General features: G+C 63.4%; 57 protein-coding genes (2 of these 57 only partly in view). 19 read left to right on the top strand and 38 right to left on the bottom strand.

Features of this window, described 5'->3' with window-relative positions; genetic code table 11:
- Nucleotides 1-1,627, top strand: partial view of a thiamine pyrophosphate-binding protein gene (locus tag BXA07_RS13460; protein ID WP_076568404.1) — the 3' portion only. The gene continues 77 nt to the left of window position 1, outside the view; only the last 1,627 of its 1,704 coding nucleotides appear in the window; its start codon lies off the left edge, out of view; the stop codon is at nt 1,625-1,627.
- Between the two features lie 72 nt (nt 1,628-1,699).
- On the opposite strand, the gene BXA07_RS13455 is transcribed toward BXA07_RS13460, so the two are convergent.
- The 10 genes from BXA07_RS13455 to BXA07_RS13410 form a co-directional block, all read right to left on the bottom strand.
- On the bottom strand, nt 1,700-2,236 hold the full coding sequence (locus BXA07_RS13455; protein ID WP_076568403.1) for a hypothetical protein: 537 nt from the start codon (nt 2,234-2,236) through the stop codon (nt 1,700-1,702).
- A 151-nt stretch (nt 2,237-2,387) separates the two neighbouring features.
- Nucleotides 2,388-3,458, bottom strand: a complete 1,071-nt coding sequence (locus BXA07_RS13450) for a porin (RefSeq protein ID WP_076568402.1) — start codon at nt 3,456-3,458, stop codon at nt 2,388-2,390.
- 973 nt (nt 3,459-4,431) lie between these two features.
- Complete coding sequence (locus BXA07_RS13445; RefSeq protein WP_244556267.1) at nt 4,432-4,863, bottom strand: nuclear transport factor 2 family protein; 432 nt, start codon at nt 4,861-4,863, stop codon at nt 4,432-4,434.
- Nucleotides 4,864-4,877: 14 nt separating this feature from the next.
- Complete coding sequence (locus tag BXA07_RS13440) at nt 4,878-5,645, bottom strand: SDR family NAD(P)-dependent oxidoreductase (RefSeq protein WP_076568400.1); 768 nt, start codon at nt 5,643-5,645, stop codon at nt 4,878-4,880.
- Entirely contained in the window at nt 5,642-6,202 is a 561-nt protein-coding gene (locus tag BXA07_RS13435) for a DUF3833 domain-containing protein (RefSeq protein ID WP_083708211.1), read from the bottom strand. Before BXA07_RS13435 ends, BXA07_RS13440 begins: the two co-directional genes overlap by 4 nt.
- Entirely contained in the window at nt 6,190-7,467 is a 1,278-nt protein-coding gene (locus BXA07_RS13430) for an MFS transporter (protein WP_076568399.1), read from the bottom strand. The genes BXA07_RS13435 and BXA07_RS13430 overlap by 13 nt, the downstream gene beginning before the upstream one ends.
- Nucleotides 7,464-8,012: a chalcone isomerase family protein gene (locus tag BXA07_RS13425; RefSeq protein WP_076568398.1), complete on the bottom strand. Its 549-nt coding sequence runs from the start codon at nt 8,010-8,012 to the stop codon at nt 7,464-7,466. The genes BXA07_RS13430 and BXA07_RS13425 overlap by 4 nt, the downstream gene beginning before the upstream one ends.
- A gap of 2 nt (nt 8,013-8,014) precedes the next feature.
- Nucleotides 8,015-9,160, bottom strand: a complete 1,146-nt coding sequence (locus tag BXA07_RS13420; RefSeq protein WP_244556272.1) for an SAM-dependent methyltransferase — start codon at nt 9,158-9,160, stop codon at nt 8,015-8,017.
- Nucleotides 9,161-9,243: 83 nt separating this feature from the next.
- The gene (locus BXA07_RS13415; protein WP_076568471.1) at nt 9,244-10,032 is read right to left on the bottom strand and encodes a DUF1365 domain-containing protein; all 789 of its coding nucleotides are present in this window, start codon (nt 10,030-10,032) and stop codon (nt 9,244-9,246) included.
- The gene (locus BXA07_RS13410; RefSeq protein WP_076568470.1) at nt 10,022-11,332 is read right to left on the bottom strand and encodes an NAD(P)/FAD-dependent oxidoreductase; all 1,311 of its coding nucleotides are present in this window, start codon (nt 11,330-11,332) and stop codon (nt 10,022-10,024) included. Before BXA07_RS13410 ends, BXA07_RS13415 begins: the two co-directional genes overlap by 11 nt.
- Before the next feature lie 202 nt (nt 11,333-11,534).
- On the opposite strand from BXA07_RS13410, the gene BXA07_RS13405 reads away from it, so the two are divergent.
- From BXA07_RS13405 to rpoH, 5 genes are all read left to right on the top strand, one after another.
- Nucleotides 11,535-12,485 carry a MerR family transcriptional regulator gene (locus BXA07_RS13405; protein ID WP_076568397.1) on the top strand — a complete coding sequence of 317 codons (951 nt, stop codon included), beginning with the start codon at nt 11,535-11,537 and terminating at the stop codon, nt 12,483-12,485.
- Nucleotides 12,486-12,641: 156 nt separating this feature from the next.
- Nucleotides 12,642-13,706, top strand: a complete 1,065-nt coding sequence (gene ftsY / locus BXA07_RS13400) for a signal recognition particle-docking protein FtsY (protein WP_076568396.1) — start codon at nt 12,642-12,644, stop codon at nt 13,704-13,706.
- 8 nt (nt 13,707-13,714) lie between these two features.
- The gene (locus BXA07_RS13395; protein ID WP_076568395.1) at nt 13,715-14,458 is read left to right on the top strand and encodes a cell division ATP-binding protein FtsE; all 744 of its coding nucleotides are present in this window, start codon (nt 13,715-13,717) and stop codon (nt 14,456-14,458) included.
- Complete coding sequence (gene ftsX / locus BXA07_RS13390) at nt 14,455-15,375, top strand: permease-like cell division protein FtsX (RefSeq protein WP_076568394.1); 921 nt, start codon at nt 14,455-14,457, stop codon at nt 15,373-15,375. Before BXA07_RS13395 ends, ftsX begins: the two co-directional genes overlap by 4 nt.
- 472 nt (nt 15,376-15,847) lie before the next feature.
- Nucleotides 15,848-16,741: an RNA polymerase sigma factor RpoH gene (gene rpoH / locus BXA07_RS13385; RefSeq protein ID WP_076568393.1), complete on the top strand. Its 894-nt coding sequence runs from the start codon at nt 15,848-15,850 to the stop codon at nt 16,739-16,741.
- Between the two features lie 90 nt (nt 16,742-16,831).
- On the opposite strand, the gene BXA07_RS13380 is transcribed toward rpoH, so the two are convergent.
- A complete protein-coding gene (locus tag BXA07_RS13380; protein WP_076568392.1) occupies nt 16,832-17,098 on the bottom strand; it encodes a hypothetical protein in 267 nt (88 codons plus the stop codon).
- A gap of 177 nt (nt 17,099-17,275) precedes the next feature.
- Here BXA07_RS13380 and BXA07_RS13375 point away from each other — a divergent pair, with 177 nt between their 5' ends.
- Nucleotides 17,276-17,728 (top strand): hypothetical protein, encoded by a 453-nt coding sequence (locus BXA07_RS13375; RefSeq protein WP_076568391.1) that lies wholly within the window; start codon nt 17,276-17,278, stop codon nt 17,726-17,728.
- Here BXA07_RS13375 and BXA07_RS13370 read toward each other — a convergent pair.
- Together BXA07_RS13370 and BXA07_RS13365 are read right to left on the bottom strand one after the other, a co-directional pair.
- The gene (locus tag BXA07_RS13370) at nt 17,725-18,072 is read right to left on the bottom strand and encodes an antibiotic biosynthesis monooxygenase family protein (protein ID WP_076568390.1); all 348 of its coding nucleotides are present in this window, start codon (nt 18,070-18,072) and stop codon (nt 17,725-17,727) included. The genes BXA07_RS13375 and BXA07_RS13370 overlap by 4 nt on opposite strands.
- Nucleotides 18,069-19,205, bottom strand: a complete 1,137-nt coding sequence (locus BXA07_RS13365; RefSeq protein WP_076568468.1) for a cytochrome P450 family protein — start codon at nt 19,203-19,205, stop codon at nt 18,069-18,071. Before BXA07_RS13365 ends, BXA07_RS13370 begins: the two co-directional genes overlap by 4 nt.
- Before the next feature lie 76 nt (nt 19,206-19,281).
- On the opposite strand from BXA07_RS13365, the gene BXA07_RS13360 reads away from it, so the two are divergent.
- From BXA07_RS13360 to BXA07_RS13340, 5 genes are all read left to right on the top strand, one after another.
- A complete protein-coding gene (locus tag BXA07_RS13360) occupies nt 19,282-20,001 on the top strand; it encodes an ArsR/SmtB family transcription factor (protein WP_076568389.1) in 720 nt (239 codons plus the stop codon).
- 112 nt (nt 20,002-20,113) lie between these two features.
- Complete coding sequence (locus BXA07_RS13355) at nt 20,114-20,968, top strand: DUF3667 domain-containing protein (protein WP_244556271.1); 855 nt, start codon at nt 20,114-20,116, stop codon at nt 20,966-20,968.
- A gap of 70 nt (nt 20,969-21,038) precedes the next feature.
- The gene (locus BXA07_RS13350) at nt 21,039-21,770 is read left to right on the top strand and encodes an ABC transporter ATP-binding protein (RefSeq protein ID WP_076568387.1); all 732 of its coding nucleotides are present in this window, start codon (nt 21,039-21,041) and stop codon (nt 21,768-21,770) included.
- Nucleotides 21,767-24,109: a CPBP family intramembrane glutamic endopeptidase gene (locus BXA07_RS13345; protein ID WP_076568386.1), complete on the top strand. Its 2,343-nt coding sequence runs from the start codon at nt 21,767-21,769 to the stop codon at nt 24,107-24,109. The genes BXA07_RS13350 and BXA07_RS13345 overlap by 4 nt, the downstream gene beginning before the upstream one ends.
- A gap of 73 nt (nt 24,110-24,182) precedes the next feature.
- Nucleotides 24,183-25,835 carry a patatin-like phospholipase family protein gene (locus BXA07_RS13340; protein WP_212592294.1) on the top strand — a complete coding sequence of 551 codons (1,653 nt, stop codon included), beginning with the start codon at nt 24,183-24,185 and terminating at the stop codon, nt 25,833-25,835.
- Between the two features lie 38 nt (nt 25,836-25,873).
- Here BXA07_RS13340 and BXA07_RS13335 read toward each other — a convergent pair whose 3' ends face one another.
- The 6 genes from BXA07_RS13335 to BXA07_RS13310 form a co-directional block, all read right to left on the bottom strand.
- Nucleotides 25,874-26,761, bottom strand: coding sequence for a hypothetical protein (locus tag BXA07_RS13335; RefSeq protein WP_139335557.1), 888 nt, complete (start codon nt 26,759-26,761; stop codon nt 25,874-25,876).
- A gap of 158 nt (nt 26,762-26,919) precedes the next feature.
- Nucleotides 26,920-27,138, bottom strand: coding sequence for a hypothetical protein (locus tag BXA07_RS31305; protein ID WP_034784905.1), 219 nt, complete (start codon nt 27,136-27,138; stop codon nt 26,920-26,922).
- Between the two features lie 79 nt (nt 27,139-27,217).
- Complete coding sequence (locus tag BXA07_RS13325; protein WP_076568383.1) at nt 27,218-27,799, bottom strand: TerD family protein; 582 nt, start codon at nt 27,797-27,799, stop codon at nt 27,218-27,220.
- A gap of 34 nt (nt 27,800-27,833) precedes the next feature.
- Nucleotides 27,834-28,529 (bottom strand): TIGR00266 family protein, encoded by a 696-nt coding sequence (locus BXA07_RS13320; protein WP_076568382.1) that lies wholly within the window; start codon nt 28,527-28,529, stop codon nt 27,834-27,836.
- A 73-nt stretch (nt 28,530-28,602) separates the two neighbouring features.
- Complete coding sequence (locus tag BXA07_RS13315) at nt 28,603-29,178, bottom strand: TerD family protein (RefSeq protein ID WP_076568381.1); 576 nt, start codon at nt 29,176-29,178, stop codon at nt 28,603-28,605.
- Nucleotides 29,179-29,309: 131 nt separating this feature from the next.
- Nucleotides 29,310-30,383 carry a DUF475 domain-containing protein gene (locus BXA07_RS13310; protein WP_076568380.1) on the bottom strand — a complete coding sequence of 358 codons (1,074 nt, stop codon included), beginning with the start codon at nt 30,381-30,383 and terminating at the stop codon, nt 29,310-29,312.
- A gap of 117 nt (nt 30,384-30,500) precedes the next feature.
- Here BXA07_RS13310 and nhaR point away from each other — a divergent pair, with 117 nt between their 5' ends.
- The 3 genes from nhaR (at nt 30,501) to BXA07_RS13295 (ending at nt 34,334) form a co-directional block, all read left to right on the top strand.
- Nucleotides 30,501-31,415, top strand: a complete 915-nt coding sequence (gene nhaR / locus BXA07_RS13305; RefSeq protein ID WP_076568379.1) for a transcriptional activator NhaR — start codon at nt 30,501-30,503, stop codon at nt 31,413-31,415.
- A gap of 124 nt (nt 31,416-31,539) precedes the next feature.
- Nucleotides 31,540-32,874, top strand: coding sequence for an MFS transporter (locus tag BXA07_RS13300; protein ID WP_139335556.1), 1,335 nt, complete (start codon nt 31,540-31,542; stop codon nt 32,872-32,874).
- A 119-nt stretch (nt 32,875-32,993) separates the two neighbouring features.
- Entirely contained in the window at nt 32,994-34,334 is a 1,341-nt protein-coding gene (locus BXA07_RS13295; protein WP_076568467.1) for a hemolysin family protein, read from the top strand.
- Here BXA07_RS13295 and BXA07_RS13290 read toward each other — a convergent pair.
- From BXA07_RS13290 to BXA07_RS13265, 6 genes are read right to left on the bottom strand one after another with little or no spacing between them, the layout of a single operon-like run.
- Nucleotides 34,331-35,410: an AI-2E family transporter gene (locus tag BXA07_RS13290; RefSeq protein ID WP_076568377.1), complete on the bottom strand. Its 1,080-nt coding sequence runs from the start codon at nt 35,408-35,410 to the stop codon at nt 34,331-34,333. The genes BXA07_RS13295 and BXA07_RS13290 overlap by 4 nt on opposite strands.
- 42 nt (nt 35,411-35,452) lie before the next feature.
- Entirely contained in the window at nt 35,453-36,046 is a 594-nt protein-coding gene (locus BXA07_RS13285; protein WP_076568376.1) for an SCO family protein, read from the bottom strand.
- On the bottom strand, nt 36,043-36,942 hold the full coding sequence (cyoE, locus tag BXA07_RS13280) for a heme o synthase (RefSeq protein ID WP_076568375.1): 900 nt from the start codon (nt 36,940-36,942) through the stop codon (nt 36,043-36,045). The genes BXA07_RS13285 and cyoE overlap by 4 nt, the downstream gene beginning before the upstream one ends.
- Nucleotides 36,943-38,112 carry a COX15/CtaA family protein gene (locus tag BXA07_RS13275; RefSeq protein WP_076568466.1) on the bottom strand — a complete coding sequence of 390 codons (1,170 nt, stop codon included), beginning with the start codon at nt 38,110-38,112 and terminating at the stop codon, nt 36,943-36,945.
- 18 nt (nt 38,113-38,130) lie between these two features.
- Nucleotides 38,131-38,736 carry an SCO family protein gene (locus tag BXA07_RS13270; protein ID WP_076568374.1) on the bottom strand — a complete coding sequence of 202 codons (606 nt, stop codon included), beginning with the start codon at nt 38,734-38,736 and terminating at the stop codon, nt 38,131-38,133.
- Nucleotides 38,737-38,740: 4 nt separating this feature from the next.
- Nucleotides 38,741-39,484, bottom strand: a complete 744-nt coding sequence (locus BXA07_RS13265) for an SURF1 family protein (RefSeq protein WP_076568373.1) — start codon at nt 39,482-39,484, stop codon at nt 38,741-38,743.
- Nucleotides 39,485-39,520: 36 nt separating this feature from the next.
- On the opposite strand from BXA07_RS13265, the gene BXA07_RS13260 reads away from it, so the two are divergent.
- Nucleotides 39,521-39,721 carry a twin transmembrane helix small protein gene (locus tag BXA07_RS13260; protein WP_046683386.1) on the top strand — a complete coding sequence of 67 codons (201 nt, stop codon included), beginning with the start codon at nt 39,521-39,523 and terminating at the stop codon, nt 39,719-39,721.
- A 121-nt stretch (nt 39,722-39,842) separates the two neighbouring features.
- Here BXA07_RS13260 and BXA07_RS13255 read toward each other — a convergent pair whose 3' ends face one another.
- From BXA07_RS13255 to BXA07_RS13230, 7 genes are all read right to left on the bottom strand, one after another.
- Complete coding sequence (locus BXA07_RS13255) at nt 39,843-40,703, bottom strand: cytochrome c oxidase subunit 3 (RefSeq protein WP_076568372.1); 861 nt, start codon at nt 40,701-40,703, stop codon at nt 39,843-39,845.
- 64 nt (nt 40,704-40,767) lie between these two features.
- Nucleotides 40,768-40,980, bottom strand: coding sequence for a DUF2970 domain-containing protein (locus tag BXA07_RS13250; RefSeq protein WP_076568371.1), 213 nt, complete (start codon nt 40,978-40,980; stop codon nt 40,768-40,770).
- A 9-nt stretch (nt 40,981-40,989) separates the two neighbouring features.
- The gene (locus BXA07_RS13245) at nt 40,990-41,562 is read right to left on the bottom strand and encodes a cytochrome c oxidase assembly protein (protein ID WP_076568465.1); all 573 of its coding nucleotides are present in this window, start codon (nt 41,560-41,562) and stop codon (nt 40,990-40,992) included.
- Nucleotides 41,559-41,678, bottom strand: coding sequence for a cytochrome oxidase small assembly protein (locus BXA07_RS31080; protein ID WP_212592293.1), 120 nt, complete (start codon nt 41,676-41,678; stop codon nt 41,559-41,561). The genes BXA07_RS13245 and BXA07_RS31080 overlap by 4 nt, the downstream gene beginning before the upstream one ends.
- Nucleotides 41,679-41,733: 55 nt before the next feature.
- Entirely contained in the window at nt 41,734-43,326 is a 1,593-nt protein-coding gene (ctaD, locus tag BXA07_RS13240) for a cytochrome c oxidase subunit I (protein WP_076568370.1), read from the bottom strand.
- Nucleotides 43,327-43,339: 13 nt separating this feature from the next.
- Nucleotides 43,340-44,548, bottom strand: coding sequence for a cytochrome c oxidase subunit II (coxB, locus tag BXA07_RS13235; RefSeq protein WP_076568369.1), 1,209 nt, complete (start codon nt 44,546-44,548; stop codon nt 43,340-43,342).
- A gap of 464 nt (nt 44,549-45,012) precedes the next feature.
- Nucleotides 45,013-45,909, bottom strand: coding sequence for a methyltransferase domain-containing protein (locus BXA07_RS13230; protein WP_076568368.1), 897 nt, complete (start codon nt 45,907-45,909; stop codon nt 45,013-45,015).
- A gap of 84 nt (nt 45,910-45,993) precedes the next feature.
- On the opposite strand from BXA07_RS13230, the gene BXA07_RS13225 reads away from it, so the two are divergent.
- Nucleotides 45,994-46,749, top strand: coding sequence for a phosphoribosyltransferase family protein (locus BXA07_RS13225; protein WP_076568367.1), 756 nt, complete (start codon nt 45,994-45,996; stop codon nt 46,747-46,749).
- Between the two features lie 39 nt (nt 46,750-46,788).
- Nucleotides 46,789-47,259, top strand: a complete 471-nt coding sequence (trmL, locus tag BXA07_RS13220) for a tRNA (uridine(34)/cytosine(34)/5-carboxymethylaminomethyluridine(34)-2'-O)-methyltransferase TrmL (RefSeq protein ID WP_046683391.1) — start codon at nt 46,789-46,791, stop codon at nt 47,257-47,259.
- Between the two features lies 1 nt (nt 47,260).
- Here the strand turns inward: trmL and BXA07_RS13215 are convergent, their stop codons facing one another.
- On the bottom strand, nt 47,261-48,058 hold the full coding sequence (locus tag BXA07_RS13215; RefSeq protein WP_076568366.1) for an aminotransferase class IV family protein: 798 nt from the start codon (nt 48,056-48,058) through the stop codon (nt 47,261-47,263).
- A gap of 105 nt (nt 48,059-48,163) precedes the next feature.
- Between BXA07_RS13215 and BXA07_RS13210 the strand changes: the two genes are divergently transcribed.
- A complete protein-coding gene (locus BXA07_RS13210; protein ID WP_076568365.1) occupies nt 48,164-49,081 on the top strand; it encodes a LysR substrate-binding domain-containing protein in 918 nt (305 codons plus the stop codon).
- On the opposite strand, the gene BXA07_RS13205 is transcribed toward BXA07_RS13210, so the two are convergent.
- The 5 genes in view from BXA07_RS13205 to BXA07_RS13185 are tightly spaced (at most 47 nt apart) and all read right to left on the bottom strand, a layout consistent with a single transcriptional unit that may run on beyond the window.
- Nucleotides 49,078-49,821, bottom strand: coding sequence for a hypothetical protein (locus BXA07_RS13205; RefSeq protein ID WP_076568364.1), 744 nt, complete (start codon nt 49,819-49,821; stop codon nt 49,078-49,080). The two genes, BXA07_RS13210 and BXA07_RS13205, sit on opposite strands and share 4 nt — an antisense overlap.
- A gap of 12 nt (nt 49,822-49,833) precedes the next feature.
- Entirely contained in the window at nt 49,834-51,111 is a 1,278-nt protein-coding gene (locus BXA07_RS13200; RefSeq protein ID WP_076568363.1) for a hypothetical protein, read from the bottom strand.
- Nucleotides 51,112-51,144: 33 nt separating this feature from the next.
- Nucleotides 51,145-54,843 (bottom strand): tubulin-like doman-containing protein, encoded by a 3,699-nt coding sequence (locus tag BXA07_RS13195; protein ID WP_083708207.1) that lies wholly within the window; start codon nt 54,841-54,843, stop codon nt 51,145-51,147.
- Nucleotides 54,844-54,873: 30 nt separating this feature from the next.
- Complete coding sequence (locus BXA07_RS13190) at nt 54,874-55,323, bottom strand: hypothetical protein (protein ID WP_076568361.1); 450 nt, start codon at nt 55,321-55,323, stop codon at nt 54,874-54,876.
- Nucleotides 55,324-55,370: 47 nt separating this feature from the next.
- Nucleotides 55,371-55,503 carry the final stretch of a hypothetical protein gene (locus tag BXA07_RS13185; protein ID WP_083708205.1) on the bottom strand. 1,337 nt of this gene lie beyond the right edge of the window, so the window shows 133 of its 1,470 coding nt (coding positions 1,338-1,470); the start codon falls outside the window, past its right edge; the stop codon is at nt 55,371-55,373.

The following is a 55,503-nucleotide window of genomic DNA, read 5'->3' as shown; positions in this document are numbered from 1 at the left end:
CGTGCCTGGCGAAAGCTACCTCGACGTGCTCGACGCCCTGCACGACTCGGGCATCCGCTTCATCATCAACCGCCAGGAAGGCGGCGCCGCCTTCATGGCCGAAGCCTACGGCAAGCTGACGGGCAAGCCGGGCATCTGTTTCGTCACGCGCGGTCCGGGCGCCACCAACGCCTCGATCGGCGTGCACACGGCATACCAGGACTCCACCCCGATGATCCTCTTCATCGGCCAGGTGGGCAACGATTTCGTCGACCGCGAAGCATTCCAGGAAATCGACTACCGCCGCATGTACGGCCAGATGGCCAAGTGGGTGGCGCAGATCGACCGCGCCGAGCGCATCCCCGAATACCTGGCGCGCGCCTTCCAAGTCGCCACCAGCGGGCGTCCCGGCCCCGTCGTGCTGGCCCTGCCGGAAGACATGCTCATTTCCATGGCGACTGTCGCCGACACGCGCGCCTACCAGGCCGTGCAGGCGGCGCCATCGGACGCCCAGTTGCAGCAGCTGCGCAGCATGCTGGCGACGGCAAAACAGCCGCTGGTGTTGCTCGGCGGCACTACCTGGACACCGCAAGCCTGCGCCGACCTGCAACAGTTTGCCGAAGCGAATCACCTGCCCGTCGCCTGCGCCTTCCGCTTCCAGGACTTGCTCGACAATGCACACCCGAACTACATCGGCGACGTCGGCATCGGCATCAACCCGAAACTGGCCGCGCGCGTGAAAAATGCCGACCTGGTCATCGCCATCGGCCCGCGCCTGGGCGAAATGACGACGGGCGGCTACACCCTGTTCGACTCGCCCGTGCCGCGCCAGCGCCTGGTGCACATCCATACGGATGCCGAGGAGCTGGGCAGCGTCTACCAGGCCGAGCTGATGATCAACAGCGGCATGCCGCAGGTCTGCGCCATGCTGGCCGCCATGGCTCCCGTCGATGCTTCCGCATGGAAACATACGCCGGCCGAAGCGAAGGCCGAGCTGGCCGCCTACCAGGAGCAGCCGCCCATCTTCCAGGATGGCCAGGCCCCGCTGGATCTGTGGCAAGTGACGCAGGACATCATGGCGCAGGCTCCCCTGGATACCATCCTGACGAACGGCGCCGGCAATTACGCCTCGTGGGCGCACCGTTTCTACCGCTACGGCGGCATGCGCACCCAGCTGGCGCCGACCAACGGCGCCATGGGCTATGGCGTGCCGTCGGGCGTGGCGGCGAAGATCGTGCATCCGGAACGCACCGTCATCACCTTTGCCGGCGATGGCGAATACATGATGAATGGCCAGGAACTGGCCACCGCCGTGCAATACCAGGCGGGCGTCGTCATCATCGTCTTCAACAACCAGATGTTCGGCACCATCCGCATGCACCAGGAACGCGACTATCCGGGCCGCGTCTCGGGCACGACCCTGCACAACCCGGATTTTGCGGCGCTGGCGCAGGCGTATGGCGCGCACGGCGAAGTGGTGAGTACGACGGAAGAGTTCGCCCCTGCCCTGCAGCGGGCGCTGGCGCACGCCAGGGCGCACAAGCTGCCGGCCTTGATCGAACTGCGCTATGACGGCAACCTGATCACGCCGAACGCGACGCTCGCCACCATTCGCGCGAATGCGGAAAAGGCGCAAGCGGCAAAATAAGCCACTTGCAAGGCTAAAAATGGCAAAGGCCCGGTCGATACCGGGCCTTTTTCATGCGTAAATCACAACAACTCAGGCGGCGGGCGCCTCGGCGCTGTCTTGCCCCGGCGCCTGCGCTGGCACTTCCGGCATCGGCGGGCATGGCGTGCAGTTTTTCAGCGGGCGGCCGAAATCGCGCACGCGGCTCAGTTTCATGGGCATGCGCACGTTGCCGCCGCAATAATCGCCTTCCAGGGTCAGGGTCTGCCCATCCTTGGAAAACTTGCCGACGATGGTGCGCTCCTCATTGTCGGCGCCGGCGATGGTGAAATCGAAGGCGCCGGTGGCGGCGTCCAGGTTGACGTCGTTGGCCACGATGGGCCAGCTCAGGGCGCCTGCCGTGAATTCATAGATGACGGAATCGGCCTCGGCGAAGCGGTGCAGGGTCACGCGCTGGCCGCCGATCTCGCCGCTGTCCTTCTGCAGGCACAGGTCCGAGTAGACGGCCACGCCGTAGCGCTCCAGTCCGGCAGGCTTCTTGCCCTTGGCAGCGACAGCGGCGCCCGTGGCGCCGGCGAGCAGCAGCGCGGCCAGCATGGCGGCCAGGCGCGGCGAGGTGTATGAATACATGGCATTCCTTTACTTTAGTAACGGCGCCATTATAACTGGCGCCGCCCATGCAAAAACGCGCCGCCAGGCCGAAGCCAGACAGCGCGTTTCCTTGCTTGCAGCATCCCCGAAGGGATGCCTGCAGCGGTACTAAGCTTCGCTTGCGCGAATATTAGAACGAGTGACGAACGCCAACGTTGAAGGCTTTGTCGCCCGTACCAACGTTGCTGTTGTTACCAACGGTGTAGCCTGCGCCGTTTTTGTTCTTGATCTTAGCGTACGAAGCGTAGGTGCTGGTGCGCTTCGACAGAGCGTACGAGTAGCCCACTGCCCATTGATCAGCATCAGCGTTAGCAGCGGTTTTGTCGTTCGTGCGGATGAACGAAGCCATCACGGTGCCAGCTGGGCCAACAGGTACGGTTGCGCCGACCAGGATGTTGTTGCTGTCGGTGCTAGGAGCAGCCGATGCTTGGGTCAGGCTGTAAGCAAAACGGTCTTCGTTGTTGTGCTTTGCGCTGTTTGCGCCTTTGTTCGCGCCGTATGCAACGTAAGCTTTAGCAACTGCGAAGTCGTAGTTAGCTGCAGCCAACCAGTTACGTGCGCTACCGGCTTCAACGCCGACGTCGTCGTTGCTGGTGTTGTTGTAAGCCAGACGTGCGTTCAGAGGACCGTTCGCGTAGCCAACCGACGCGCCGATTTGACGGCCGTATTTGTTCGAATCAGCTTTTTCGCCGAAGGTGTAAGCAACATCAGCGTCAAAGCCGTTGAAGTTTGGCGAGGTGTACAGCACGGTGTTGCTGGTGCGGGTGTTCGCTGGGAACAGGTTCTTGGCGGAACCAGCGTAGCCCACTGCGAATGGATCAGCAACTTTCGACAGGGTGTTGTACCAAGGCGTGTATTGACGACCCAGGGTCAGGGTACCGGTCGTTTTGCTGCTCAGACCAACGTACGATTGACGGCCGAACAGGGCTTCGTTTTTACCTTGCGCGCCGGTGTCAACGCCGAAACCAGCTTCCAACAGGAACAGAGCCGACAGGCCGCTGCCCAGATCTTCGGTGCCTTTGAAGCCCAGACGGGAAGCCGAAGCAACGCCGCTGTCCAGTTTGTTAACGTTGCCGTTAACACCGCCGCGCTCGCTGACGAAACCAGCGTCAACGGTACCGTAGATAACAACGCTCGATTGAGCTTGGGCTACGCCAGTGGCTGCTGCCAGAACTGCCAGGGTGATCAGAGTTTTTTTCATTGCGATTTCCTTTAATTTTGAAGCAAAAAGTAATACAGCCTATGCATCTCGAGCTGCGCTCTAGCAGAGCGCTTTTTATGAGTGAGGGCAAGGTCTCCACCTGCCACATTGCTGTTCCGGTCAGAGGAACAGTCATATCGGTATCGGCACGCTATTGCGCCGATAAGCTTGAAGGTTGCATAACGACCGTATTTTCGTGCGCCGGTTCGGTGCTCAAAGGGCACCGGAAGCGGCACTATAACGACCGTTTCACATTCCATCAAGTTCCAACATGTTACTTCCGGTACCAGGCCAGGGGCTTTTTCAGGCATCCCGGCCATCGCCAACCGTACTACGCGACAGAGCCAGTGCCCCTTGCCAACCAATGCATTGGCCTGATTGACCATTCCATCATAGCGCATGCCTAGTCGACACCCGTTGTATTAGTGCAACAGTATCAGGCGCATGATCAAAACGTCAACATGCTTTACCCGTCATTTAGCCTGCACGACTTACACGACAATGCGTGTAATTTGTAAGGTGATAATGGATAAACGGGACGAAGCATACACGGCATCGCCAATGTTTGCTGCCGGAGGTGCAAAACGGGGGAAAAATGCGCCCGGTTTTGGTGCATTGCCGCATTATTCAGGGGCGTAGGCGCCAATTCCGACGTCGCTGCGCGCGTCCGGAAAATGGCCAGAGTAGCAATACAATTACTGACTTTCCGGTAACTTAAATTGCTCACATAGAAATGTTTTTCATACCGTTGAGTACGCTCACCACGTACCCGGCTGCGATGCATGAGGACGACTCTTGCTTGCAAATTCCTCATCAATTGAAACAATTTCTTACAATGTTGCCTTCTAAGTATTTCGGTATATTTGTGTCAAATAAACGACACTTTGATCGAAATCAAGTTTTTCCACGCGCCCTTGCGCAGTATTTTCTTTTTCTTTTGAGTAATTTTTGCTTAAAAGCGCAGAAAACTGCGCTAGCGACGGCCCGCACGCTTGAGCATGCGCATGAAACTGCCCAGCAAGGGCAACTTTTCATACAATTCCTCGGCTACATCCCAGTAATCGCGGTGCGATAGCACCCGTCCCTGTGCATCGAAGCGCACGTGCGTGGCGCCACGGATGCATTGCTCTCCCGTCAGCCATCGTTTCATGCGAAAACGAAACTCCCAGGTAAGGAACGCCTGCTCACCCTGCCCCATGCTGTCGAGGACGATGAAACGGGGCGCATCCACCTGTACGAACATGTGTTCGAAGATGGCCAGGATGGCGGCATGGCCTTCGACCTCGTTGAAGGGGTCCTTGAAACGGGCATGCGGCGCATACACGGCGCCGAGCTGGGCCAGGTTTTCGACACTCAGGTGTTCGTAAAACGCCACCAGGCGCGCCAGCTGGTCTGCTTGCTGCATGCTCTTGTCCTTACTCATAAGCCAGTGACCTTGCGGATCAGCCAGAAATAGGCGCGGTACGGCAAGAGCCGCGCCAGCCGCAGGGTATTCGTAAATCGTTTGGGGAAATGGATGTGAAACTGCCCGCGCTCGATGCCGTCCAGCATGGCTGCGGCCGCGTCCTGCGCCGTCATCAGGGCCGGCATCTTGAAATCATTGCCAGCCGTCAAAGGCGTGGCGACAAAACCAGGGTTGATTTGATACACATCAATCCCGCGCCCATGCAGATCCAGATACAGCGATTCCGTCAGGTTGATCAGCGCCGCCTTGCTGGCGCCATACGCGAGCGCCTTCGGCAAGCCGCCGTAGCCGGCCACCGAAGCGACGATGCCGATGCCGCCCCGGCCCTGGCGCAGCAGCCACGGCAAGGCCTGCTCCAGGCAATTGAAGACGCCGCCCACGTTCAGGGCCAGCAAGCCTTGCGCCGCTTCCAGGTCGAAACTATCGGCGCGCATGGACTGATAGCCGCCAGCGACCACGAGAATCAGGTCGATGTGCGGCCACTGCTGCATGAGTTCGGTGCACACGGCCCGCACTTGCGCTTGCTGGGTAATGTCAAGCGGCAAGGCCAGCGCCAGCGGCTGCCCCTCGCACAGCTGCTCCAGGCTGGCACGGTGGCGGGCCGACAGGGCCACGCTGGCGCCCTGCGCCAGCAACTGGGTGGCGCAGGCGGCGCCGATGCCGCTGGAAGCACCGATGATCCACACGCGCTTGCCGGCCCAGCTGGCAATCTTGCGGTTCATGGCGCCGCCTGCGGGCGTTTGCTGAAGGACAAGGTCACGGCGCCCAGGCCAAAGCCGAACTTGCTCATGGCGGCGCGGTTGAGCATGACCTTGTCATCCATTAAGAACATCCAGTCCTCGAAATCCACGTGGTAGACGGTGCCGTCGACAGGCAGGGCCAGCACGTATTGCCAGCGCAAGGCATTGCCGGCCACTTCGCCGACGGCTTGCCCGATCACGTCGGGTGCCGTGCCGATGAAGCGCCCGGGTGCCGTCTTGCGCAGGGTCCACACGCGCCGCTGGCGGCTGCCGTCCGAATACGTGAAATCCTCGTCAAGCGTGCCGGTGTCACCGTGCCAGCTGGCGTGCAGCACGACCGTGAAGCGTTTCACCACCTTGCCGGAGCGGTCCTGGAAGATGCCGTGCGCGTCGAGCGTGCCGTTGAAATACTGCTGCAAATCCAGTTTCGGCAATTCCTGCGCATACGTGGCAGGCAGGGGCGGCGTGGAGCAGGCGGCCAGCGCCAGCAGCAGGGCCGCCAGCGGCAGGCGGTGTTTCCAGTTGTTCATGAGGTGCATGGCATCTTCTCCCGGTGATCGCTATATATATGTTGCAAGGGTGCGCGCCACAGCAGCAGCGCCGCCAGCAGCTTCAGGGCGCAGGGCAGCAAGGCGTAGGCGGCGGACAAGGCCGGCAAGCCGCCGCTGCCGCCCGGCACATAGCCGAGCCAGGCCAGCAGGGGCAAGGCGATGCCGGCCGCCAACGCCAGGCTCATCTGCACACCCCAGTTCCACCAGCCGAAATACGCGGCCTCATGCCTGCCCGCCTGGCCGGCGGCGCCGATCAGTCCCGCCAGCAGGGCCGGCGGCAAGGCCAGGTCGGCGCCCAGGGCCAGGCCCGACAGCAGGCAGATACTGGCAAAGCCCCAGGCGGCGCCCGCATCGAGGCCATACGCCCAGACGAAGACGGTGGCCGCCAGCAGCATGGCGCCGGCCCAGGCCCGCGCTTCGCCAAAACGGCGGGCCAGGACCACCCATGCGGGCATGGAAGCGGCCGCCGCGCAAAAATAGACGATCAGGAAAGCGCCCGCGTAATGCCCGAGGCGCAGGTAATCGCCGGCAAAGAACAGGAACAGGGTGGCGGGAATGGCGGCCGCCACGCCGTTGACGAGCAAAATGGCGAACAGCCAGCGAAACGCCCGCTGGCGCCAAGGCAGGCGCCAGCCGCCCGCGGACTGCACCGGACCGCCGCGCAAGGGCGGACGCGGCGCGCGCGCCAGCAGCAAGGCGCCTGCCGCCAGCAGGCAGACGGCAAAGGCCAGCGACAGACCGTCATAACCGAACACGGAAGTCAGGCCCGCCGCCACGATCACGCCGATCAGCCCGCAAGCTTCGCGCACGGCCGTCACGCGCGCGCGCAGCTCCCGCGCCTGGCTCAGGGCTGCGCCCCAGCTCTGGTGGGCGATGCTGGCCAGGCCGAACGCCGCATATACGAGCAGCAAGGCCGCCAGGAACCAGGCCAAGGTGGCCGCGGGCGGCATGGACGGCGGATGGAACAGGGCGCCAAAGCCCAGCAGCAGCAAGGGCAGCGACGCGCTGACCAGCATGGCATAGCTGCGCGCGCCGTGCGCCATCCAGGCGCCCAGGGCCGGGTCGATGAAGGCGGCGGCGATGCGGGCCGCCAGCAGCACGGCGCCGATTTGCGCCAGATCAAGACTGCTGCGCTGCGCATAAAACGGCGCCACATAGATATAGATGGGCAGCGCCAGCATGGCCAGCGGCAAGCCGAACAGGCCATAGCTGAACAGGGCGGGCAAGGTCAAAGCGCCGGCAGCGGCGTTCATGGCAGCGGGGCGGCGTTCTGCAGCAGCGCACCGCGCAGCGTCGGCGCCGTCGACTCGGGCGACAGCCAGATGGCGAAGAAGGCGCGCGCAAAGTCGCCATCGCTCACGTCGGCCAGCACCTTGCCATCGAGATAAAAGCGCACGCCGGGCGCGGTGCCGGCCCGGTAGGCGCCCGCGATGCGCTGGCCTTCCTTCACATCCGGAAAGATGCGCCGCATGGTCTGCAGCCACGACTGGCGCTGCGCCACCGTGCCCACGCCGACCTTCTGCATCTGTTCATGGCTGGCCTCGGCGATCTTGCCGCCGTCGAGCGCGCGCGCGTAGCGCAATTCCAGCACGAACGGGGCGGTGGCGGACGCCGCGCCCTGGTAGCCCTGCGGCCCCACCCACAGCTGCGCCTGGTAAATGCGCATGCCGAACCACGTGTATTCGCCCTCGCCCGCGAGCCGGGCTTCAGGCACGTCCGCGGCGACAAAGGCGGGCGGCGCGGCCATGGCGCCGGACATGGCCAACGACAACACGACTATGGCAAGCAAGCGGCCCATGGTCAGTCCTTGACGAGGGTAAATTGCATCACATCTGTGTTGTGGGCCTGGAAGGCGGCCTCGCAATACGCGAGGTAAAACTCCCAGGTCAGCAGGAAACGGCCATCGAAACCCTGCTTTTCCAGTGCCGCGCGCCGGGCCAGGAAGCTGGCGCGCCACTGGCGCAGGGTTTCCGCATAGTCGAGACCGAAGCTGAACGCCTCCACCACGCGCAAGCCCTGCGCCTCGGCGGCGCGGCGGAATTCTGCCGGCGATGGCAACATGCCGCCCGGAAAGATGTACTGCTGGATGAAATCCGTGCTCTTGCTGTAGCGCTCGAACAGCGCATCGGCAATGACGATGGTCTGGATGCAGGCCCGTCCGCCCCGCTTCAGGTTGCGTGCCACGCAGGAAAAATAGCCGGGCCAGTAGCTTTGCCCCACGGCTTCGAACATTTCGATCGAGGCGATGGCGTCGTACTGGCCATGGCTGTCGCGGTAATCGCACAGCTGCAAATCGGCCAGGCTGGCCAGCCCCGCGTCCTGCAGGCGCTGGCGCGCGTACGCCAGTTGCTCCGTCGACAAGGTCAGCCCCGTCACATGGGCGCCGTAGTCGCGCGCCGCCGTTTCCGCAAAGCCGCCCCAGCCGCAGCCGATTTCCAGCACGCGCTGGCCGGTCTGCAGCTGCAGCTCGCTGGCGATGCGCCGGTATTTGGCACCTTGCGCCTGCTCCAGGCTGGCGCCCTCGCTGAACAGGGCGCTCGAGTACGTCATCGAGGGGTCCAGCCACAGCTGATAGAAGGCGTTGCCGATGTCGTAATGGGCGTGGATATTCTTCTTGCTGCCGGCGCGCGAATTGCGGTTGAGCAAATGCCGCAGCTTGTAGACCAGGTTGCCCCACCAGTTACCGTAGATCAAGGACTCGATCTGGTCGCGGTTGCGTATCATCAATTCGATCAAGCCCGGCAAATTGTCCGTGCGCCAGTCGCCCGCGATGAACGTTTCCGCAAAACCGATGTCTCCCGAGCGCAGGACGGCCCCGCACAAGCGCCAGTTGTGCAGGTCCAGCGTGACGGGATTGCCGCCGTCGCCGTACAGCAGGACGCTGCCATCGGGCGTGCGCAGGCGCAAGGCGCCAAACTTCAGCTGCGCCAGCAGCCGCAATATCATGCGGCCGGAGGCGGGCACGTCCAGGTGCGCGTGGTCATGGCACGCGCTGCGTGCCTGCAGGCTGGTCGGCAGGGATTCGGAGCTCATCGGGACACCTTTTCTTGTGGGGGGTGGGGTTTGCTGAAAAACGGCACGCGGCGCAGCCACAGGCGCAGCGCCTGCCAATGGATGCGCGCCATCACGCCCCAGGTCATCAGCGGATAGCGCAGCAAGGCGTACGCGATGGCGCCGTCGCGCAGGGGCCGCGCCGTGCCGGACAGGCTCGTCTGCAGCAGCGGGCCGTCGAGGTCGTCATAATCGACGCGCGCCAGGTGGCGTTCGCCGTCCTGCTCGCTGTTGCGCAGGAAACGGAAGCGGTAGCGTCCCGCCACCTGGCAGAACGGCGAGACGTGGAAAATCTTGCTGGCTTGCAATTCGCTGCCATGGGCGATGGCGCCGCCCTGCTCCAGCAGATACAGGTGGCGCTCGCCGAAGGTATTGCGCACGTCACAGACCACGGCGCGCAGCGCGCCGTCAAGCCGGTGACAAAACCAGAAACTGACGGGATTGAAGACATAGCCGAACACGCGCGGCATGGTTTGCAGCCAGATTTCGCCCTGCGCATCCGCCACGCCCTGCTGGCGCAGCAGGGCGTCTATCCATTGCAACAACGGCGTTTCTCCATCGCCATGGTCGCTGTCGCGGAAGGACAGCAGGTTGGCGCCGTTGCGCGAAATCAGACGGGCGGAAAAATCCCGCGCGCCCATGCTGCGCAGGGGCAGGCGCACATAATAGATGCCGTAGCTGAAGGCATGCGCGCGCGGCCGCAGGCGCGCATGGCGCACCTGGCCCAGGCACAGCTGCGGCAGCGCCGGCGGCGGATCATGCGGCATGGCCAAGCTCCGCCGCCGCCATGCCATTGAGCACTTGCGCCACCGCCAGGCCAGACTTCAAGCCATCCTCATGGAAACCATAACCGGTCCAGGCGCCCGCGAACCACGTGTGCTGCGCGCCCTGGAAACCGGCCAGGCGCGCCTGGGCGGCGATGGCCGCGCCATCGAACACGGGATGCGCATAGGAAAACTCGTCGATCACCTTGGCCGGGTCCGGCTCGTCAAGGGGATTGAGCGAGACGATGACGGGCGTCGTGAACGGCAGCGGCTGCAACTGGTTCAACAGGTAGTGCACGCACACTTGCGGCGCCTCGCCCTCCTCCGTCGCCCGGCCCTGGTAATTCCAGGCCGACCAGGCCTTGCGGCGCTGCGGCAGGCAGGAGGCATCCGTGTGCAGCACGGCGCGGTTCGGCTGGTAGCGCACGGCTTCGAGCACGGAGCGCTCGTCGTCGCGGATATCGGCCAGCAGGGCCAGCGACTGGTCGCTGTGACAAGCGAGCACCACGTGATCCGCATGCTCGACGCCGGCCGCCGTATGCAGCTCGACCATGCGCGCCCCCCCGTGCCCCTGGCGGCGCACGGACAGCACGGGACACGCGAGGCGCTGCTGCGGGATGCCGGCCAGCAGTTTTTCCACGTACACGCGCGAGCCGCCCCGCACCGTGCGCCATTGCGGCCGGTCGTTCACTTGCAGCAAACCATGGTTGTGGCAGAAACGGATGAAGGTGGCCAGCGGAAAGGCCAGCATCTGGCGTGCCGGGCATGACCAGATGCAGGCCGCCATCGGCAACAGATACCAGTGGCGGAACTCGGCGCCGTAGCCGTGCAGGTCGAGGAACTCGCCCAGCGACATGGCCGGCGCCGGCAAACTGGACATGGCCAGCGCGCTGCCTTGCCGGTTGAAGCGCACGATATCGCGCAGCATGCGCAGGAAGGCGGGGCGCAGCAAGTTGCTGCGCTGGGTAAACACGGTATCGAAATTGGCGCCAGCCCACTCCAGCACGCGGTCATTCGCGGCCGTACCCAGCGGCATCTTCACGGAAAACGACATGTCGCTGTCGGCCGCGGCGACGCCCAGTTCATCGAAGAGCTGGACGAGGTTCGGATAGGTGGCGTGGTTAAACACGAGAAAACCCGTGTCCACGCCATGCGTGGCGCCGTCGAGCGTGACGTCGACCGTGTGGCTGTGGCCGCCAAAATAATCGCCCGCCTCGTAGAGGGTGACGTCCTGGCCCGCCTGCGCCAGCCGATACGCACACGACAGGCCTGCAATTCCCGCTCCGACGACAGCAATTTTCATGATGTGACCCATATCAAGTTTGTCCTGGACAAAACGACCTAGCAGGATATTCGATTAAATATTGAGCTATGTCAATGAGCGCGTGTGCCGCTCAGAAACTTATACGTCCGCTATTTGCAATCGGATTCAGCTATTTGGTACGGAACAGCCAAAGGCGTAAAATGCATGCCACGTTCATCCGCAAGCGAGCAAAAACCCTGGTATGGATACTGACCTGCAAGCACTGCACCCCCCTTCCGCCTTCAGCATCAGCGATGTCGAGCGCGACACGGGGCTGGCCAAGGAAACCTTGCGTGTCTGGGAGCGCCGCTACGCCTTTCCCCAGCCGCAGCGCGACGCCTTCGGCGAACGCAGCTACCCGGCCGAGCAGGTGCAAAAGCTGCGCATGGTGAAGCGTTTGCTGGACCTCGGATTTCGTCCGGGTAAAATCATGCAGCACAGCACCCAGCAACTGCAGCAGCTGGCCAGCGCCGGCTCGACGCCGCCCCAGCAGGCGGCACCGCAACTCGGACACTACCTGGCCCTGTGCCGCGGCCACCGGATGGCGGAACTGGGCGATGCCCTGCGCCAGGCGCTGGCCGTGCTGGGCCTGAAAGCCTTCACCACCGACGTGATCGCCCCGCTGACCGGCATGGTGGGCGAAGCGTGGGCCTGCGGCGAACTGGCCGTGTACGAGGAGCACCTGTATAGCGAAACCTTGCAGACGGTGATGCGCCATGCGATTTTTTCGCTACCGCAACAAAGCGCTCCCAGCACGCGCACGCCGCGCATCGTCCTGAGCACCTTGCCGCAGGAACGCCATGGCCTGGGCCTGCTGATGGCCGAGGCCCTGTGCGTGGCGGCCGGCGCACATTGCATGTCGCTGGGCGTGGAAACACCGTTGAGCGACATCGTCGCGGCGGCCGGCGCGCAGCGGGCCGACATCGTCGCGCTGTCGTTTTCCAGCGCCAGCAAGGAAAGGCAGACACGCGACAGCCTGCAGCAACTGCACGCCAGCCTGCCGGCCAGTACCGAACTGTGGGCGGGCGGGCGCAGCCCCGTGCTCTACAAGCGTCCGCCGCCGTTCCTGCATGTGCTGGACTTGCGCCAGGTCGAGGAAAGCATCGCCAGCTGGCGCCAGCGCCATGCGCCCGACGCCCTGCAAACGCACTGATCGCAATATAACTGCGGCGATCTTCGCGGATAGCCGCGCAATGTTGCCAATCGAACAGGAATGCATGAAGCACCGGGCGCGCTCTGGTAGAATAGCCGGTATCAAACAGTGTCCGGCGCCGCCGGGCCTAAGGTCAGCACCCGCCACCACACATCCATGTTTAGTTTCTTCAAGAAAAAACCCGCCGCCCCTGAAGCCGTGCCTGCCAGTGTCGAGCCTATCGCCGCGCCCGCCGCCGTCACGCCGCCATCCACGCCAGCTGCCGCCCCCCTCAGTGGTGCGCCAGCCGAGCTCGTGCCCGTGATCGTCGCTGCCGAACCCGAGAAAAAATCGTGGATGACGCGCCTGAAGGCAGGCCTGTCGAAGACCTCGAACACCTTGTCCGTGCTGTTCGTCGGCGCGAAGATCGACGACGCCCTGTACGAAGAGCTGGAAGCGGCGCTACTGATGTCCGACGCCGGCATCGATGCCACCGAATTCCTGCTCACGGCGCTGAAGAAAAAGGTCAAGGAAGACAAGCTGCTCGACGCGGCCGCCGTCAAGGCCGCGCTGAAAGTGCTGCTGATCGAGCTCTTGCTGCCGCTGGAAAAGCGCTTCGAGCTGGGCCGCCACAAGCCGCTGGTGATGATGATTTCCGGCGTGAATGGCGCCGGCAAGACCACCACCATCGGCAAGCTGGCCAAGCACATGCAGTCGAACAAGCAGTCCGTGCTGCTGGCAGCGGGCGACACCTTCCGCGCCGCCGCGCGCGAACAATTGATGGTCTGGGGCGAGCGCAACAACGTCACCGTCATTTCGCAGGAATCGGGCGACCCGGCCGCCGTGGCCTACGATTCCGTGCAATCGGCGAAGGCGCGCGGCATCGACGTGGTCATGGTCGACACGGCGGGCCGCTTGCCGACGCAGTTGCACCTGATGGAAGAATTGAAGAAAATCAAGCGCGTGATCGGCAAGGGCATGGATGGCGCGCCGCATGAAACCCTGCTCGTCATCGACGGCAACACGGGCCAGAACGCCTTGACGCAAGTCAAGGCCTTCGATGACGCCCTGCAGCTGAGCGGCCTGGTGATCACCAAGCTGGACGGCACCGCCAAGGGCGGCGTGCTGGCGGCCATCGCCCGCGTGCGCCCCGTGCCCGTGTATTTCATCGGCATCGGTGAAAAAATTGAAGACTTGCAGCCTTTCGTGGCTGCCGAATTTGTCGAAGCGCTGCTCGGATAAGCCCATACATGATTGAATTTCAGCACGTCTCCAAGCAATACTCCCCCGACGCAGTGGCGCTCAGCGACATTTCGCTGAGCATTGCCAAAGGCGAGCTGGTCTTCCTGGCCGGCCCGTCCGGCGCCGGCAAGTCCACCCTGCTGAAAATGATCGCCGCCATGGAACGCCCCACGTCGGGCAAGCTGATCGTCAATGGCCAGGACATGGCAAAGATCAAGCCGGCCGGCGTGCCCTTCCTGCGCCGCAACATGGGCCTGATCTTCCAGCAGCAAAAATTACTCAACGACCGCTCCATCCTGGCCAACGTCATGCTGCCGCTGCTCGTCGTCGGCGCGCATAAAGTTGCCGCAGAGCAGCGCGCTCGCGCCGCGCTGGACAAGGTGGGCCTGCTCGACCGCGCCCTCGCGCGCCCGCTGTCGCTGTCGGGCGGCGAACAGCAGCGCGTCTCGATCGCGCGCGCCATCGTCAACCGGCCGCAGATCATCCTGGCCGACGAACCGACGGCCAACCTGGACCGCGCCAGCGCCAACAAGGTACTCGACGCCCTGAAGGCGTTTCATTCGGTGGGCGTGACCTGCCTCATTTCCAGCCATGACGAACAGATGCTCGACGCCGCCGCCCGCGTGATCCACCTGAAGAACGGCCAACTGGTCGCCATCGACAAGGCCACGCAAGCACCCGTGTTCGCCCCGCCCGATCCCGATTTCGCGCCCGCCCCCGATGCGGACGACGCGCAGGGAGAACAGGCATGAGAGGCTGGTTCCGTCAACACCGCTTCGCGCTCGGTTCGGCGCTGATTCATCTGCGCAAGTCGCCGGGCGGCTTTTTATTGAACGTCGTCGTCGTCGCCATCGCCCTGTCGCTGCCGTTTGCCGGGCTGACCATGCTCGACAACGTGCGCCCCATGTCGGAACAGATGTCGGTCGACCCGGAAATCAGCGTCTTCCTGAAAATCGACACGCCGCGCGAGCAGGCCGTGGCGCTGGCTGGCGAGATGCGCAAGATCGTGGGCCAGCAGAAGGCGAAGATCGTCTTCATCCCCCGCGAACAGGCGCTCGACACCCTGAAAAACAAGAACGGCCTGGCTGACGTATTGAGCACCCTGGGCGACAATCCCCTGCCCGACAGCTATGTGCTGAAGCTCGACGCCTTCAGCAGCGCCAGCGAAGCGCAGGATGTCGACGCCGTGGCCGAACAGCTGCGCCACCTGCCCGGCGTGGAATCGGCGCAAGTCGATTCGGCCTGGGTCAAGCGCCTGGCGGCCCTGCTGGGCGTGCTGCGCCTGGTGCTGCTGCTGCTGGCGATCACCCTGGGCGTGGCCGTCATCGCCGTGGTCTTCAACACCATCCGCCTGCAGGTGATGCAGCAGCGCGATGAAATCAGCATCTCGAAGCTGATCGGCGCGACGGACACCTTCATCCACCGCCCCTTCTATTACACGGGCGCCCTGCTGGGCCTGTGCGCGGGCGCGCTGGCCCTGGGTGCCGTGGCGCTGGCCTTGCAACCGCTCAATACCGCGATTGCCGAATTTGCCCGCCTGTATGCGTCCGAATTCCAGCTGGTGCCGCTGGCGCCGCTGCCGATGGCCGGCTTGCTGGCCGTCAGCGCGGGCCTGGGCCTGACCGGCGCCTTCCTTTGCGTGCAGCGCCACCTGGCGCGCCTGAACTGACCTTCCCTTCCATGGTGGCTCCTGCGGTGCCGCCATTCCTCATCACCCCTTGTTTTTTTGATATCCGCCCCATACTGCTGTTATCTTGATATTAAGCAAGTATTCTTAAGGTTCGCTTCAGCTTGCGGCCGTAGACTATGTATGTTGTCGCTGGGAAGTAGAGAAAGGCGCATCGTGCCTGCCGCCAGCGGGCGCCATGCGGCCCGGCGCGGCATTTTAGATTGCATATCAGCTATTAAAACCCCATAGCATTTAGGCTATCACAGCGATTAAATGTGCCGATTGGCACTCTCAAGCAGAGAGTGCTAATATATGGACATACCCAGGCAGGACCGCCATGAGCGCCAGATGTAGGTGGTGCCGCGACCTGCAAAGTGCAAGACCGGATACGCAAGAACGAACTAAAAATAGACCATGTCGTGTGACATGGTCAACTGGAACAAAGCAAGACTACGAGGGAGAAAACATGACTATGATGTCCGCAACGTCCGCATTGGTTCCCACCAAGAATAACGCGCTGGGCCTCGGGTTCACCGGCAATCTGGGCAATATCGACGCCTATATTTCGGCCGTGAACCGTCTGCCCATGTTGACCCACGCCGAAGAAATGTCGCTGGCGAAACGCCTGCGCGAAAAGAATGACCTGGCCGCCGCGCAAGAACTGGTGCTGTCGCACCTGCGCCTGGTGGTCTCGATTGCCCGCGGCTACCTGGGCTATGGCTTGCCGCACGCCGACCTGATTCAGGAAGGCAATATCGGCTTGATGAAAGCCGTGAAACGCTTCGACCCTGACCAGGGCGTGCGCCTGGTGTCGTACGCCATGCACTGGGTGAAGGCCGAGATGCACGAGTACATCCTGAAAAACTGGCGCCTGGTCAAAGTGGCGACGACGAAGGCGCAGCGCAAGCTGTTCTTCAACCTGCGCAGCCACAAGACGGGCCTCGATGCAATGACGCCGAAGCAGATCGATGCGCTGGCCAAGCTGCTCGACGTGAAGCGTGAAGAAGTGATCGAGATGGAAACGCGCCTGAGCGGCCGCGACATCGCCCTGGAATCGCCGACCGACGATGAAGACGACAAGTTTTCGCCGATCGCCTACCTGTCGTCGGAGCAAAGCGAGCCGACCAAGGTGCTGGAAGCGGAGCAGGTGACGCGTTTGCAATCGGAAGGCCTGGAAACGGCCTTGAGCAAGCTCGACGACCGTTCGCGCCGCATCATCGAAGCGCGCTGGCTGGCCAACGACGACGGCTCCGGCGCCACCCTGCACACCTTGGCAGAAGAGTTCGGCGTTTCGGCCGAGCGCATCCGCCAGATCGAAGTGGCGGCGCTGAAGAAAATGAAGGGCGCGCTGGCTGCCTACGTGTAATCGAAAGCAATGCCGCAATGTCAAAGGCGCCGCAAGGCGCCTTTTAGTTTTGTATCTTGATATTTATCAACAGATAAACATTGTCAGCCCTTACGCTGCAGCCAGGCCCTTGGCAAGCAGTTCGGCGACCAATTCATTCAGATCCGCGCCGCGCTCCTTGGCCAGGGTCTGCAATTGCAAGACCAGATCGCTGTTCAGCTTGACGGCGAATGGCACCAGGCCCAGGGCCTGATCGCGCTTGCGCTGCTCGCGGCGGTCGACGACCACCGCTTCCTTACCGAATGCACCGGCGCCGGGAACATTCATCTTTCCCATCAGTTTCTTGGCATCGCTTTTGGCCAGGTCGGTTTTTTTCATGGTTGTTTCCTGATTTTCAAAACAGCCATTCTACGCAGTAATCGGCGCGCCGCGTGGACGGCGCATCAATTCATCCGCAGCGCGCCAGGAGTGCGCCGGAAAAATATCATTTTGTTATTATTATTTTCATCTCTTGCGTGGACGCCACGCCGGGACGCTCCACCTGAAAGGAAAAACATGCATTATCTACCTCTATCGTGCCGCACGTGGCTGTTCCCCCTGTTCATCGCCTGCCTGGCCGTGCTGGCCGGCTGCGGCGCGGCCGGCAGCGCCGGCGACGCGGAAAACACGCCGCGCAGCGTCACCCATGTGCTGTCGCCGGGCCAGCAGGTGGCCATCACGGCCACCGATACCCTGAAGCTCGAGCGCGTCAACGACAGCCGTTGCCGCAAGGGCGCCGTGTGCGTGTGGAAGGGCTACGTCAGCTACAGTTTCAGTTTGCTCAACAGCGCGGGCGCCACCGACATCGTCCTGTCCGAGTCCATGCCCGGCGCGTCCAGCTCCGTCACCGTCAACCATCTGACGTTCACCCTGCTCGACGTGGACCCCGCCACGCCGCCGCCCCTGAACGCGGCCGAACCCGCCTACCGGGTCAAGGTCAAGATTACGCAGGGCGCGCTGCCCCGCTAAATACCGTGGCGGCGCTGGCTGTCGGCAGGCGCCTGCTGCCGCTCCAGCATGCCGTAATCGCGCACGACGGCGGCGATGCGCAGCCGGTAATCGTCGAACACGCCCTGCCGGCCGGCCGACTGCGCCGCCCGGTGCGCTTCCAGCTGGCGCCACTGCGCCAGCGCCGCCTCGTCGCGAAAGAAAGACAGCGACAGCAGTTTGCCTGGCTCGCTCAGGCTGCCGAAGCGTTCGATGGAAAGGAAGCCGTCGACCTCGTCGAGCAAGGGCCGCAGGGACGCCGCCAGGTCCAGGTACTGCTGGCGCCCTTCGGCGCCGGGCCAGACTTCGAAAATCACGGCAATCATGCGCTGGCTCCTTGCATAAACACGGGGATACGGGCGTTCAGCGAAGGCAGATAACTCCACGCCAGCGCCATGTCTTCCAGCCCCTCGGCCCATGCCTGCAAACAAGCCGTGGCAATCGTCTGCGCGATGGACTGGCCCGGACAGGCGTGGCGGCCATGGCCAAAGCCTGACTCCGCCTGGCCGGCGCTGGCCAGCACGACGATAATCATCTGTCCGGCCGGTATGCGCACGCCGTGCAATTGCACGTCCTCCGCCGTGTAGCGGCGCGTGTTGTGGATCGAGGGATCACGCTGGCTGACGTCGCGCAACAGGGCCGGCCATCGCCCGGGTGCGGCGCGCAGTTGCGTGCACAACTCCGGCTGCGCGCGCAAGGCCACGACGGCATTGCCCAGCAAGCCGGCCGTGGCGTCGCAGGTCTGCGACAGCAAGCCCACGAGGTTGGCCAGCACGCCGCCAGACGCGTGCCAGCCGACGGCATCCGCCCCGGCCACGATGTCGTGCAGCAAGCTGCCGGGCAAGGCCTCCGCCTCGCGCAGCAAGGCAGTGAAACCTTGCAGCAAGGCATAGGCTGCTTGCTGCGCGCCGGCCAGTTGTTCGCCATTGCTGAGCGGCGACAGACAGGCGACAAAATCACGCGTCCAGGCGGCCAGCGCCGGCCATTGCGCTGGCGCAAAGCCCAGCAAGTCCGCCATGGCGAACAGGGGCAGCTCAAAAATCGCTTCGTTCAGCCGCGCGACGCGGCCGGGAACGCGGTCACCGGCAAGATCCATCACCCGCCCATGCAGGCGCGCCAGGTCCACCTGGGCCAGCGCGCGCGCCAGCACCTGTTTCGGCACGGCATACCGTTCGCCGTCGTTCATGCGCACCAGTTCCGCAAAAATCGCGCCGCATGGCGTGCCTGCCAGGTTCTGCGGCACGGCCTGCCCCAGCGGGCGCACGCGGCAAGCGGGATGCGCGAGCACGGCTTGCACGCCGGCCGCGCCCGTCGCCAGCCAGCAATCGAGCGGCGCGTCGAAACGCAGCGGCGGGCCTTCCGCCAGGCGGCGATAGTAGCCGTACGGCGCCGCGTGGGTGGCGGCGGCGAGCGGGTGAACAGGGTCGGCGGGATCGATAAGAAGGTCGGCGAACGGCATGCGCATTCCATTGCAGTGAAGTGGGGACACGAGTATGCTGGTCCTTCCACCACAACACTTCGCCCACGGACGAATCATGGAAGACAAGTTTCCCTCGGCCGACCTGGGCCTGGCGCAACTGGCCGGTGCCATCGCGGAACCGGCCCGCGCGCGCATGCTGTGCAGCCTGCTCGACGGCCATGCGCGCACGGCCACGGAATTGGCTACGCTGGCCGACGTGGGCGCCTCGACAGCCAGCGCCCATCTGGCGCGCCTGCGCACAGATCGATTGCTGACCATGGTGGCGCAGGGCAAGCACCGCTATTACCGCCTGGCCAGCGTAGAGGTGGGCCAGGCGCTCGAAGCGCTGCTGGTGGTGGCCGGCGTGGCGGCAACGCCGTTTACGCCCACCACGCCGGACCGCTTGCGCCGCGCGCGCACCTGCTACGACCACATGGCCGGCACGGTGGCCGTCGCCTTGCACGACCAGTTGCATGCGCAAGGCTGGCTGCTCGACGACGGCGGCGAATATCGCCTGTCGGAAGCGGGCGCGGCCAGCATGGCGGCGCTGGGCATCGACGTGCCGCAACTGCAGCGCCAGCGCCGCCGCTTCGCCTGTGCCTGCCTGGACTGGAGCGAACGGCGCGCCCACCTGGGCGGCGCGCTGGGGGCGGCCCTGCTGCAGCTGGCCCTGCGCCAGGGCTGGGCCGAGCGCGAATTCGACAGCCGCGCCCTGCGCGTCACGCCAAGCGGCGAGCGGCGCCTGCTGGCCGTATTTGCCTGCCTCTCAACGGTGCCGGCATTTTGTATCTCATAAGCAACTATCGAGAGAAAAATGCCCTTTTATCATTGTTTTCATTCATCATAGGCTGCGCCCTTCAGCGCGCATTTTTCCCTTTCGGCCATGGAAAGAGTCCATCTTGAAAACAGTGTCACCCAGCACCAGTCCCGCCAGCACCTGCCATAACTGCCACACCGACGCGCCAGGCAACTTCTGCAGCGCCTGCGGCCAATCCACCGTCCTGCACGTGCCCAGCGCGCGCGAATTCCTGCATGAATTTGTCGCCCATTATGTGGCGCTCGAAGGCAAGCTGTGGCGTACCCTGGCCCTGCTGCTGTTCCGACCGGGCGCGCTGACGAACGAGTACATTGCGGGGCGCCGCGTGCGTTACGTGGAACCGCTGCGCGTATACCTGACTTTCAGCATCCTGTTCTTTGCCATCCTCAAGTTCGGCAGCCCCGACTTGTTCCTCACCGTCCACAGCCAGCAACCCCAGGCGAGCGCCCACGCCCCAAGTCAGACTCCGGAAAACAATGCGCCGGACATGCAGGTCAGCATCCTGGGCCAGACACCCACGCTGCCACATCAGTGGCAAGACTTTCAGCAACTGCCCGTGGCCGGAAAGCAAAAGCTGATAAGGGAGAGCTTTTTTCATTACGCACCCTATGCCATGTTTGGCCTGATGCCGCTGTTCGCCCTGTTCCTGAAGATCCTCTACCTGGGCAGCGGACGGCGCTATGGCGAGCATTTCCTGTTCGCCTTGCATACGAATGCCTTTGCCTTCATCACGATGGCGCTCATGACCGTGATCCCCGTCGATATTGTCCGCCTCGCGCTCGGCGCCTGGCTGCTCGGCTACCTCCCCTGGGCCATGTGGCGCGTGTATCCAAGCGGCAAGCTCGCCACCGTCTGCCGCTGGCTGGTACTGATGGCAGCCTATGCCCTCGCCATGAGCCTGGCGATCGTGGCCTGCATCGCCACGGGCGTGATGCTGCGCCATTAGGCAGCAAGGAGCGTTGGGGCGGCGCCGTATCGGGCTATCATCCCGCACGCGCTCTTTTTTGGGATACACGATGATTGTTTTTGAAGGCTTGTCCAAACAGTACGGCACGTTCGAGGCCGTCAAGCCGCTCACCTTACAGGTAGGAAAAGGCGAGGTCTTCGGCTTCCTGGGCCCGAACGGGGCCGGCAAGACCACCACCATCCGCATGCTGATGGGCATCCTGGTTCCCAGCAGCGGCCGCGTGCTGGTCGACGGCCTCGATTGCCACCGCGACGGCGCCGCCGTCAAGCGCAAGGTGGGCTACCTGCCCGACAACCCCATCTTTTACGATTATTTGCGGGGCCGCGAAATCCTGCAATTCGTTGCCGAAATGCATGGTTTCACGCGCGCGGAAGCGGCTACCCGCGCGGCGCGGCTGCTCAGCGAATTCGGCCTCGATGAAGCGGCAGAAGACTTTGCCGTCAATTATTCACTGGGCATGAAGAAAAAGCTGGGCCTGGCCTGCGCGCTGATCCACGATCCGGCCGTGCTGATCCTCGATGAACCGATCAACGGCCTGGACCCGCGCGCCTCGCGCGAAGTACAGGAACGGCTGCTGCGCATCGCCGCCGCCGGCACCACGATCTTCGTTTCCACGCATTTGCTCGACATGGCGCAAAAGCTGTGCAGCCGCGTGGCCATCATCCACCGGGGCGCGCTGGCGGCCACGGGCAGCCTGGACGAGATTCGCCGGCAACTGTCGAGCGACGGCAGCCTGGAAGATATCTTCCTGCAGTTGACCGATGCAACGGCGGCCGCATGACGCCGGCGCCGCTCACCGCGTGGCGCGCCGTCTGGCTGCTGACACGCTTGCGCCTGCAGCGCCTGCTCAACGTCAGCGGCCGCGGCTTCGCCTTCAGGAAGGCCCGCCAGGGCCGCCCCGCCACGCCGGGCAAGAAACGGGGCCGCTGGCTGCTGGGCGTGCTGCTGTTCCTGCCCATGCTGTTTTCCTTCGGCACCATCGCGCGCCATGGCGTGCTCAACATGCATTGCCTACTCGACCAGGTGGCGGCCTGCCAGGCGCAAGGCAGCATGCAGGCGGGCGAACGCCTGCTGGCGCCCGTCATCGCCGAATTCATCGGGCACCCGTTCAGTACGGCGCTGGCAGGCGGCCTGACCCTGCAATTGATGCTGCTGTGGCTGGTCAGCGTGTTGTTGCCACTAGGCATGGGCGAGCTGTCGAAACCGGACTGGGACCTGGAATGGCTGGTCACCTTGCCGGTCGACAAAGCCACGCTGCTGTGGGCGCGCGTGCTCGAACGCACGGTCGTCAATCCGGCCGGCCTGCTGGCCTTGTGGCCCAGCACCACCATGATCGCCTGGTACTCGGGCCAGGGCTGGCTTTCTCCGCTGTCCGGGCTGGCGGCCAGCCTGCTCCTGCTGGCCCTGGCCGCCATGCTGCGCACCCTGGTCGATACGGGCCTGCGCCTGTCGCTCAGTCCGGCACGGCTGGGCAACCTGCAGGCGCTGCTCTCGGTGGCCGGGGTATTTCCCATGTATATGGGCATGTCCTTCGGCATGGGCGCGGGCGGCTTTGCCCATGGCTGGGCCGCAGCCATGCCCGCCTGGAGCGGCTGGACGCCGCCCGGCCTGCTGGTGCGCGTGCTCAATGCCGCCAGCCCGGCGGCCGCGCTGTTGCCGGCCTGCCTGCTGCTGGCGCAAGCGCTGCTGCTGATGTGGCTGGGCATGGCGATGCTGCGGCGCCAGTTGCGCCATGGCGTCGTGGGCGCGGGACAACGCGAAGCGAGCCGCAAGCGTTCGCCGGCGGTGCTGCCTGCTGGCCAGTGGCGCGCCCGCATCGGCACGGTGATCCAGCGCCGCGAACTGACCCTGCTGATGCGCGACCGTAACTTCATGGTGCAAACGCTGCTGCTGCCGCTGCTCATCCTCGGCGGCCAGGCCGTATTCTCGGGCCAGGCGCGCGACCTGCATGCGTTGCTGGCCAGCCCCGCGCTGCTGGCATCGACGGGCTTTTTCCTCGGCAGCTATGTGCTGATGATGTCGGCCTTCCAGACCCTGAACAAGGAAGGCGGCGCGCTGTGGCTGCTGTACACGTTTCCCGTTTCCATCGACCAGGCGCTGCGCCAGAAGGCGCAGCTGTGGGCCGTGCTGGCCCTGCTGTATCCCGTCATCCTGTTCGGTGCGGCGCTGGCCTGGCTGCCCGCCTGGTCGTGGCAGACGGCGGGCCTGATGCTGCTGGCCCTGGCCGGCATCCCCCTGTATTCGATGATCGCCGTGGCGCTGGGCGTGTTTGCCAGCGACCCGCTGGCCACGGAAGCAACGGCGAAAATACGCCCCACGTACATGTATCTGTACCTGCTGCTGACGGGCTTGTACCTCACCGCGCTGGCGGCCGGCAGCGTGGTGCAGCAGCTGGTGTTTGTCGTGCTGACGGTGGCGCTGGCCCTGGCACTGTGGCAAAAGGCGCGCGACGAACTGCCGTACCTGCTCGACCCGGCCGCCTCGCCGCCGGCCACGGTATCGGCGGCAGACGGCCTGATCGCCGCCATGCTGTTTTTTACCCTGCAGACACTGGCCTTGATCCTGCTCAAGGACACGGCCGGTGCAACGCTGGCGCAAGTGCTCATCGCCTTCGGCGCAGCCGGCGCGCTCACGTACGTGCTGGTGCGCCTCGTCTACTGGCGCAGCAGGACGGCAGGCGTGCCGCACATCGGACCAGGCCGGCAGCCATGGCGGCTGGGCGCGGCAGCCGCGCTGCTGGCGGCCCTCGTCGGCATTGCCTACCTGGCCATCGTGCAAGCCTGCGGCTGGCCAGCTGCGCGCGCGCCGCTGGCGGCCGGGGCGGGCTGGGACGCAGCCTGGCTGGCAGGACTGGCGCTGCTGGCCGCGCCCCTGTGCGAGGAATTCATCTTCCGCGGCCTGCTGCAGGGCGGCTTGCGCCGTTCGCTGCCCGCCTGGCAAGCCATTGCCATCGGCGCGGCCTTCTTCGCCATCGTCCATCCGCCTGTGTCCATGCTGCCCGTCTTCGTGCTGGGCCTGTGCGCGGGCGCCGCCTATGAACGCAGCGGATCGCTGCTGGCGCCCATGCTGGCGCACGCCGGCTATAACGCCGCCATCCTCGCTTTTCAGCTGCACGCTTAAGTAAAGACAAGTTTGCTAGAATCGCACACGTTTTCCGTCCGTATCCCAAACCATGACTACGCACAGATCCCGCATGCATCCACGCTTGTTTGTCCCCCTTGTCCTCGTTGCGCTGCTGAGCGGCTGCACGGTACTGGCCCTGCGCCCCAACAGCGGCGTCGAAAACCGCACCTTCGCCGTGCAGGAGTCGCCGCGCCTGCGCATCGATGCCCCCAAGGCGCGCATCGAGAACCCGATGCCCAACGACCATTTCATCGGCATCGCCCTGTCCGGCGGCGGCAGCCGCGCGGCCAATTTCTCGGCGGCCTCGCTGGAGCAGCTGGAGCAGTTCGGCCTCGTCAGCGGCGCCTCGGCCATCTCCGGCGTGTCCGGCGGCGCCATCGCGGGCGGCTACTACGCCTTGCATGGCAAGCAGACGGATTGGCCCTTGCTGCGCAGCAAGCTGAAAACGGATTTCTTTGGCCAGACCATCCTGAAACCCGCCAACCTGACGACGATGTTGCTGACGAACAAGACGCGCACGTCCTTCCTGTCCGACGTGCTGGACGATGTGCTGTACGACAAGAAAACCTATCAGGACTTGCCGCACGACGGCCCCATCTTCCTGGCCAACGCGACGGACGCCACCGATGGCGGCAAGCGCGTGGTGTTTTCCTATGAGTATTTTTACGGCACCCTGCATTCGCCGATCCAGGATATCCGCCTGGCCACGGCCGTGGCCACCTCGGCCGCCTTTCCCGGCGTCTTCGATTCCGTCACCTTCGAGCGTTTCCGCCCGAAAAACACCTTCGTGCCGGAGCTCGGTTCCGAATCGCGCGAATCGCCGTCCTACGTGCACCTGTTCGACGGCGGCGCGGCCGACAACCTGGGCGTGGAAACCCTGTGGGACGCGGCCCTGACTCAGCTGTACGGCAACGACATGGCCATCGTGCCGCCGCGCCTGAACAGCAAGCCCTTCATCCTCATCTCCATCGACGCCAACGCGCCCAATTCCAGCGCCGTGTTTGAAAAGATGTCGGACGAGCGCCAGCCGCTGGACCGCATCTTCAACAAGAATATCTACGACGCCGTCGATGCCCTGTTCTCGCGCCAGCGCAAGGAAAACCTCGTCAAGATGGGCTTTGGACAGGCCCGCTTCGACACGGTCACGCACGAAAACTTCGGCGACCTGAGCCAGAAATTCGTCAAGGGCAAGCGCACCTCGGCCTTTGCCATTCCCGTGCTGTGCCGGCCCCATCTGGGCCAATACCGCTGCGAAGTCGATGCGGCCGCCCCCATGCCGGGCCAGGTCCGCACCACGCTGGAAGGCTTCGCCTGGCATATTTCCATCGATGAAATCGCCTCGCTGGCCCTGCGCCTGGCCAGCGACGATGCGCAAGTCAATTTTGCGCGCAAGCAAGAGCGCGCGGCCCTCGTCAAGCTGCAGCGCCTGGCCACGCAAACGAAGACCCACCTGAAACTGACGGGACCGGAAAACTGCAGCCCGGAAGTGCTGCAATCGGCGCTGTACAGCGCGGCGCGCGTGCTGATCCTCGACGACGAAGAATCGCGCTTCGCCCTGTGCGACTACATGCTGGCGGGCAAACTGATCAACGACGACACCGTCTGCAAGCAGCGCTACGTGCACGCCGTGCCCAGCTTTGCCATCGAAAGCGAGGACTTACAGTACCGCAACCTGAGTTCGGACGGCAATTCCGTCAACGTGCCGATCCGCTGCAAGAAGTGAGCGTCCTGGCACGGCTTGCCCCGCAGTTGGCAAGGCGGCTACAACGCCAGCACCCGCTTGCCGTGCACCCATTCCAGGCTGCCATACGGCGATATCCGGTTCAGTTGCTGCAAGGAATTGAGTGCCAAGGCAGGATCGCGTTTGACATATTTTGTATAGGCGCCGATATAAAACAAGCTTTCGGCAAAGGCATCCTGCTGTTCTTCAGCGTCCTTGCGCGCAATTAAGCGTGATAACTCCGTCAGATTATCCGCGCCCTGCCACATTCTTAACAGCGCGCCATAATGCGACTTGCTATTCTTTTCAATATGGACAGCCTGCTTTTCAAGATTCGCATTGGCAAGCGAAGCATCGTTTGCACGCGCCATGATATAGCGATAGACCACTGCCCGATATTCCGCGAATTCAGGTTCATCGGACGTATATTCCGTATCCGCCAGATAGGCCAACGCGTTTTTCCAGTCACCCAATTCAACGCTGGAAAAAGCGGCGAGTATGAAGCCGGATTGATGCATTGCCAACCTGCCGGCCCGCTCATCCGGTTTGGCGGCAGCCGCCGCCTGGCGTTCACTGTCAAGTAGCGGCGCCAGCAGGGCCAATGCATCGGCTGCACGTCCCTGGGTAAAAAAAATCGTTGCTTTGGTAACAGTGAAAGACGCATGCTGTTCCGGCGTGGCAATCCGCAACGCTTGCTCGACCAAAGGCAAAGCTTCTTGCGAACGGTCCAGGGAGTCCAGCGCGGCCGCTTGCATTATCAGCATGTCCGCCTTGCTTTTATCACTCAGCTCCTTTTTCCCCAAAATCTGCGCCAGTTTCAACTGCCGCTCGTGCGTTTCTTGAAGAAAGTTTTCCTGGGCTTGCGATAAATTACTGGCCAGCACCAGCGCGCCAACCATCACGCAAGAAATTACTTTAGATAACAACATAGATTACTCGATCATGGGACATAAAATAGCGAGTATATCAAGCAAAATTAACTGATAGAAACTTTCCCCAAGCGTAAATATCTGTCCAACCAAAAAAAATGACGCGCACGATTACTCGTGCGCGTCATTAGCGCAAGGATTCCTGGCGCCCGGTTGATTTAGATCAACCGACTACGCCTGCGCATGTAGCTGCGGCTTAATGCACCTTCCAATTCCTGCTCCGTTTTATGCTGGTTCACCGTGTACAGGGCCCACAGGGCCGCCGGCGCCCAGCCGATCACAGTGCACTGCAAGATCAAGGCGGCGGCACCAGCCAGCGGGCGCCCCAGCATGAAAAACGTGAGACACGGAAGTAGCAAGGCTATCAGCAATCGCATCACGACATACTCTCCTAAATATAGAGCAGCGGACAAGGGCCGGTATCCGGTCCGTCCCCCGCCCGCTGCGTACTGCTCCTTATAGATGCACTGAGATTTGCGGCATCAAGTCGTCAAAAGTGCGACCGTTGCCGTTTTCTCCGATGGCGTGCATCTTCCATTCGCCGTTATGGCGGTACAGCTTGGCCATGATCTGTGCCGTGTGGGAACCTTGCACAGACAGGTTGAAACGCGCGACTTCCTGGTTATTGCTCGCATTCAAGATGCGGCAATAGGCGTTTTCCACCTGCGAGAAGTTCTGGCCAGTAAAGCTGTTGACGGTGAAGACCAGGCTTTTCACGTGCGCCGGCACGGTCGACAGATCGACATTGATCTGTTCGTCGTCGCCGTCGCCCGCGCCCGTGCGGTTGTCGCCCGTGTGAACGATGCTGCCGTCCTTGCTTTTCAGCTGGCGGAACCAGACGATGTCGGACGTGCTCTTGTTCTCGTCGAACATGATGCACGAGGCATCGAGGTCGACCGCTTCGGTCTTCGAACCGAAACCGAGGAAACCCTTGGTCTTGGCCGCATCCCAGCCCAGGCCCATGATGATGCGGGTCAGGGTGGTACCAGCTTCCTTGTCCAGAGAAATCTTCTGGCCCTTGCTCAAATTGACAGACATACGCATTGCTCCTGTTTAGTTAGTTACTGCTTGATTACGCCGGCTTGCTTTGCGTCCAGGTGAGGAAGGCCGCGCGGTTGCGCGAGCACACGAGGATTTTTCCCGCGCCTGAAAACTTCAGTACCATGCCCTCGCCGCTGGTCTGGCTATTGATCAAATTGCCCAGAAAGCCGCCGCTGCTGCCGGTCGTGATGGAAATTTCGTATTGCAGGCGCTTGTCCCAGCACACGACGTGGGCGTTATCGATCACCACGTCCTTGCCAGGGGTTACTTCCAGTTCCGATATCGCGCCAAAACCGGACACCGCCAACTGGCCGCTGCCTGCCGTCTCGGTGATGAAAAAACCACCGCTCTGGGCAAACAGCGCATTGCCAAGGCTTTGCGTGCGCACCTTCAATTCCACGCCAGAGCTGGCCGCCACGAAGGCGCCGTCGCTGATCATGTATTGCTGGGCGCCAATCTCAAGCACCCGCATCGCGCCAGGCAAGGTGGGCGACAGCAAGCAATCGCCATCGCCCCGCATGGCCTCGATATGTTGCTGAAAGAACGATTCGCCGTTGGCAAAGGTGCGCATCAGCGCAGCGCCTATGCCGCCCGTCATCTTGCCTTTCAGCTCAAGATTGGTTTCCATCATCACCATCGCATCGGATTCGCAATAAATCTTCTCGCCCTTGGCCAGCGATACATGCAGGAACGGGTCGTCGTCCCCGGTAATGGTAAAAACTGGCATCTGATTGTTCCTTCCTCAACGATGATGGTGATGGCGGCGGTGCGTACTGCGGACCGCCCTTGTTATTGACGACTTATACGCCGACGCCGAACGAGGCAGCCAAAGGACCTAAACCGCCTTTATATCCCTGACCGATGGCCTTGAACTTCCAATCGCCGCCGTTGCGGTAGATTTCGCCGAAGACCATGGCCGTTTCCGCCGAACCGTCTTCCGACAGGTCGAAGCGGGCGATTTCCGTGTTGCCGTTGGCATTGACGCAGCGCACATACGCCTTCGATACCATACCAAAGTTTTGCTTGCGCGCTTCGGCGTCATGAATCGTCACGCAGACGGCGATCTTGTCGATCTCGGCTGGCACGCTGGCCAGGTCGACGACGACGGTTTCATCGTCGCCATCGCCGGCGCCCGTCTTGTTGTCGCCCGAGTGGGTGACGGAGCCGTCGCTCGACTTCAGGTTGTTGTAGAAAATCATGTCGACGTCGGCGCGTACCTTGCCGTCGGCCTTCAGCAGGAACACGGAGCCGTCGATGTCGAACGCGGCGCCGTCGGTGGCGCGGGCATCCCAGCCCAGGCCGATGACCATCTTCGAAATGCCAGGGGCTTCCTTGCTCAGGTTGACGTTGCCGCCTTTTTGCAGACTGATTGCCATGATGTATTTCTCCTATGTGGGTTGTGTATGACCAAACACCTGGCGTCCTCCACCGGCCTGACTCCCCAGGCCGGCGGCGACGCTTGCTACAACTTGCCGACAAACGGGTGCAGTCGTTTGTCGCGCATTCTTTACACTGCCTTGACCGCTTCCAGCGCTTCCGTGCGGCCTTCTTCGAGGGCCATCCTGCGCTTGTAGCGTATCGACGACCACAGCGAGGCGAGAATGAAGGCCACGCCGATCAGACCCGTGAAGATCTCGGGAATGTGGAACTTCATGCTGACCAACATGATCACGGCCAGGATACCGATCGCATAGTGCGCGCCGTGCTCCAGATAAACGAACTCGTCGAGCGTGCCCTTGCGCACCAGGAACACCGTCATCGAACGCACGAACATCGCGCCGATTGCCAGGCCCAGCATGATGATCACGACATCCTTGGTGATGGCGAACGCGCCGATCACGCCGTCAAAGCTGAACGAGGCGTCGAGCACTTCCAGGTACAGGAAGCCGCCAATACCGCCACGCTTGACGATGTCGCCCACGTTGCCGTCGCCGTTATCGCCTTCCAGCAAGCCGCTGACCACGTCGACGCCCACGTAGGTCAAAATGCCCCACAGGCCGGCCGTCAGCACCACCAGTTTCTGGCCTTCTTCGATCATCGACAGGCTGGCCATCAGCGTGCCCAGCGCGATCATCACGGAAATCGACGAGATCTTGCCCAGCGCGCCCAGCTTTTCTTCAATACGGCCCAGCCAGTGCGTTTCCTTCTCCGAGTCCAGCAGGAAGTTCAGGAACACCAGCAGCAGGAAGATGCCGCCGAAAGCCGCCACTTCCGCGTGGTGGTTCGTCAGGTGCATCGAATACTGTTCCGGATTGCTCAGCGCCAGATTCCATACCTCCATCAAGCCCAGGTCAGCCGCTTGCGCCACGATGACCAGCGGGAACACCAGACGCATGCCGAAGACGGCGATGATGATGCCCACGCCGAGGAACAGTCCTTGCCAGAACTTGTCCCAGTTCTTCAATACCGAGGCGTTGACGACGGCGTTGTCAAACGACAGCGACACTTCCATCACGCCGAGGATCACCGCGATACCAAGCGCCGCCAGCATGGTCTGCACGCCACCGTGCGTATAACCCCACCAGGCGGAAATGCCCAGGCAGATAAATGTCACCAGAAATGACACTCTGAAATGTTTCATCGATAGTTCCCCGTTATCCAAATTCAATGGGACGTAGTATAGGGACGTGTGACATATTTAAAAATAGAAGATAATGGAAGTATTACTTCGTAAAAACAGAAGATAGAGGATGCAGCGATGAAAACCACGGGCTTCAATTACCGCCATTTGTACTTCTTCTGGGTCGTCGCCAAGGAAGGCGGCGTGACGCGCGCGGCCGAGCGCCTGGGGCTGGCCGTGCAAACCATCAGCACCCAGCTGGCCCTGCTGGAAAAGGAGCTGGGCCGCTCGCTGCTGCAGCCGCAGGGACGCCGCCTCGTGCCGACGGAAGCGGGCCGCCTGGCGCTCGGCTACGCGGACCAGATTTTTTTGCTCGGCGAGCAGATGCAGGATGCGCTGGCCGATGCGGACGCGGAAAAGATGCGCCTGACGGTGGGCATTTCCGATTCCCTGCCGAAACTGATGGCTTACCGCATGCTCGACGCCACGCGCAGCCTGGACCAGCCCGTCAAGCTCGTGTGCCTGGAAGATGAATTCGAATCGCTGCTGGCCGACCTGGCCCTGCACAAGCTGGACCTGGTGCTGACGGACCGTGCCGTGCCGGCCGGTGCCAGCCTGCGCGTGTCCAGCCACCTGTGGGGAGAGAGCGCCATGAAACTGTTCGGCATCCCCGCCCTGGCCGAACGCTACCGCGAAGATTTTCCGCACCGCCTCAGCGGCGCCCCCTTCCTGCTGCCGGCGCGCAATAACGCCTTGCGCGGGCGCATCGACGAATGGATGGTGCAGCAAGGCGTGCGCCCCGACGTGGTCGGCGAATTCGAGGACAACGCCATGCTCAACGCGTTTGGCCGCAAGGGCCTGGGCCTGTTCTTCGCCCCGGCCAGCCTGGCGGCCGACATCGAGGAGCAGTTCGGCGCCGTGCTGGTGGGCGATGCCTCGTCCCTGCGCGAACAGTTTTATGTGATTTCGAACGAACGCAAGATCATGCATCCGGCGCTCGGGGTGATCCTCGCCGCCATCCAGGGCCATCCGAAGATTCACAAGGAAACCTGATAAATCCATTCGAAAATAACGTTTGAATAATCAATCAAAAGCGATTGTAATGAAGCCTGAGACAAACACGCGCCCATCCCTCGCCGGCAGGGAGCGATTACCATAAAAAAACAGGAGCATTACCATGTCCATGGCAGGCAAGACGATCGATATTCCCGATCTCATCAATAACAACAGGATAGGCTCCTTCCAGATCGGCATGCTGATCCTGTGCGGGCTGTGCGTCATCATGGATGGCTTCGACGTGCAGGCCATGGGCTATGTGGCGCCCGCCATCATTGCCGACTGGCATGTCAGCAAGGCCAACCTGGGTCCCGTGTTCGGCGCGGGCCTGCTGGGCATGCTGGTCGGCTCGCTCGTCTTCAGCATCACGGCCGACAAGTTCGGCCGCCGTCCCGTGCTGATCGGCTCGACCATCTTCTTTTCGCTGTGCATGCTGGTCACGCCGCTGGCGACGAATATCGAGCAATTGCAGCTGATACGCTTCATTACCGGCCTGGGCCTGGGCGCCGTGATGCCGAACGCCATGGCGCTGGCCGGCGAATACAGCCCGCTGCGCAAGAAAGTCACCCTGATGATGCTGGTGTCGTGCGGCTTTACCCTGGGCGCCGTGCTGGGCGGATTATTGTCCGCCGCGCTGATTCCCGCCTTCGGCTGGCAATCCGTGTTTTACGTGGGCGGCGTCGTGCCGCTCGTCATCGGCGTGCTGATGTTCTTCCTGCTGCCGGAATCGATGCAATTCCTGGTCTTGAAGAAACGCAAGCTCGACAAGGTGGCGCAGTGGCTCAAACGCATCGACCCTACCGTCACCATCACGGCCGACACGCAATACCTCGTGCATGAAAAGGAACACAAGGGCGCCCCCGTGCTGCAATTGTTTACGGGCGGCCGCGCGAAGATGACGATTTTGTTGTGGGTCATCAACTTCATGAACTTGCTGAACCTGTATTTCCTGTCCAACTGGCTGCCGACGATCGCCAAGGAAGCGGGCCTGTCCACGGCCAACGCCGTGCTGGCCGGCACGGCCCTGCAAGTGGGCGGCACCATCGGCACCCTCGTCATGGGCCAGCTGATCGACCGCTCCAGCTTCCGCCGCATCCTGCTGCCCTGCTTCCTGGTCGCTGCCGTGGCCATTGCCCTGATCGGCCGTCCGGACGTGTCGCTGGCCTTCCTGTTCATCACCATCTTCATCGCCGGTTTCTGCGTGGTGGGCGGCCAGCCTGCCGTCAACGCCCTGGCGGCCAGCTACTACCCGACCACCCTGCGCTCGACGGGCATAGGCTGGAGCCTGGGCGTGGGTCGCATCGGCTCCATCATCGGCCCCGTGCTCGGTGGCGAGCTGATCCGCCTGAACTGGCCCAACAGCACGATTTTCCTCGTCGTCGCCATTCCCGCCATCGTCTCGGCCGTCATGGTCTTTGCCATGCGCGGCGGACCGCAAACGGCGGCCAAAGGCTGAAAAACGCGAAAAACCGGCCGCGCGCGCCCGCCTGCACGGGCGGGGCGCGCGGCTAAATTAGGCTATGCCGGCCTTCGTCGTTTAAGATGTCGTTTTTACAGCCCATCTTCAGCGCCCCCATGCACAATGTCTTGCTAGTCCTGCTCGCCCTCTTCCTGGTCGCGCTGAACGGTTTTTTTGTTGCCGCCGAATTTGGCATTGTCACCTTGCGCCGCACGCGCATCCGCGCCATCGCCAAGACACAGGGACTGCGGGGCCGCATCCTGGCCAAGGTGCATGGCCAGCTGGACGCCTACCTGTCCGCCTGCCAGCTGGGCATCACGCTGGCATCGCTGGGCCTGGGCTGGGTCGGCGAACCGGCGTTCGCCGGCTTGCTCGAACCGCTGTTCGGCGCCATCGGCGTCACCTCGCAAGAGCTGATCCACGGCGTCTCGTTCATCGTCGCCTTCAGCGTGATTTCCTTCCTGCACATCGTCGTGGGCGAACTGGCGCCCAAATCGATGGCCATCCGCAACCCGGAAGCCGTCGGCCTGTGGAGCGCCATTCCCCTGTACGGCTTTTACTGGACCATGTACCCGGCCATCTACCTGCTCAACGCCAGCGCCAACTGGGTGCTGCGCCTGGCGGGCCTGTCCGGCAAGGGCGGCCACGATGCCCATTACTCGTCCGAGGAATTGAAACTGATCCTGCGCACCAGCCAGCCCGGCGAAAAGTTTACGCGCGACGAGCGCAACATCCTGGCCCAGTCGCTTGATTTTGAACAAATGACGGTGTCGGACCTGATGCGCCCGATCAATGAAGTGATCGCCCTGCATGCGTCGAGTACGCTGGAAGAAAACCTCGACACGGTGCTGCGCAACCGCTTCAGCCGCTACCCGTATTTCGATACCAACGGCGACGACGTGCTGGGCGTGGTGCACCTGAAAGACCTGTTCTTTGCCCAGCAGGCGGGCAAGCCGATCACTTCGCTCACACCGTTTCTGCGTCCCGTCGACATCATTTCCGCGCGCACGCCGGCCCTGGAACTGTTCCGGCGCTTTCGCGACGGCGCGCCCCACTTCGCCCTGATCGGCGAAAAAGGCAAGCGCCCGCTGGGTTTCATCACCCTGGACAACTTGCTCGGCGCCATGGTCGGCGAAATCCGCGACGAATTCCGCCGCAATGAAAACGACTGGCTCAAGCAAAGCGACGGCACCCTGATCGGCAAGGCCAGCCTGCCCATCTTCTCGCTCGAACGCATCCTCGGCATCGATATCGAAAACGAGGAACTGGGCCTGGACGACGTGGAATCCGTGGGCGGCTTGATCATGGTCAAGCTCGGTGACATTCCGAAGCAGGGCCAGCGCATCACCTTCGTCGACTTCGACATCGTCGTCAAGAAGATGAACGGCCCGCGCATCGTGCTGATCAAGGTGATCCCGAAACAGGAACGCGATCTCGATGCCGATCTACGTGATTAGTCTTTTTTCAAGGTAAGCGTATCTTTGCCCTGCGGCACGGTGGTCTCGCCCACCGTCCACGTTTGCAGCAGGCTGTACAGTACGGCCAGCAGGGTCGGCCCGATGAAGATGCCGACGAAGCCGAAGGCCAGTACGCCGCCCAGCACGCCGAGCAGCACCAGCAGGAAGGGCAGGCTGCTGCCGCGGCTGATCAGCATGGGCTTGACGACGTTATCGACGCCGCTGATCAGCAGCGCGCCCCACACCAGCATGAAAATGCCCCAGCCCGTCTGGCCGTCTGAAAACAGCCAGATGGCGGCGCCGCCCCAGATCAATGGCGGGCCGACGGGGATCAGCGAAAAGATGAAGGTAGCCACGCCCAAGAGCGCGACGGCCGGCACGCCGGCGATCAGGAAGCCCACCACGGCCACCAGCGCCTGCGCCAGCGCCGTGCCCAGCAAGCCATACATGACGCCGCGCACGGTGCGGCTGATGGTCAGGCCCACGCCGGGCGCGCTGTCGCCGATGATGCGGCCGGCGCCCGTCATCAGGGCGCGGCTCAATTGCTGGCCATCGCGGTAGAGGAAGAAGCTGACGAACACGGCCAGGCTGGTCTGCGCCAGGCCCGTGCCCAGCAAAATACCGCCGGAAGCGAGGAAGTGGCGCGCCGGCTCCAGCATGGTCTTGCCCAAATTCAATAATTCCTCACGGTCGGCGAGCAGGCGCTCCACGTAGCCGGCGATGGTGTCGCCCACGACGGGAATGCTGGCCAGCCAGGCCGGCGGATGCAGGCCGCCCGCTTCCAGCGCGGCGCGGATCTGCTCGTAGATGCGCGAGACATTGTCCGCCAGGTTGTAGGTAACGAGGGCCAGCGGCAGCACGATGACCAGCAGCAGCGACAGGGTCATGATGGCGGCCGCCAGGTTGCGGCGGCCTTTCAGGCGTTCCAGCAGCAGCAGGTACAGGGGCCAGCTGGAAATGCCCACGCAGGCGGCAAACAGCATGGCGGCCAGGAAAGGCCGCAAGACGAAAAAGCAGCCGATCAGCAAGAAGATGATGGCTGCCAGGCGGGCGTGGGGCTCGAAACGTTTATCCATGTACTGCTGATCCTGAAGATGGCGCCCAGGGGCGCGACCGGGTCAGGATAGCAGAAGTTTAAGATCGTGCGCGATGGCGGCAGGCTTTTCGCCGTGGCGCACGAACAGGCGGATCTTGCCTTCGCGGTCGAACACATAGGTGCCGGCCGTGTGGTCGACCGTGTAGCTGCTGTCCGTCTCGCCCTCGACCTTGGCGTAATACACCTTGAATTCCTTGGCCACTTTGGCCGTCTGCTCCAGGCTGCCATAGAGGCCCACGAAACGCTTGTCGAAGGCCGGCACGTATTGCGCCAGCAGGGCTTGCGTGTCGCGTTCGGGGTCGACGGTGACGAACAGCACCTGCACCTGGTCCGCCTGCGGACCCATTTCCTGCATCACCTGGGCCATGTCGGCCATGGTGGTGGGGCAGACGTCCGGGCATTGCGTGTAGCCGAAGAACATCAGCACCAGCTTGCCCTTGTAGTCGGCCAGAGTGCGCGGATGGCCCGTGTGGTCCGTAAGCGCGAATTCGCGCGCGTAGCCCAGGCCCGTCACGTCCGTATTCTTGAATGCCAGCTTGGGCGCAGCAGGCTTGCCGCAGCCGGCCAGCACGACGGCCAGCGCGGCCGCCAGCAACAGGGTCAGGTATTTTTTCATGTTCCGAGGGGAATGTAGTGATCGACCAGCAAGGCTGCGAACAGCAATGCCAGGTAGATGATGGAAAACGTAAAGGCTTTGCGCGCGATCAAGTCCGTGTAGTGGCGGTACATCTTCCACGCGTAATACAGGAAGCCGGCGTTCAGCACCACGGCCGCAGCCAGGTAGATCAGGCCGCTCATGCGCACGGCGTACGGCAGCAAGGTGGTGGCGGCCAGCGCGATCGAGTACAGCCACACGTGGAATTGCGTGAATTGCATGCCGTGCGTGACGGGCAGCATGGGCAGGCCCGAGCGCGCGTAATCGTCGCGGCGGTACATGGCCAGCGCCCAGAAGTGCGGCGGCGTCCAGACGAAAATGATCAGGACCAGCAGCCACGCCTGCATCGGCACGTCGTTGGCGACGGCGGCCCAGCCCAGCGCGGGCGGCATGGCGCCGGACAGGCCGCCGATGACGATATTTTGCGGCGTGGCGGGTTTCAGCACCATGGTGTAGATCAAGGCATAGCCGACAAACGTGACAAAGGTCAGCCACATGGTCAGCGGATTGACGAGGTGATACAGGATCGCCATGCCCAGGCCGCCGATCGCGAGCGCGAACACCACCGTCTGTTTCACCGTGATGTCGCCCATGGCCATGGGGCGGCGCGCCGTGCGGGCCATGCGCGCATCGATTTCGCGCTCGGCCAGGCAGTTGACGGCAAACGCGGCACCGGCCAGCAGCCAGATGCCGATGGTGCCGAACACCACCGCATGCCAGTCGGGCAACTCCTCGCTGGCCAGGAACATGCCGATGACGGCGCAAAACACGGCCAGTTGCGTCACGCGGGGCTTGGTCAGCGCCCAATACTGGGCGATGCGGGGGGTAGGTTTACGGCTGAGTGTCTGTGTAGTCATTTATGCGGTACGGGAAGAACTGGCTGGTGCCGTGGGCACTGGCGCGGCGGCGGAGGCAGGTGTCCGCGCTACATCGAGTTGGAATTTAGCCTTGTAGTTTAGCATGGTCAGCAACAACACGAGCAGCGCCGCCCCGCCGTTATGCAGGACGGCAATCGACAATGGCCAGCTCAGGTAAATCGTCGCCAGGCCCGTGGCCGCCTGCAGGGCCAGCACTGCGGCGATCCACCGCGCCGTGCCGCGCAGGGATGGCAATGTCCACGCGCGCCACACCGTATAGCCGACGCCGGCCAGCACGACGAAGGCGAAGTTGCGGTGCACCCAGTGGATGGCCGTCAGCGCGGAAAACGGCAGGTAATGGCCGGCGGCCGTCTTGCCCAGTTCGCGCCACAGGTGGAAACCATGCTCGAAATCCATCTCCGGTATGACTTTGCCGCCGCACAGGGGGAAATCCGTGCAGGCCAGCGTGGCGTAGTTGGTGCTCACCCAGCCGCCCAGCGCGATCTGCACCGTCAGCAGCACGAGCGACAGGACGGCCAGCGCGCGCACGGGGCGCAGCACGGCAGCGTCCGCATCGGCGCGTTGCAGGGGGGAGACGGCGTTATCCTGGCGCCCGCCCAGCCACGTCAGCATGGCCAGCAAGCCCATGCCCAGCAGCAAGTGGATAGTGACGATCACGGGCTGCAGCTTCAAGGTGACGGTCCAGGCGCCGAACGCGCCTTGCAGGCAGACGAACAGGAACAGCGCCGTCGGCAGCGCGGGGGCGAACTCTGCCCGTTTGTTTTTCTTCCACTGGCGCCACGCCTGCACCATCATCGCCACGATCAAGACGCCGATGGCCATGGCCAGGTAGCGGTGCGTCATCTCGATCCACGCCTTCACCACCGTGACGGGACCCGTCGGCATCAGGGTCTCGGCCGCCACGATATGCTCATGCGCCAGGAAAGGATTGGCAGAACCATAACAACCGGGCCAGTCGGGGCAGCCCAGGCCGGAATCGGACAGGCGCGTAAAGCCGCCAAACATGATCAGGTCCACCGTCAGGAAGACGGCGATCCACACGAGCTTGCGGTACTTATTGGCGTCCGCGGACACCCACACCATGCTCAAAGGCAACAGCGCCACCAGCAAGCCCGTCAAACCCAGCTGGGCCAGCGCGGAAAGATGCATCGTCGGCATGCGTGCTCCTCAACCGATCGCCGAAGCTTTGAGCAGCTTGGCGATGTCTTTCTTGACCTTGCTCGGGTCCGCGTCTTTCGGGAAGCGCATCATCAGGTTGCCCAGCGGATCGATCAGGTACAGGTGCTCGTCCGTCTTGCCGCCCGCCTCCACGGGCAGCCACGCCTTCAGGGCGTCGCTATTGACGCGCAGCATGCTGGTGCCGTCGAATTCGCGCATCACGAGGGTATCGAGCGGCTGCTCGTCCGTCACCAGCCAGACGCGCTCGATGCGCTCGCGTTCCTTGCCCTGCATCAAACGCAACTGCTGCATGGCGAACAGCTGTTTCTTGCACGCTTCCTGGCAGTCGGCCGGCCCCGTTTGCAGCAGCACCCACTTGCCCTTGAATTGGGCCAGCGGCGACGCCGTGCCGTCGAGTTCCGTCACGCGCAGCTGCGCCTCGGGGATCGGGTGCAGGCGCGGGTCGATGAGGGCGCCGTAATTGTTGCGGCCCGTCGGCTTGATGATGTAATACGTGAAATACGAGGCGATGATGGGAAAGGCGCATACGGCCACCACGGCCAGCAGTTTCCAGCGTCCGCTGTTCTGGAGCTGTTTATCGCGGTTGTCTTGCATTGCTTCAGGGCTGTTTGTTTGCACGTCGAAATCCTGTAAAGACAAAAAATAAAAAAGCCATCAGTGCCAGGGCATACCACTGGAAGGCATAGCCGCGGTGCTTGTCGGCGCCCAGGTCGGGCGCCGGCCAGTCGCGCACGGGAAGCTGGCCGGACGGCGCCATCGCGCCGGCGGCCGTTTGTTCGATGACGAGAGGCTGCAGGGCCAGGCCGCTGGCCTGCGCCAGCCGGGCGATATCGGCATTTTGCACGATGGCCTGCGGCGCCAGCGGCGGCGCCGTGCCCAGTTCCATCACATGGCCCGCAGTCAGGCGCGCGATGCCGGTAATCGTCACCGTGCCGGCCGGTGTCGCGTAATCGGGAATGCGCGTGCGCTCGGCATTGTTGCGCGGCAACCAGCCCTGCGCCACCAGCACGTGCATGGCGGAACCGTCAATTTGAAATGGCGTGAGCACGTGGAAACCGGCCTGCCCCTTGTAGGGGCGATTGTCCAGGTAGACCGTCCAGGCGGGCACGAAATGGCCCGTGACGGTGACGCGGCGGTATTCAATGGCTTGCGCATCGGCAAGCGACAAGGGCGCGGCCGTCAAGGCCAGCGGCGCGGCCTGGTTGCCTGCCGCCAGCCGGGCGGCGTGGGCGACTTTTTCATCGCCACGGCGCTGCTGCCATTGCGCCAGAGAAATCCCCAGCACCACCAGTAGCAGCATTACAACAAATGGAATCCATCTAAAATGGAAGCGGATACGCATTACAATGAAACCTCCTCAAGCCTGGCGCTACCATCCATGAAAATCCTCGTTGCCATCGCCTTCATCCTGATCCTGGGCAGCCTGGGCTCGGCCCTGTTCTTCCTCATGCGCGACAAGGGCAAGAGCAACCGCACCGTGCAGGCGCTGGCCCTACGCGTAGGCCTGTCGATCACCCTGTTTTTGCTGATCCTGCTGGCGCATCATCTCGGTTACATCCAGCCGACGGGCATACATTAAGCTTCTTCTTGCCTGATTGGCAAATTCTTCACGCTAAGAAAAAAGCCGTACCCAGGATGTCCCGGTACGGCTTTTTTCATGCTGCAGGCCGCCTAACAACGGCGCTTGCCCTGCCCCGCCATTATAACCAATACACGACCACGTACAGGCCCAGCCAGACGACGTCGACAAAGTGCCAGTACCAGGCGGCGCCTTCGAAGCCGAAGTGGTGTTCGGGGGTAAAGTGGCCCTTCAGCACACGGTACAGGATGACGGACAGCATGATGGCGCCCAGGGTCACGTGGAAGCCGTGGAAGCCCGTCAGCATGAAGAAGGTGGCGCCGTAGATGCCGGACGTCAGTTTCAAATTCAGTTCGCTGTACGCGTGGATGTATTCGTAGACCTGGAAGCCCATGAAGACGGCGCCCAGCACGATGGTGGCGAACAGGAACAGGGCCGTCATGGCGCGGTGGCCGGCGCGCAGCGCGTGGTGCGAGATCGTCAGGGTGACGCCCGACATCAGCAGCAGGGCCGTATTGATGGTCGGAATCCAGAACGGCGTCATGGTGGTGAATTCCTGCACCGTGCCGGCCGGGCCCGTATTGCCCCAGTGGGCCGCGAAATCGGGCCAGATCACCTTGTGGTCGAGGTCGGCCAGCCATGGCATCGAGATGCTGCGCGCATAGAACAGGGCGCCGAAGAAGGCGGCGAAGAACATGACTTCCGAGAAGATGAACCAGCTCATGCTCCAGCGGAAGGAGTGGTCGATGCGCTCGCTGTACAGGCCTTTTTCCGATTCGCCGATGGCATCGCCGAACCAGAAGTACAGCACCAGCAGGATGCCGGCGATGCCGATGAAGTTCAGATACGGTCCCCACGACACGTCGTTGACCCAGGCCGAGGCGCCTATCATGGTCAGCAGCAGGCTGGCGCCGCCCAGCATGGGCCAGCGCGAGGGCCCGGGCACGAAATAATAAGGTGCGGCGGCGTGGTTGGAACTCATCATCATCTCCTCAAAAACTTGTAGGGTGGTTTTTATACGTTATAGATATAGATGCAGCAAAAAATCATGAGACAGCGAATTTAACGACGGTCAGGAGCACGCCGATCAGGCAAGCCACCACCAGCAAGCCCGCGATGACGATGTGCACGGGATTGAGCTTGGCCGAATCCGTATCGAAATCGCTCTTGCGGCGCAAGCCCGTAAACGACCACACGACGGCCCGCAGCGAATACAGGAACGATGCTTTCTGCGGTTTGGATGCTTGCGGCTCGCTCATGGCACTCTCCTATTGGACGGCCGGCGCCTGAGCCTGGCTCAGACCGGCAATCTCGAAAAACGTGTACGACAGGGTGATGGTCTTGACCTCTTTCGGCAAGGCCGGATCGAGAAAGAACACCACGGGCATCTGCCGCGCCTCGTGCGCCTTCAGGGTCTGCTGCTTGAAGCAGAAGCACTCGACCTTCTTGAAGTGCGGCGTGGCGCTCTGCGGTGCGTAGCTGGGAATGGCTTGCGCATTGACGACGCGGTTTTGCGTGTTGACCACTTCATACATGACGGTCACCAGTTCGCCCGGATGCACTTGCATGCTCGACACGGTGGGACGGAAGCGCCAAGGCCCCTGGGCATTGCCGTCAAATTCGACGGTAATGCTGCGCGTCGTGTCGACCTGCGTATTGTTGTCGTAGGCGACCGTGCCATCCTTCTGCGTCAGCACGTTGATGCCCATCACTTCGCAAATCTGCTTGTAGACGGGAATCAGGGCATAGCCAAAGCCGAACATCAGCACGGCAATGACGAGCAGCTTGCCCAGCATCTTGCGGTTCAGGCCGCGCGTTTCCTGTTGCACGGGCGTCGTCACGACAGCCACAGCCGCTTGGCGAACACGGACACGAAGAAGAAGGCCGCCAGGGCCGCCAAGATCAGTCCGGTACGCAGGTTGTTCGGTTTTTTACGCTCAGTTTTCACTTCGGTCATGGCAGCAACTTTATTCAAGGCGGGCCGCGCAACACGCCGGCCCGTGACACTGACATTACTTGACGGTAGGCGGCGTTTCAAACGTGTGGAACGGCGCCGGGCTCGGCACGGTCCATTCCAGGCCTTCCGCGCCTTCCCATGGTTTCGCCGGGGCAGCCTTGCCGCCGCGGATGGTCGGCAAGACCACGAAGAACAGGAAGTACACCTGCATCAGGCCGAAACCGAAGGCGCCGATGGACGCGATCATGTTGAAGTCCGTGAACTGCGCCGGATAGTCGGCGTAGCGGCGCGGCATGCCGGCCAGGCCCAGGAAGTGCATGGGGAAGAAGGTCACGTTGAACGTGATCAGCGACAGCCAGAAGTGGATCTTGCCGCGCGTTTCGTTGTACATATGGCCCGTCCATTTCGGCGACCAGTAGTAGAAGCCGGCGAACAGGGCGAACAGCGAACCGGCCACCAGCACGTAGTGGAAGTGCGCCACCACGTAATACGTATCCTGCAGCTGGATGTCGATCGGCGTGACGGCCAGGATCAGGCCCGTGAAACCGCCCATGGTGAAGACGAAGATGAAGCCCACCGAGAACAGCATCGGCGTCTCGAACGTCATCGAACCCTTCCACATGGTGGCGATCCAGTTGAACACTTTCACGCCCGTGGGCACGGCGATCAGCATGGTCGCGTACATGAAGAACAGCTGGCTCGTCACCGGCATGCCGGTGGTAAACATGTGGTGCGCCCAGACGATGAAGGACAGGATGGCGATGGAAGCGGTAGCGTAGACCATCGAGGCATAGCCGAACAGGGGCTTGCGGGCAAACGCGGGCAGGATCTGCGAGACGATGCCGAAGGCCGGCAAGATCATGATGTAGACCTCGGGATGGCCGAAGAACCAGAAGATGTGCTGGTACATGACGGGGTCGCCGCCACCTGCCGCATTAAAGAAGGACGTGCCGAAATGGCGGTCCGTCAGGGTCATGGTAATCGCGCCAGCGAGCACCGGCATGACGGCGATCAACAGATACGCGGTAATGAGCCAGGTCCAGCAGAACATCGGCATTTTCATCAGGGTCATGCCGGGGGCGCGCATGTTCAGGATGGTGACGATGATGTTGATCGAACCCATGATGGACGAGGCGCCCATCAGGTGCATGGCGAAAATCGCCATGTCCATGCCGGGGCCCATCTGCGTCGACAGCGGCGCATACAGGGTCCAGCCGGCAGCCGTGGCGCCACCGGGCACGAGGAAGGACGTGGCCAGCAGGATGGCGGCCGGCGGCAGCAGCCAGAACGAGAAGTTGTTCATGCGGGCGAACGCCATGTCGGACGCGCCCACTTGCAGCGGGATCATCCAGTTGGCGTAGCCGACGAAGGCCGGCATGATGGCGCCGAACACCATCACCAGGCCGTGCATGGTGGTCAGCTGGTTGAAGAATTCTGGGTGGAAGAACTGCAGGCCCGGATGGAACAGTTCCGTGCGTATCATCAGGGCCAGCACGCCGCCCGACAGCAGCATGATGAACGAGAACCACAAGTACAAGGTGCCGATATCCTTGTGGTTGGTGGCAAACAGCCAGCGGCGCAGGCCGGTGGGATGATCGTGGGCATGGTCGTGATCGTGACCGGCGTGGTCCAAGGTGCTAGTGCTCATGTACGGCTCCTAATTACTTGCGTGCAGCCACGACTTCGGCTGGTTGAACGATGTTCTCTGCGGCCTTGTTCGACCAGGAATTGCGCGTGTAAGTGATCACTGCGGCAATTTCCGTGTCGGACAGCTGTTTCCATGCTGGCATTTCAGCGGGATACTTGCCGCTCTTTTGCCCGTTCAGCAAGACGTGGACCTGGTCGGCTTTCGGGCCGTTCACCACGGCCGAGCCGTCCAGCGGCGCAAATGCCCCCGGCACGCCCTTGCCCGTCGCCTGGTGGCAGACGACGCAGTTGGCCGCATACACTTTCTCGCCCTTGACCTTCAGCTCGTCGATGGTCCAGGTCTTGTTGGGATCATCAGCCAGTGCAGCCATTTCCTTTTGTTTTTTATCAACCCATGCCTTGTAATCGTCGTTCGACACGACTTTGACGACGATGGGCATGAAGGCGTGTTCCTTGCCGCACAGTTCGGCGCAATTGCCGCGGAAGGTGCCGATATGGTCGGACTTGAACCAGGTGTCGCGCACGAAGCCGGGAATCGCATCCTGCTTCACGCCGAAGGCGGGCACGGACCAGGCGTGGATGACGTCGTTGGCCGTCAGTACCATGCGGATCTTCTTGTTGACAGGCACCACGACTTCGTTGTCGACTTCGATCAGGTAGTTTTCACCGCGTTTTTCCGTCGGCGGCGCGCCCGGCGCCCCCACTTGCGCGCGCGGCGTGGCCAGGTTGGACAGGAAGGAAATGCCTTCGCCCTCGCCTTTCAGGTAGTCATAGCCCCATTTCCACTGCATGCCCGTGGCCTTGATGGTGATGTCGGCGTTCGACGTATCCTTCATGCCGACCACGGTGCGCGTGGCAGGCAGGGCCATGCCGATGACGATCAGGAAAGGCACGACGGTCCAGGCGATCTCGACAGTGGTGCTTTCGTGGAAGGTGGCCGGCTTGTGGCCCAGGGACTTGCGGTGCTTGAAGATGGAATAGAACATGACGCCGAACACGGCCACGAAGATCACCAGGCAGATGATCATCATCCAGGTGTGCAAATCGTAGATTTCATGGGCGATCTGTGTCGCCGGCGGCTGCAGATTCATTTCAAACGGCACGGGACCGCCGGTGCCGGGATAGGTGCCGGCAGCCGGTGCCGCCGTGGCCCATCGCCCGATGCCAAACGCTGTCAAAGACAGCCCGAGCAGCAACGATTGAAGTCGCTTTGCATGTGTCATGTTTTCCCCAACCACCCAAAAATAATGATATTTTAAACGGCTGCGGATTTCTCCGTACTGGACCGCTGCCGCTCCTCCATGAAAGCAACACGGCCAAATCCCGGCCATGCGCGTCAAGCACCAGCGAATTCCATGCTGGCCGTCCACAGCAAAACGCAGACGAACAACCATGCTGGAATCCTGTTTTTCTTCCACGCCCTGATATGGCCATGCATGGAAGATGGTTACTATACTAATGCAGTAACTTCGAATAAGTCTCGCTTTGTTTTTTTTATTTTGTATGCAGCCCTTGTTTTTTTCAATTAGCAAGCTGACAAACAATCAACGATTATAATCAAGTAAACTTGAATCCATCAAGCAATAATCGGCTTTGTGGACGCCCCCGGCCCGGCCGCCGCGCGCTTTGCAACGCTTGTTGCAGATCAATGCGCGGATGGCGACCAAGTGTCGGTTGCTTTGTGCATTTATTGAGGCTTGCGCGGCAGATCGAAGCGGATGATCGCCTCGCCATTGCGCGTCACGCGCGGCGCGGGACGGAAGGCGTGGCCGTAAATGATCTCGAAGCTCAGGCCCAGCTTGCCGTCGGGACGGCGCGTCTTTTCCAGCGCGGCCAGCATGCGCTGCCAGGCCGCCTTGCCCATCAGGCCGCGCCGCCGCGTGGTCAGCGGGTTGCCGCCGAAGGCGCGCACGTCGGCCAGCAGCTTTTCCGCCGTGTCGTAGGTAACGGTGATGATCTCCATGTCCAGCACGGGCGTGGAAAAACCCGTCTCGACCAGCATGTCGCCAAAGTCGTGCATGTCGACAAAGGGCAAGGCATGCGGATACAAATCCGCCTCGGCAAAGGCGTCGCGCACTTCGCGGAAGGTGTCGGGGCCGAAGCAGGAAAACATCAGCAAGCCATCGAGGCGCAGCGCGCGCCGCCATTCGGCAAACACGCGGTCGGGCTGGGCGTGCCAGTGCAGCGCCAGGTTCGACCACACGAGGTCGACGCTGCTGGCGGCCAGCGGCAGGTCGCCCAGGTCGCCGCACAATAAATCCACGCCCGTCTTGGCCGGCAAGAGCTTGCTCAGGAACTGGTTCAGGCCGGCCAGTTTCGACGCGGGCGCGCGCGCCGCCTGCATCATCGCTTGCGCTGCATCGAGACCGATGATCTGCGCTGCGGGATAATCCTTGTGCAGCTGCGCCAGGTCCGCGCCCGGGCCGCAGCCGGCGTCGAGCACGCGCAGGGGCGTGATTTTCACCAGCTCCAGGCGCTCGTGCATGCGTGCCGACACTTCGCGGCGCAGGAAGTCCGACGGCGCGATGCGCGCGGGACGGGAAAAGAAATCGCGTACTTGCACCGCATCGATGGGCGCACTCATTTTGGGCGGATTGGCGGGAACTGGCATGTGAAATCGGGGGAGGTGAGATAATGTCGGCAGTGTACATGGAACGACGCCATCGCGATGCGCATCGCCGCCCCACCCCGCCTTGAGGCCGCCTGGCAGGCGCTGCAGCTGTGGCTGGGCGCCACCGTGCTGCCGGCGCAATGCGCGCTGTGCGGCACCGGCTGCCCGCAAGCGCTGTGCGCGCCCTGCCGCGCCCAATACCTGGGACAAGCACGGCGCCGTTGCCGCCAGTGCGCCAATCCGCTCGCCGACATCGAGGTGGCACCGCTGTGCGGCCGCTGTCTGCGCCAGCGGCCCGCGTATGACGCCACCGTCACGGCGTTTGACTATGCGGCGCCCGTCGACCAGTTGCTGCTGCAGCTGAAATTCGGCGCGCGCCTGGCGCTGGCGCCCCTGCTGGCAGAACTGCTATATGTTGCCATTCAGCAACAACAAGGGTGGGAAGCGCCGCAACTGCTGTGTCCCGTACCGCTGGGCCCGGCCCGGCTGGCCGAACGGGGTTTTAATCAGGCGCTGGAGATCGCCCGCCCGCTGGCGCGCCTGCTGGACGTGCCCTTGCAGCCCCGACTGGCGCTGCGCGTGCGCGAGACGCGGGCGCAAAGCGGCGTCGCGCCGCAGGAACGGCAAGCCAACCTGGCGCATGCGTTCGCCATCGCGCCGGACCATGGGCCGTTATTGCCAGGATGCCATGTCGGCATCGTCGACGACGTGATGAGCAGCGGCCACACCGTCAACGCGCTGGCGGCCGCCTGCAAGCGCGCGGGGGCGGCCAGGGTCAGCATAGTGGTGGCGGCGCGCACGCCGCCGCATTGAATTCGCTGTATATATTAGAGATAGACCAAGGAGAGCATTTTGTTTCACGTTGTTTTGGTAGAACCTGAAATCCCGCCCAACACGGGCAACGTCATCCGCCTGTGCGCCAACACGGGCGCGCAGCTGCACCTGGTCGAACCGCTGGGCTTTCCCCTCGACGACGCCAAGATGAAGCGCGCCGGCCTCGATTACCACGATTACGCCAACATGAAGGTGCACAAGAACTGGGCAGCCTTCCTGGCCGACACCCAGCCCGACCCGGCCCGCATGTTCGCCATGACCACGCGCGGCTCGCGCCCGTTCGGCGACGTGGCCTTCCTGCCCGGCGACGTGTTCGTGTTCGGTTCGGAAACGAAAGGCCTCGATCCCGCCCTGCGCGACGGTTTTCCTGCCGAGCAGCGCATCCGCCTGCCCATGCGCCCCGACAACCGCAGCTTGAATTTGTCGAACACGGTGGCCGTCGTCGTCTACGAGGCGTGGCGCCAGCACGGGTACCAGGGCGGCGCGTAAGCTACGGCAGCAGCAAGGCTTCCGCTTCGTAGGCCCGGCGCAACAGGGCCAGGAACGCCGGCGCGGACGGCAGATCGATGGCGCCGATGCGCGTGACGGGCACGCCGGGCGTCCAGGAATTCATGACGACGGCGCCGCCCATGCCAGCCACGTCGGCCAGGCGCATTTCCTGCTCGCGCTGCGGCACGCCCAGCCGCTCCAGCTGGCGGCGCACGATGGCCATCGTCGTGCCCGCCAACATGGCGGCCACGGGCCACACGACAGCCTGTCCATCCCAGAACGCCAGGTTCCAGATCGTCCCTTCGCTGAGCCGGCCTTCACGGTCGAGGAAAACGGCGTCGTCCAGCCCTAGCCGGGCCGCCTCGCGCAAATAGTAGGTCTTGGCGATTTCTCCCACATGTTTGATCGAAGGCAACATGCGTTCATGTTCGACGGCCAGCAGCCGCAGCGGCCCCGGCGGGCCATCCGACGGCGGGCCTGTACGCACCAGCAACTGCGGCATGGCGGGCGCGGACGCCACGGCGAATTCGCCCGCGGGACAGGACAGGGTCGCCGTCAGCGAACAATCTGCCGGACTGTGCTGCAGCGCCGTGCGCAGCTGTGCCAGCAGCGCCGCGTCGGGCATGGTCTGGCCAAACAGCGCCAGGCAGGCGTGGCGCAGGCGCGCCAGGTGCAGGTCGAGGCCGCGTACCTTGCCGCCGCGCACCTGCATGGCCGTGAAATGGGCGTAGCCGGCAAAGGCCAGCGGCGCAAGCTCGGCGCTGCTGGCGCGGTGGCCGTTCAATTGGGCCAGGGACATATGTTTTCTCCACGTGTATCATCAAGGAAAAACATTATCGCCAATCACCAGCGCCTTGAGAAACGAGGAGTTTTTACTCCACCATTCAATTTTCCCTGAAGATCTATGCAACGCATGCTCCCCGGCACCCGTGCCCTGCGCACCTATGAGGCGGCGGCACGCCACCTGAATTTCACGCACGCGGCGCACGAGCTGGGCTTGACGCCGGCCGCCGTCAGCTACCAGGTCAAGGAAATGGAAGAGCAGCTGGGATTGCAGCTGTTCGCGCGCAACAGCCGCAGCATGGCGCTGACGCCGGCCGGGCGCTTGCTGTTCGACGCGGCCGCCGATGCGCTGGCCACCCTGCGCCACGCCGTGGCGCGCGCGCAGCGCCTGAACCGCGGCGGCGCGCCGCTGCGCCTGTCGCTGGGCCCCCGCTTTGCCACCCACTGGCTGCTGCCCAGGCTGGCGGACTGGCGCGCCGCCCATCCCGACGTGGCCCTGACCTTCGATATCAGCGACGAAGTGCGCGATTTCGATACGGACGAAGTCGATATCGCCATCCGCTTCGGCGCTGGCGCCTATGCGGGCACGCATGCCGTGCGCCTGTTCGATACGCAAGTGGTGCCCGTCTGCAGTCCCGCCCTGCTGGCGGGCGGCGCCAGCCTGCGGCAGCCGCGCGACCTCGTGGGACAGACGCTATGCCAGGTGGATTGCCAGATAGATAATATGGTGTGGCCGAACTGGGCCATGTGGATGGCGGCGGCCGGCGTGGCCGGCTTCGACGCCAGCCGCTGCGTGGGCTTTCGCGATTCCGCCCACGTGCTGCAGGCCGTCCTCGACGGCGGCGCCGTCGGCCTGCTGGAGCTGGCCATGATCAGGCAGGAAGTGGCACAGGGACGCCTGCTGCGCCTGTTCGATATCGGCCTGCCCGTGGCGGACGGCCATGCCTATCACCTGGTGTGGCCGGACGCGGGCGCAGAAGACGGCCGCATCCGGGTGTTCCGGCAGTGGCTGCTGGAACAGCTTGCCATTGACGCTTAACGCAGCGCCAGCCGCGCCGCGCCGCTATTGTCGTCCAGCATCACCAGCTGCGTGTGCAGGTCGCGCGTGGCCGACAGCTTGCCGTTCACGTACAGGTTCGTCTTGACGCCATACACGCCCTGCGACACGCCGGCCGGCAAGGTCAGCTCGAACGAGTTTTCAAAGCGCCCGCCCGACTTGTTGTTGCTGGCCAGGGCCTTGGAGCCGGACTTGAACGGCTGTCCCTGCGGGTCGAGCACCACCAGCTCTTCGCGCACGTCGCTGACGCTTTGCGCGCTGCCGTTGACCAGCTCCACCACGGAGGTGACCTTGAACGGCTGGCCACGCTTGACGGTCGATGCGCTCAGCTGCGGCGTGTACGACACCACCTGCGGCTCGCGCGGCAGCGCGCCGCGGGCGCGGATGTAGTCGCGGTCCGCCTGCGCCGCCGTCTTGGTCTGGCGCGAATTGACATTGATGGCCAGGCAGCCGGCCGCCGCCAGGCCGCCGCCGATGGCTGCGCCCTTCAGCGCGCCATTCTTGCCGCTGACCAAGGCGCCCAGCAAGGCGCCCACGGCCGCCCCGGCAGCCGCCGTCGCGCCCACGCTGCACGGATCGTCGTCCGCCGCGCCCGTTTGGGACTGCGGGTAGGTATTGTCCTGGCGCACGCCATTCGGGTTCGCCGGCGCCGTGGCGCAGCCGGCCAGCATGGCCGTGATGGTCAGCGCGGCAGCCGCGCGCAAGGTGGTTTTGTTCATCATGTTCTCTCCGGTCTATTTAATCGTCGTTTCCGTCTGCAGCACTTGCCGTTCGCGCTCGCGGATGCGGCGCGACAGATTGTCGAGGCGCGCATTGCCCGGATCGGCGCGGCGCGCGCTTTCCAGATACGTCTTGGCCGCGTCGAACTTGCCTTCCGCCAGCGAACGCTCGGCGTCGCGCAGGAACGCTTGCGCCATCTCGTTGCGCATGGCCGCGCCATTGTCCACGGGCGCCGTTTCCACGGGGCGGCGCTCTGCCACGGCCGGGCGTTCCGCCGCGCGCGCAGGCGCCGTCTCCAGCATTGCCGGTGCGGGCGCGGGCGCCGCGACCGGTGCGGGCACGGGCGCTGGCGCCGACAGCGCCTGGACATCGGCCTTCAATTGCGGCAATGCCAAAGCTTCGCGGTCGATCGCTTCGAGCCGGGCGATGCCGTTCTGCGCCGCCGCCGCATCCTTGCCGTCGAGGGCCTGGCGCACGCCCACCTGTACCGAGGCGGCCGCCGCCTGCTGGCGGGCCAGCTGCTTGCGCAACGATTCCGCACTGGCCGCGCCCGCGCAATCGGCGTCGAGCGCGGCGATGCCCTTGGCCGCGCTTTGCAGGCGGTGGCCGTCGATGTCGCGCTCGATGGCGCGCACGCTGCGCTGGCAGTCGCCAGAGGCGGCCCCTGCCTTGGCGATGGCCGCCTGCAAGTCGTCCGCCTTGGCGCTGGACTTGCCCGTGCACGCCAGCTTCGCCGTCGCCAGCTTCTGGCGGGCGCCGTCCAGGCTGCCGTTCGTCACCAGCTTGAGGCCGCTGTCGATGGCATCGTTGCAAGCCGATTCATTCTTGCCTCCCGGCTTGCCGTTCATGTAGACAACGACAGCCGCCAGCACGGCAGCGCCGCCCAGCCAGCGCAGCCACTTGCGCGGCGGCGCTGGCGGCGGTGTTACCGGCGCCGGTACTGGCCTGGGCGCAGAAGCGGGCTTGGGCGCCGCCGGCGGCGGCACGGCAGCGGGCGCAACCGGCTTCTGGCTGTCCGCTGTCGGCATGGAAACGGGTATGGGCGGCGGCTTCGGCGCGGGCGGCACGGGCACCGGCGCCGGCTTGGGCGCCGCCGGCGGCGCTACAGGCACAGGCGGTGGCACAGGCGCTGGCACGGCCGGCAGCGGTGGCGGCACGGCCGGCAGCGGTGGCGGCACGGCCGGCGCCGCGGGCGCGGATGGCTGGGCTGCGCCCGCCTGCGCCTGCCCGCAATACGGGCAATGGCTGACGGCGGTCCACAGGCCGGTCTTACATTTGATGCAGATATCCAAAACTAATCCTTCATTCCAACGTCATTCCAGCGTTCACAAGGGCGGCGGCATCAACGGTGGCGGCGCGCTGAGGAACAGGGGCGCCAGTTCGGCGAACTGGGCCAGGTCGGTCCAGGCCGGCAAGCCGGCGCGCCACACCTTCGTGGTCGCTGGCGCGACCTGGCCCGCCTGCACGTACTGCACGATCTGCTGGGCGCTAAACGGCCCCTGTTGCTGGCCGTTAATACCCAGGAAATACTGGTGTTCCACCAGCGGCGGCGGCATGCCGCCCAGCGGTGGCGGCGCCATGCCGAAGACCGGCGCCACGGCGGCGGCCGGCGCGCTGGCCGGGCGCAGCAGCTGCTCCAGTCGTCCCGCTTCCAGCATTTCCGCCTTGATCGCATATTTCAGGCGCGGCAGGCCGTCCGCTTCCGGCTCGCGCACTTCCCAGTCGTAGGCGTCGCCGTCGGAATCGCCGATGACGTTCGCCCACTCCTTCAGGCGGCCCAGCAAGGCTTGCACCGTGCGCTCCAGCTCATCGCTGGCCATGCCCTTGCGGCGCGCCGACTCGCGCAGGCGCGCGCCCACCTCGGCGGAAATGGCGCTGCCAAAGCCGACGTAGGGCAGTTGCGAGCCGTCGGCCTGCGCCACCAGCTTGGGCGCATACACCGTGCGTTCATAGTATTTTGCCAGCGCCGCCATGGCCGCCGTCTGCACGGCGTCAAGCGCCGTCAGTTTTTCCTCGATGCGCAGGGCGATGTTTTTCTCGTACGAGGCGGGCATGCCGTTCTGGCGGATGGCCCGTTCATTGCCGATGCGGCGCAGATCGCCCGGTTCGACGGCAAACTGGTACTGGCCCGGCGGCACGACCCTGCCCGTATGGCGCGTCAGCACGCCCAGCATGATCGCTTGCAGGAACTCGCCGAAATCCTCGGCCAGGCGTTTCATTTCATCGGTATTCGGCGCGATCGGGTGCGTGAATTGCGTTGGATCAATATGCGTGTGGGTCGGCGCCTTGTCGTTGTCGCCTTCCTTGCGGTAGCTCGTGCGCCAGCCTTCCAGGCCCCGCAGCACTGTCATCGGCACGCCGGCCAGTTCGCAATAGCAGACGGCGCGCCCGCGGATGCCCGTCTCGACGATTTCCAGCTGGCTCACCGTGATGCCCACCTGGGTCGGCACGCACGATTCGAGCTCGGCGCCAAACCTGGCCTTGAAGCCGGCCGCGTTGGCCACGCCGATCACGCACTTGAACTGGTCCGACACGACCGTGAAGTCGCCCGCCATATTGGCGTCGATCCACGGCATGGAGCAGGCCAGCAACTTGCGGAAGCGGTCCAGGCGTTCGGACACGTCCATCTGTTCCAGCGCTTCGAACAGCGGGTCGGGCGTGCTCGTCGCCCCTTCGGCCAGGCCCGCCGTGGCGATCATGTTCTCCGCCATGCGCGTGACCTTGGCCAGGATCAAGCCCCGCTGCGCCGGTTCGCCCAGCATGGGGAACAGCGCTTTCGAGCCGCCCATGTCCTTGAACGCATCATCGGCCCACTGGCGCAAGGTGGCCGCCGACGGCAGCGCGATGTCTTTTTCCGTGACGGGAATGACGATCAGGGTCGCGTGTTCCTTGTCCAGGTCCTTTTGCAGGATGGTATTGGCCGTTTTGAGTTCGGCCAGCATGGCCAGCACGCCTTCGCGGCCAGATTGCAGCTCGCCCACCAGGCCATTCCACTGCGCGCGGCCCTGCGCATCGACGCCGACCCGGTTGCCCAGCCAGCGCGACAGTTCGCCCAGCAGGATGACGGACTCGTCCGCCGCCTTGGCGCGCAGATGGAATTTCAGCGCATTCGCCATTTCCGTGCGCAGATGATCCATCACCACGCCGGCCTGCTTTTCACCATTGCTGAGGAAACCGAAGGTGCTGCGCGTCTGTTCGAGGTTGTTCAGCAGGCGTTCGTATTCGCGCGAGCGCACGGCTTCCTTGATTTCGCGGTAACGCTCGGCATTGTTGCCGATCTGCGCCGTCAAGCCGCTGCCCGGCGCCTCGATGCGGTCCTTGATCTGTTCCACCAGCGACAGCACGTATTCCAGGCCGCCGAATTCTTTATTATCAAGATAGCCATACAGCTGGTCGCGCACGACTTTCTTGACGTCGTCGAGCACTTCGCGGCGGCGCTTGCTGATGCGGTCTTCCGTCGTGTCGGCCGTGGAATCCTGGTCGCGCACGGCGTCGCGCTCCAGGTGTTTCATGGCGTCGCGCACCTGGGCCGGCCATTCGCTGCGCTCAAAGCCCGTGCGGATATCGTTGATGCGCGTGTTGACCCGGTTCTCCACGCCGGCCAGCAGATGGCCGTGGCGGTCTTCCAGCAATTCATCGACGACGCGGAAGTCGATGAAGTCGCCGCTGGAGCGCTTCAGTTCGATGCTCTTGTCGGAAAACTCGGGGAAATCGCTGAATGGCGTTCCCTTCAGGAACATATTTGCAGCGAGGAAATTATCGCGCTGCGTATCCGTGGCGCGGTTGGCGCCCGCATCCGTGCCGCCCACGCCGAAGAACGCCTGCAGCATGGCGCCGGCCCAGCGGTGGGCCCGCTCGTCGCGCGCCGCTTCCTGGCGTGTATCGAGCACGGCCATGCCGAACGAGGAAAAGCGCTTCGAGAAATACAAACGCATGTCGCCGAAGCGGTCTTGCGGCACGGGCGCGTTGTACAGCGAGTTCTTGTGCTGCGCCTGGTTGACGGCGATCGAGCGCTTGGCGCGCGCGAAGTCGGCCGAGGCGAAATCCTCGAACAGCGAGTCGGCGACCATGTGGTAGACGTCGCTGACATCCTTGGTGTGCTGCTGGGCAAGGTTGCCCGAATCGATCAGGTACACCTCGCTGTACGGCTCGCGCGTCAGTTCCGGGCGGTCATACGCATCCCAGCGACCCACATAGCCCTTGTTGCCCATCATGGCCGATTCCAGCTCCATCAGCGCCGCATAACCGTTGGCCTCGACCCGGTCCTTGTTGGCCTTGGTGTAGCCGGTCGGCAAGAACAGCATCAGCTCCACGTCGGCCGCGCCCACTTCGCTGCGCGCCAGCCAGCGCGCCAGCAAGCCCATGTCGAGGAAGGAACCGGACCCCGTGCCGCCGGCCACGGAACCGACGATGACGATGCGGAAACGGTTCGTTTCCATGCGCAAGCCCAGCTCGGCCAGCTGGCGCTCGTGCGACAGGCCCGCCTTCAGCGCCTTCAGCTTCAAGCGGATCTTGTCGCGGATCTTCGCATACTTGTCGAAGAAATACAGGCGCGACACGGCGCGGATCTGGCCCGCGCCGCTGCTCATGTCGAAACGCAGCTCGCGGATGCGCTGCGGCGTCAGCGGCAGCCATTCCTTGATGTGCGGATATTTCTCCAAGGAATCTTCATCACGGCTGTACTTGTCCATGTCGAACGATTCGACCACCTTGTCGTCATCCGTGAACTTCACCTGGTCGAACTGCAAGTCCTTCGCCTGCGACTCGCCGCTTTCGATCACGGCGCCATTGTCGAGGTCGAAATGGATGAATTGCGCGATGGGAAAGTCGGCCAGCCCCTCGATGCGCGTGCGGTGGCCCGCCCCGCCCCACAGGGTGTTGAGGATGCGCCGGCGCACGCGCATCAGCACCTGCATGCCCGTGCCGCCGATGCCGATGAACAGGGTCGGGCGCAGTTCGATGATCTTGTCCTGCTTGCGCTCGCTGGCGCCGCCGGGGATGGTTTGGTTCAGGTTCTCTGCCATGGTGATTCCTTGGATGAAACGGGTTGCCGCTTAGCGGCGGCTGGAGGTGAACGTCAACAGCAACGCTACCAGGCCCACCAGCACCAGCGGTCCCATGAACAGTGGCGCGAGGAATTTATGCGCGTTCACGGCCGCCAGCACGACACCGGTCGCCAGGCTGGCCAGGAAGATGAACAGCCACCAGCCCGAGGCATTGGCCTTGTTCGGCGGCACGCGCTTGGCCACCAGGCCGTTCGCATAGGCATTCTTGGCAAAGAAAAAGGCGACGAACAGCAATAGCAGCACGACGCCGCCAATCAGGGTGTCGCGCGACGAGGTGTCCGTGGTGGCGGCCGCGTCGAACGCAGGCGCAGGCTCGGTGGTGGCGGTGCTGGCCGCGCCGGCGGCGGACGCGTCGGCGGCGGGCGGCGCGGACGCCGGGGCCGCTACGGGGGCCGGCAAGGTAAAGCCAGCGTTGTCTTTGGGTGTGTCTTGCGCCATGGTATGCCTCTAATGAAAAATGGAAGTAATTTTTAGGGTATCGTTGCTCAGGCCAGGCTCAGGCTATGGCCTTCGGCCACACGCACGACGACCGGCTTGCCCAGGCCACGCTTGAGTTCGCCAATGTCACGGCCGTCATCATCGCGGATCTGCACGCTTTTGAACGGTTTGAGCAGCACT

This window comes from Janthinobacterium sp. TND4EL3, assembly GCF_900156175.1.
Classification (GTDB): domain Bacteria; phylum Pseudomonadota; class Gammaproteobacteria; order Burkholderiales; family Burkholderiaceae_D; genus Janthinobacterium.
The sequence above is the reverse complement of the archived record's forward strand: the minus strand, read 5'-3'. Positions and strand labels throughout refer to the sequence as shown.

Bases quoted from the DNA above. Each gene is read 5' to 3' on its own strand.
- BXA07_RS13455 (WP_076568403.1), bottom strand. From the start codon at position 2,236: ATGTATTCATACACCTCGCCGCGCCTGGCCGCCATGCTGGCCGCGCTG.
- BXA07_RS13450 (WP_076568402.1), bottom strand. From the start codon at position 3,458: ATGAAAAAAACTCTGATCACCCTGGCAGTTCTGGCAGCAGCCACTGGC.
- BXA07_RS13445 (WP_244556267.1), bottom strand. From the start codon at position 4,863: ATGCAGCAAGCAGACCAGCTGGCGCGCCTGGTGGCGTTTTACGAACAC.
- BXA07_RS13440 (WP_076568400.1), bottom strand. From the start codon at position 5,645: ATGAACCGCAAGATTGCCAGCTGGGCCGGCAAGCGCGTGTGGATCATC.
- BXA07_RS13435 (WP_083708211.1), bottom strand. From the start codon at position 6,202: ATGCACCTCATGAACAACTGGAAACACCGCCTGCCGCTGGCGGCCCTG.
- BXA07_RS13430 (WP_076568399.1), bottom strand. From the start codon at position 7,467: ATGAACGCCGCTGCCGGCGCTTTGACCTTGCCCGCCCTGTTCAGCTAT.
- BXA07_RS13425 (WP_076568398.1), bottom strand. From the start codon at position 8,012: ATGGGCCGCTTGCTTGCCATAGTCGTGTTGTCGTTGGCCATGTCCGGC.
- BXA07_RS13420 (WP_244556272.1), bottom strand. From the start codon at position 9,160: ATGATATTGCGGCTGCTGGCGCAGCTGAAGTTTGGCGCCTTGCGCCTG.
- BXA07_RS13415 (WP_076568471.1), bottom strand. From the start codon at position 10,032: ATGCCGCATGATCCGCCGCCGGCGCTGCCGCAGCTGTGCCTGGGCCAG.
- BXA07_RS13410 (WP_076568470.1), bottom strand. From the start codon at position 11,332: ATGAAAATTGCTGTCGTCGGAGCGGGAATTGCAGGCCTGTCGTGTGCG.
- BXA07_RS13405 (WP_076568397.1), top strand. From the start codon at position 11,535: ATGGATACTGACCTGCAAGCACTGCACCCCCCTTCCGCCTTCAGCATC.
- ftsY (WP_076568396.1), top strand. From the start codon at position 12,642: ATGTTTAGTTTCTTCAAGAAAAAACCCGCCGCCCCTGAAGCCGTGCCT.
- BXA07_RS13395 (WP_076568395.1), top strand. From the start codon at position 13,715: ATGATTGAATTTCAGCACGTCTCCAAGCAATACTCCCCCGACGCAGTG.
- ftsX (WP_076568394.1), top strand. From the start codon at position 14,455: ATGAGAGGCTGGTTCCGTCAACACCGCTTCGCGCTCGGTTCGGCGCTG.
- rpoH (WP_076568393.1), top strand. From the start codon at position 15,848: ATGATGTCCGCAACGTCCGCATTGGTTCCCACCAAGAATAACGCGCTG.
- BXA07_RS13380 (WP_076568392.1), bottom strand. From the start codon at position 17,098: ATGAAAAAAACCGACCTGGCCAAAAGCGATGCCAAGAAACTGATGGGA.
- BXA07_RS13375 (WP_076568391.1), top strand. From the start codon at position 17,276: ATGCATTATCTACCTCTATCGTGCCGCACGTGGCTGTTCCCCCTGTTC.
- BXA07_RS13370 (WP_076568390.1), bottom strand. From the start codon at position 18,072: ATGATTGCCGTGATTTTCGAAGTCTGGCCCGGCGCCGAAGGGCGCCAG.
- BXA07_RS13365 (WP_076568468.1), bottom strand. From the start codon at position 19,205: ATGCCGTTCGCCGACCTTCTTATCGATCCCGCCGACCCTGTTCACCCG.
- BXA07_RS13360 (WP_076568389.1), top strand. From the start codon at position 19,282: ATGGAAGACAAGTTTCCCTCGGCCGACCTGGGCCTGGCGCAACTGGCC.
- BXA07_RS13350 (WP_076568387.1), top strand. From the start codon at position 21,039: ATGATTGTTTTTGAAGGCTTGTCCAAACAGTACGGCACGTTCGAGGCC.
- BXA07_RS13345 (WP_076568386.1), top strand. From the start codon at position 21,767: ATGACGCCGGCGCCGCTCACCGCGTGGCGCGCCGTCTGGCTGCTGACA.
- BXA07_RS13340 (WP_212592294.1), top strand. From the start codon at position 24,183: ATGCATCCACGCTTGTTTGTCCCCCTTGTCCTCGTTGCGCTGCTGAGC.
- BXA07_RS13335 (WP_139335557.1), bottom strand. From the start codon at position 26,761: ATGTTGTTATCTAAAGTAATTTCTTGCGTGATGGTTGGCGCGCTGGTG.
- BXA07_RS31305 (WP_034784905.1), bottom strand. From the start codon at position 27,138: ATGCGATTGCTGATAGCCTTGCTACTTCCGTGTCTCACGTTTTTCATG.
- BXA07_RS13325 (WP_076568383.1), bottom strand. From the start codon at position 27,799: ATGTCTGTCAATTTGAGCAAGGGCCAGAAGATTTCTCTGGACAAGGAA.
- BXA07_RS13320 (WP_076568382.1), bottom strand. From the start codon at position 28,529: ATGCCAGTTTTTACCATTACCGGGGACGACGACCCGTTCCTGCATGTA.
- BXA07_RS13315 (WP_076568381.1), bottom strand. From the start codon at position 29,178: ATGGCAATCAGTCTGCAAAAAGGCGGCAACGTCAACCTGAGCAAGGAA.
- BXA07_RS13310 (WP_076568380.1), bottom strand. From the start codon at position 30,383: ATGAAACATTTCAGAGTGTCATTTCTGGTGACATTTATCTGCCTGGGC.
- nhaR (WP_076568379.1), top strand. From the start codon at position 30,501: ATGAAAACCACGGGCTTCAATTACCGCCATTTGTACTTCTTCTGGGTC.
- BXA07_RS13300 (WP_139335556.1), top strand. From the start codon at position 31,540: ATGTCCATGGCAGGCAAGACGATCGATATTCCCGATCTCATCAATAAC.
- BXA07_RS13295 (WP_076568467.1), top strand. From the start codon at position 32,994: ATGCACAATGTCTTGCTAGTCCTGCTCGCCCTCTTCCTGGTCGCGCTG.
- BXA07_RS13290 (WP_076568377.1), bottom strand. From the start codon at position 35,410: ATGGATAAACGTTTCGAGCCCCACGCCCGCCTGGCAGCCATCATCTTC.
- BXA07_RS13285 (WP_076568376.1), bottom strand. From the start codon at position 36,046: ATGAAAAAATACCTGACCCTGTTGCTGGCGGCCGCGCTGGCCGTCGTG.
- cyoE (WP_076568375.1), bottom strand. From the start codon at position 36,942: ATGACTACACAGACACTCAGCCGTAAACCTACCCCCCGCATCGCCCAG.
- BXA07_RS13275 (WP_076568466.1), bottom strand. From the start codon at position 38,112: ATGCATCTTTCCGCGCTGGCCCAGCTGGGTTTGACGGGCTTGCTGGTG.
- BXA07_RS13270 (WP_076568374.1), bottom strand. From the start codon at position 38,736: ATGCAAGACAACCGCGATAAACAGCTCCAGAACAGCGGACGCTGGAAA.
- BXA07_RS13265 (WP_076568373.1), bottom strand. From the start codon at position 39,484: ATGCGTATCCGCTTCCATTTTAGATGGATTCCATTTGTTGTAATGCTG.
- BXA07_RS13260 (WP_046683386.1), top strand. From the start codon at position 39,521: ATGAAAATCCTCGTTGCCATCGCCTTCATCCTGATCCTGGGCAGCCTG.
- BXA07_RS13255 (WP_076568372.1), bottom strand. From the start codon at position 40,703: ATGAGTTCCAACCACGCCGCCGCACCTTATTATTTCGTGCCCGGGCCC.
- BXA07_RS13250 (WP_076568371.1), bottom strand. From the start codon at position 40,980: ATGAGCGAGCCGCAAGCATCCAAACCGCAGAAAGCATCGTTCCTGTAT.
- BXA07_RS31080 (WP_212592293.1), bottom strand. From the start codon at position 41,678: ATGACCGAAGTGAAAACTGAGCGTAAAAAACCGAACAACCTGCGTACC.
- ctaD (WP_076568370.1), bottom strand. From the start codon at position 43,326: ATGAGCACTAGCACCTTGGACCACGCCGGTCACGATCACGACCATGCC.
- coxB (WP_076568369.1), bottom strand. From the start codon at position 44,548: ATGACACATGCAAAGCGACTTCAATCGTTGCTGCTCGGGCTGTCTTTG.
- BXA07_RS13230 (WP_076568368.1), bottom strand. From the start codon at position 45,909: ATGAGTGCGCCCATCGATGCGGTGCAAGTACGCGATTTCTTTTCCCGT.
- BXA07_RS13225 (WP_076568367.1), top strand. From the start codon at position 45,994: ATGCGCATCGCCGCCCCACCCCGCCTTGAGGCCGCCTGGCAGGCGCTG.
- BXA07_RS13215 (WP_076568366.1), bottom strand. From the start codon at position 48,058: ATGTCCCTGGCCCAATTGAACGGCCACCGCGCCAGCAGCGCCGAGCTT.
- BXA07_RS13210 (WP_076568365.1), top strand. From the start codon at position 48,164: ATGCAACGCATGCTCCCCGGCACCCGTGCCCTGCGCACCTATGAGGCG.
- BXA07_RS13205 (WP_076568364.1), bottom strand. From the start codon at position 49,821: ATGATGAACAAAACCACCTTGCGCGCGGCTGCCGCGCTGACCATCACG.
- BXA07_RS13195 (WP_083708207.1), bottom strand. From the start codon at position 54,843: ATGGCAGAGAACCTGAACCAAACCATCCCCGGCGGCGCCAGCGAGCGC.
- BXA07_RS13190 (WP_076568361.1), bottom strand. From the start codon at position 55,323: ATGGCGCAAGACACACCCAAAGACAACGCTGGCTTTACCTTGCCGGCC.